This is a genomic window from Deltaproteobacteria bacterium (assembly GCA_026388415.1).
In the GTDB taxonomy this organism is placed as follows: domain Bacteria; phylum Desulfobacterota; class Syntrophia; order Syntrophales; family JACQWR01; genus JAPLJV01.
Map to the genome: position 1 here is coordinate 1 of JAPLJV010000039.1, position 49,009 is coordinate 49,009.

40 protein-coding genes are annotated in these 49,009 nt (G+C 53.3%); 18 read left to right on the forward strand and 22 right to left on the reverse strand.

All coding sequences use genetic code 11. The features are described 5' to 3' along the window. The 9 genes from NT140_07850 to NT140_07890 form a co-directional block, all read right to left on the reverse strand. Window positions 1-245, reverse strand: a 245-nt coding sequence (locus tag NT140_07850) for a CHASE2 domain-containing protein (GenBank protein ID MCX5831782.1), incomplete at its 3' end; no start/stop codon positions are given. 296 nt (window positions 246-541) lie between these two features. Then, window positions 542-1,849, reverse strand: a complete 1,308-nt coding sequence (locus NT140_07855) for a DUF401 family protein (GenBank protein MCX5831783.1) — start codon at window positions 1,847-1,849, stop codon at window positions 542-544. 17 nt (window positions 1,850-1,866) lie between these two features. Then, window positions 1,867-3,168: a phenylacetate--CoA ligase family protein gene (locus NT140_07860; protein ID MCX5831784.1), complete on the reverse strand. Its 1,302-nt coding sequence runs from the start codon at window positions 3,166-3,168 to the stop codon at window positions 1,867-1,869. A 23-nt stretch (window positions 3,169-3,191) separates the two neighbouring features. Then, a complete protein-coding gene (locus NT140_07865) occupies window positions 3,192-3,986 on the reverse strand; it encodes an ABC transporter ATP-binding protein (protein ID MCX5831785.1) in 795 nt (264 codons plus the stop codon). An 82-nt stretch (window positions 3,987-4,068) separates the two neighbouring features. Beyond that, the gene (locus tag NT140_07870; protein ID MCX5831786.1) at window positions 4,069-5,214 is read right to left on the reverse strand and encodes an ABC transporter substrate-binding protein; all 1,146 of its coding nucleotides are present in this window, start codon (window positions 5,212-5,214) and stop codon (window positions 4,069-4,071) included. 27 nt (window positions 5,215-5,241) lie between these two features. After that, window positions 5,242-6,297: a branched-chain amino acid ABC transporter permease gene (locus NT140_07875; GenBank protein MCX5831787.1), complete on the reverse strand. Its 1,056-nt coding sequence runs from the start codon at window positions 6,295-6,297 to the stop codon at window positions 5,242-5,244. A gap of 12 nt (window positions 6,298-6,309) precedes the next feature. Further along, window positions 6,310-7,194: a branched-chain amino acid ABC transporter permease gene (locus NT140_07880; protein ID MCX5831788.1), complete on the reverse strand. Its 885-nt coding sequence runs from the start codon at window positions 7,192-7,194 to the stop codon at window positions 6,310-6,312. Between the two features lie 12 nt (window positions 7,195-7,206). After that, window positions 7,207-9,132 carry an AMP-binding protein gene (locus tag NT140_07885; protein MCX5831789.1) on the reverse strand — a complete coding sequence of 642 codons (1,926 nt, stop codon included), beginning with the start codon at window positions 9,130-9,132 and terminating at the stop codon, window positions 7,207-7,209. Beyond that, window positions 9,110-9,901 (reverse strand): ABC transporter ATP-binding protein, encoded by a 792-nt coding sequence (locus NT140_07890; GenBank protein ID MCX5831790.1) that lies wholly within the window; start codon window positions 9,899-9,901, stop codon window positions 9,110-9,112. The genes NT140_07885 and NT140_07890 overlap by 23 nt, the downstream gene beginning before the upstream one ends. 317 nt (window positions 9,902-10,218) lie before the next feature. On the opposite strand from NT140_07890, the gene NT140_07895 reads away from it, so the two are divergent. From NT140_07895 to NT140_07915, 5 genes are all read left to right on the forward strand, one after another. Then, window positions 10,219-11,046 carry a CBS domain-containing protein gene (locus NT140_07895; protein MCX5831791.1) on the forward strand — a complete coding sequence of 276 codons (828 nt, stop codon included), beginning with the start codon at window positions 10,219-10,221 and terminating at the stop codon, window positions 11,044-11,046. Between the two features lie 388 nt (window positions 11,047-11,434). Then, on the forward strand, window positions 11,435-11,854 hold the full coding sequence (locus tag NT140_07900) for a septal ring lytic transglycosylase RlpA family protein (GenBank protein MCX5831792.1): 420 nt from the start codon (window positions 11,435-11,437) through the stop codon (window positions 11,852-11,854). A gap of 569 nt (window positions 11,855-12,423) precedes the next feature. Beyond that, window positions 12,424-12,567, forward strand: coding sequence for a hypothetical protein (locus NT140_07905; protein MCX5831793.1), 144 nt, complete (start codon window positions 12,424-12,426; stop codon window positions 12,565-12,567). Between the two features lie 254 nt (window positions 12,568-12,821). Next, window positions 12,822-13,271 (forward strand): hypothetical protein, encoded by a 450-nt coding sequence (locus tag NT140_07910; protein MCX5831794.1) that lies wholly within the window; start codon window positions 12,822-12,824, stop codon window positions 13,269-13,271. 201 nt (window positions 13,272-13,472) lie between these two features. Next, window positions 13,473-13,721, forward strand: coding sequence for a LapA family protein (locus tag NT140_07915; GenBank protein ID MCX5831795.1), 249 nt, complete (start codon window positions 13,473-13,475; stop codon window positions 13,719-13,721). A 496-nt stretch (window positions 13,722-14,217) separates the two neighbouring features. Here NT140_07915 and NT140_07920 read toward each other — a convergent pair whose 3' ends face one another. From NT140_07920 to NT140_07945, 6 genes are read right to left on the reverse strand one after another with little or no spacing between them, the layout of a single operon-like run. Further along, window positions 14,218-15,009, reverse strand: coding sequence for an NlpC/P60 family protein (locus NT140_07920; protein MCX5831796.1), 792 nt, complete (start codon window positions 15,007-15,009; stop codon window positions 14,218-14,220). A gap of 24 nt (window positions 15,010-15,033) precedes the next feature. After that, window positions 15,034-16,389 (reverse strand): CCA tRNA nucleotidyltransferase, encoded by a 1,356-nt coding sequence (locus tag NT140_07925; protein MCX5831797.1) that lies wholly within the window; start codon window positions 16,387-16,389, stop codon window positions 15,034-15,036. A gap of 13 nt (window positions 16,390-16,402) precedes the next feature. Further along, window positions 16,403-17,674, reverse strand: coding sequence for a phosphomethylpyrimidine synthase ThiC (gene thiC / locus NT140_07930; protein ID MCX5831798.1), 1,272 nt, complete (start codon window positions 17,672-17,674; stop codon window positions 16,403-16,405). Window positions 17,675-17,723: 49 nt separating this feature from the next. After that, on the reverse strand, window positions 17,724-18,575 hold the full coding sequence (thiD, locus tag NT140_07935) for a bifunctional hydroxymethylpyrimidine kinase/phosphomethylpyrimidine kinase (GenBank protein ID MCX5831799.1): 852 nt from the start codon (window positions 18,573-18,575) through the stop codon (window positions 17,724-17,726). Further along, the gene (locus NT140_07940) at window positions 18,576-19,244 is read right to left on the reverse strand and encodes a thiamine diphosphokinase (protein MCX5831800.1); all 669 of its coding nucleotides are present in this window, start codon (window positions 19,242-19,244) and stop codon (window positions 18,576-18,578) included. Between the two features lie 12 nt (window positions 19,245-19,256). Beyond that, on the reverse strand, window positions 19,257-20,027 hold the full coding sequence (locus NT140_07945; GenBank protein MCX5831801.1) for a TatD family hydrolase: 771 nt from the start codon (window positions 20,025-20,027) through the stop codon (window positions 19,257-19,259). Between the two features lie 87 nt (window positions 20,028-20,114). On the opposite strand from NT140_07945, the gene NT140_07950 reads away from it, so the two are divergent. Further along, window positions 20,115-20,624: a universal stress protein gene (locus NT140_07950; GenBank protein ID MCX5831802.1), complete on the forward strand. Its 510-nt coding sequence runs from the start codon at window positions 20,115-20,117 to the stop codon at window positions 20,622-20,624. A 12-nt stretch (window positions 20,625-20,636) separates the two neighbouring features. Here NT140_07950 and mce read toward each other — a convergent pair whose 3' ends face one another. From mce to meaB, 5 genes are read right to left on the reverse strand one after another with little or no spacing between them, the layout of a single operon-like run. Further along, window positions 20,637-21,044: a methylmalonyl-CoA epimerase gene (gene mce / locus NT140_07955; protein MCX5831803.1), complete on the reverse strand. Its 408-nt coding sequence runs from the start codon at window positions 21,042-21,044 to the stop codon at window positions 20,637-20,639. 33 nt (window positions 21,045-21,077) lie between these two features. Then, window positions 21,078-21,473 (reverse strand): cobalamin B12-binding domain-containing protein, encoded by a 396-nt coding sequence (locus NT140_07960; GenBank protein MCX5831804.1) that lies wholly within the window; start codon window positions 21,471-21,473, stop codon window positions 21,078-21,080. A gap of 6 nt (window positions 21,474-21,479) precedes the next feature. Then, the gene (locus tag NT140_07965; protein MCX5831805.1) at window positions 21,480-23,135 is read right to left on the reverse strand and encodes a methylmalonyl-CoA mutase family protein; all 1,656 of its coding nucleotides are present in this window, start codon (window positions 23,133-23,135) and stop codon (window positions 21,480-21,482) included. 25 nt (window positions 23,136-23,160) lie between these two features. Further along, window positions 23,161-24,735: an acyl-CoA carboxylase subunit beta gene (locus NT140_07970; protein ID MCX5831806.1), complete on the reverse strand. Its 1,575-nt coding sequence runs from the start codon at window positions 24,733-24,735 to the stop codon at window positions 23,161-23,163. Continuing rightward, on the reverse strand, window positions 24,732-25,703 hold the full coding sequence (gene meaB, locus NT140_07975) for a methylmalonyl Co-A mutase-associated GTPase MeaB (protein ID MCX5831807.1): 972 nt from the start codon (window positions 25,701-25,703) through the stop codon (window positions 24,732-24,734). Before meaB ends, NT140_07970 begins: the two co-directional genes overlap by 4 nt. Before the next feature lie 255 nt (window positions 25,704-25,958). Here meaB and NT140_07980 point away from each other — a divergent pair, with 255 nt between their 5' ends. From NT140_07980 to NT140_07990, 3 genes are read left to right on the forward strand one after another with little or no spacing between them, the layout of a single operon-like run. Further along, window positions 25,959-27,608 carry an ATP-binding protein gene (locus tag NT140_07980; protein ID MCX5831808.1) on the forward strand — a complete coding sequence of 550 codons (1,650 nt, stop codon included), beginning with the start codon at window positions 25,959-25,961 and terminating at the stop codon, window positions 27,606-27,608. Further along, window positions 27,605-27,967 (forward strand): STAS domain-containing protein, encoded by a 363-nt coding sequence (locus tag NT140_07985; GenBank protein MCX5831809.1) that lies wholly within the window; start codon window positions 27,605-27,607, stop codon window positions 27,965-27,967. Before NT140_07980 ends, NT140_07985 begins: the two co-directional genes overlap by 4 nt. After that, a complete protein-coding gene (locus tag NT140_07990) occupies window positions 27,964-29,175 on the forward strand; it encodes an HD domain-containing protein (GenBank protein MCX5831810.1) in 1,212 nt (403 codons plus the stop codon). Before NT140_07985 ends, NT140_07990 begins: the two co-directional genes overlap by 4 nt. 123 nt (window positions 29,176-29,298) lie before the next feature. Here NT140_07990 and NT140_07995 read toward each other — a convergent pair whose 3' ends face one another. Together NT140_07995 and NT140_08000 are read right to left on the reverse strand one after the other, a co-directional pair. After that, window positions 29,299-29,451: a hypothetical protein gene (locus tag NT140_07995; protein ID MCX5831811.1), complete on the reverse strand. Its 153-nt coding sequence runs from the start codon at window positions 29,449-29,451 to the stop codon at window positions 29,299-29,301. Next, the gene (locus NT140_08000) at window positions 29,448-30,758 is read right to left on the reverse strand and encodes an AMP-binding protein (GenBank protein MCX5831812.1); all 1,311 of its coding nucleotides are present in this window, start codon (window positions 30,756-30,758) and stop codon (window positions 29,448-29,450) included. Before NT140_08000 ends, NT140_07995 begins: the two co-directional genes overlap by 4 nt. Window positions 30,759-30,949: 191 nt before the next feature. Here NT140_08000 and NT140_08005 point away from each other — a divergent pair, with 191 nt between their 5' ends. The 9 genes from NT140_08005 (at window position 30,950) to NT140_08045 (ending at window position 48,935) form a co-directional block, all read left to right on the forward strand. Beyond that, window positions 30,950-31,408 (forward strand): redoxin domain-containing protein, encoded by a 459-nt coding sequence (locus tag NT140_08005; GenBank protein MCX5831813.1) that lies wholly within the window; start codon window positions 30,950-30,952, stop codon window positions 31,406-31,408. Window positions 31,409-31,455: 47 nt separating this feature from the next. Then, window positions 31,456-32,256, forward strand: a complete 801-nt coding sequence (gene murI / locus NT140_08010; GenBank protein MCX5831814.1) for a glutamate racemase — start codon at window positions 31,456-31,458, stop codon at window positions 32,254-32,256. A gap of 481 nt (window positions 32,257-32,737) precedes the next feature. Then, window positions 32,738-34,060, forward strand: a complete 1,323-nt coding sequence (gene purD, locus NT140_08015; GenBank protein MCX5831815.1) for a phosphoribosylamine--glycine ligase — start codon at window positions 32,738-32,740, stop codon at window positions 34,058-34,060. A gap of 247 nt (window positions 34,061-34,307) precedes the next feature. Further along, window positions 34,308-35,873, forward strand: a complete 1,566-nt coding sequence (purH, locus tag NT140_08020) for a bifunctional phosphoribosylaminoimidazolecarboxamide formyltransferase/IMP cyclohydrolase (GenBank protein MCX5831816.1) — start codon at window positions 34,308-34,310, stop codon at window positions 35,871-35,873. A 149-nt stretch (window positions 35,874-36,022) separates the two neighbouring features. Beyond that, window positions 36,023-36,553, forward strand: a complete 531-nt coding sequence (purE, locus tag NT140_08025; GenBank protein ID MCX5831817.1) for a 5-(carboxyamino)imidazole ribonucleotide mutase — start codon at window positions 36,023-36,025, stop codon at window positions 36,551-36,553. A gap of 103 nt (window positions 36,554-36,656) precedes the next feature. Next, window positions 36,657-37,304 carry an L-threonylcarbamoyladenylate synthase gene (locus tag NT140_08030; GenBank protein ID MCX5831818.1) on the forward strand — a complete coding sequence of 216 codons (648 nt, stop codon included), beginning with the start codon at window positions 36,657-36,659 and terminating at the stop codon, window positions 37,302-37,304. Window positions 37,305-37,643: 339 nt separating this feature from the next. Continuing rightward, the gene (locus tag NT140_08035) at window positions 37,644-38,186 is read left to right on the forward strand and encodes an OmpH family outer membrane protein (GenBank protein ID MCX5831819.1); all 543 of its coding nucleotides are present in this window, start codon (window positions 37,644-37,646) and stop codon (window positions 38,184-38,186) included. 336 nt (window positions 38,187-38,522) lie between these two features. Beyond that, a complete protein-coding gene (locus NT140_08040; protein MCX5831820.1) occupies window positions 38,523-40,109 on the forward strand; it encodes a ShlB/FhaC/HecB family hemolysin secretion/activation protein in 1,587 nt (528 codons plus the stop codon). A gap of 222 nt (window positions 40,110-40,331) precedes the next feature. Beyond that, window positions 40,332-48,935 carry a filamentous hemagglutinin N-terminal domain-containing protein gene (locus tag NT140_08045; protein MCX5831821.1) on the forward strand — a complete coding sequence of 2,868 codons (8,604 nt, stop codon included), beginning with the start codon at window positions 40,332-40,334 and terminating at the stop codon, window positions 48,933-48,935. Window positions 48,936-49,009: the final 74 nt, after the last annotated feature.

Here is a 49,009-nt window from a genome sequence, read left to right on the forward strand (position 1 = left end):
GCGAACACCACGTCAAAGACAACGGCCGCAGCGTCCATATTAGTGAGCCGCGTCACCAGGTCAGCAACCAAAATACGGGGCCAGGGCCATTGACCGTGCCTCCTCAGGCTTTCTTCGTCAATATCCACAATGGCGACCGGGGCGTCTTCGTAGGCGCGCGGATGCAGGCGCTGGAAGGTGTCGTACGATATGTTCTGCAAAATGGATTTCAAGGGCGCATTCAGTACGATAACGACGATGGCCATAAGCAGGATCGCCAAGGAAAACAGGAGCGGTAGTTTCTTTATGGTTCGCATAGTACCAACTTTACAGTGAATTTTCCCTCAAAACATCCCCTTTGAACAACACGGTCAAGCGAGTCTCTGAACAACATCGGCCGGCCCTCCTCCCACGACTGCTACGCGGGATCCATTTTCTAAAGACAGGCCGGAATTATCGTCCGTGTGGAACTGAAATTTTTTTGACTGATTTTTCTCTAGCATTTCCCTTCCCAGAGGCTGTTCATCCTTTGATTTGGCATGCCAATATTCTCAGCATGCATTCAGATCAGCAGATAGTATAAGCCGGACAGGATCACTGACGTCATCAGGATAAACAGACAGGGGCCGGCGATATAACGGTATGTGCCCAGAACGGGCGTCTCAAAATATTCACAGGTAACAACAAAGCAAACATGGATGGGTGAAACCATCATGCCCATATAACCGAAGCCGTAGGCGCAAGCCGTGGTCGCCGCTGAGATTCCCAGGGTTGGATTTTGCCCGACAAGGGCAAACACAATGGGAAAACTTGCTCCGACAAAACCAAAGGCGGTCCCTGTAACCATGCCGGAGATGAAAGGAAGCAGCACGATGACGGCCAAAATGGGAATGCCGGCACTGATAAACTCGTCGCGCATGAGCGTTACCAGGGTTATTCCCGAGGCGTTAAGCGGGCTTTTCAATACGGCGGAAAATATCTGAATGCCAATGACCAGGATAAGCATCACCCAGGTATTTCTTCTTCTGAAAAAACCCAACGAGGTTATCCATGACGAGCCGTTTCCCAAAAAGGCGGCCACAATTGCGAGAATCAGGCCGATAAGCATGGCAATCAGGCTCGACAGTGAACCGGATACTCCCTTAGATATCAGCACGATAGATCCGATAACCGACAGGATTACCAGAAGCCCGATAGGACCGAGGGCAGAAAAAACAGCGCCATAATCCAGGATGCCGCCCGGGGAATGACCCGCGTTATTTGTTTTAATCTTTCTGAGAATAAAAAAATATCCCGCGGCAGCCGCGACAAGGGTGAAGGGGATCTGAATGAGATAGAAAAGGGCCGCCGGCAGCCCGGAATACGTTATGGCGAGGAGCACACCGGGATACAGAGGCCACCAGTATTCCCATATGTGCCGAAACCAGTAGTTGATGGCCGCCTTCTGCGCGGCACCCAGTTCGTTTTCTGTATCCACCGAGGCAACCAGAGGCGCTGAAAAGAGGGCGCCGCCAGGCATGGGAAGCAGCCCGACGAGAACCGGCAATCCCGCCAGCAGCATCTTTTTATTTTGCAGCCAGGTCTTCAGGGCCGCCACGGTCCGTTCCATCCGACCGGTGCAATCAAGTGCTTCAGTAAAAAATAAGAGTAATAGAACAACAACGGGCAGCAGGTAGTTATCCGGATTATCAAAACTGGTGACCTGGCGCCAAAGGCCCTGGATTCCTGTGCCTGACCAGAGGGAAAGGATGACGGAAAATAGCAAAATGGCCACCCCCAGCGCAAAGCCGAACCGGTTGGCCAGAAGAATTCCCGCCAGTGAGCCGCCAACCTTTACATACGCGGGGAGATTTAATAAAGATTCCATCATGATGGAGTTGTTACCGCCTATTGCCAATTTCTTTTGTCTTCAATTTTTTTGCCGCCTGCCGGGATTGCGGGGACAATAACGGCGCTGCCCCGTAGCTTGGTTGATTCCCGGATCTTCTCCTCAATGGCCGCCTTGAGGATTTCTGTTCCCGAAACTCCCGCTTTGAGCTGGACTTCCACGGTCATCATGTCGGTCACCCCTTCCCGTGTGACCACAACCCTGATCTTTTCGACCTCGTTGGGGAACCTGGCCGCAGCCTCATCAATCTGGCGCGGATGGACAAACATGCCTTTAATCTTCGTCACCTCATCCGCCCGGCCCAGGATACCCTTCAGCCGGCAAGAGGTTCGGCCGCAGGGACATTCGTCTGTAACCACTACGGAAAGGTCTCCCGTACCATATCGGACCAGCGGATAGCATTCCTTGCCGAGGTCGGTCACCACCACTTCGCCGATACTGCCGGCCGGTAGCGGTTCCCCCGTCAGGGGATCGCAAATCTCGATGTAAAGGTCATCGGAAATATGCATGCCATCTTCCTGCGGGCATTCATAGGCCACGCCGCCGAGATCGGCAGTTATTAACGCCTGCCGGACGATGATGCCGTAGTCGTTCAGCCCCTGACGGAGCGATGGCGACAGAATCTCGCCCGCCACCAAGGCAATCTCCATAGCAAGGTCCCGGGCGGTGTCATACCCGAGTTCTTCCATTTTCTTGATCAGCGCCATGAGAAAGGACGGAACGCCGATGTAACCCGTTATTTTCAGTCCCGCGATGGTCTTCACCTGGATCTCCGTATTGCCGACCCCTGTGGGCACTGTGACGCAGCCGATGCCGTTGCAGGCCTCATCAAGGAAAATGCCCGCCGGTGTCAGGTGGTAGGAAAAGGTGTTCATGACGATGTCGCCCGGCCGGAAACCAACGTTGTACAGACATTTCCGCAGTCCCCAGTAATCCTCTTGCCTGCCTTCAGGATCATAGATGGGACCAGGAGACACATATATTCTCTTCAATGTTTCCACCGGCACGGCGAGAAATCCCCCGAACGGCGGGTTATTCTGGTGAAATTCCGGCATTCTGTTTTTTTTCAGAACGGGAATTTTGGAAAAATCGTTTATATTTTTAATATCTTGCGGATTGATGCCTCTTTCATCGAGGAAACTTTTATATCCGGGCGCATTTTGATATGCGTATTTGAGAATCCGGATCGCCTCTTTCTCTTTGCCGACGGTGCGTTCGGAGATGGCCATACATTCGGCCTTTTCGTTATAATAACCTTTATTTCTCTCTTCTTTTGTTTTCTTAGGCGCCCTAGTAGGCATGCTGCCGCTCCTTGCTGTTTAGACTATGAAAGCCATCTCTTTCTGCGCTTGTAATGCTTCGCGTCTTTGAAGCTCTTCTTCTTGCCCACGTCGGAAAGTCCGAGGTAGAACTCCTTGACATCCTCGTTTTCCCGTAATTTGGAACACTCGCCGTCCAGCACCACCTTACCCATCTCCATAACATATCCGTAATGGCCGATGGAAAGAGCCAGATTGGCGTTCTGTTCCACGAGCAGGATTGTGGTTTTCTCTTCGCTGCATATCTTTCTGATTATTTCAAAAATTTCCTTCACCAAAAGCGGGGCCAGGCCCAGGGATGGTTCATCGAGCAGCATCAGCCGCGGGCGCGCCATCAGGGCCCTGCCGATTGCGAGCATCTGCTGCTCACCGCCGCTCATGTACCCGGCCACCTGAGTGCGCCGGCTCTGCAGCTTCGGGAAATAATCAAAAACGGTTTCTATGTCTCGCTTGATATTCTGTTTGTCCTTGCGGGTATAGGCGCCGGCTATCAGATTTTCCGTCACCGTCAAGTCTTTAAATATCCGGCGTCCTTCCATGACCTGGAAAATGCCCATTCTGACAATATCTTCGGCATCCTTATTGTTGATCTTTTCTCCCATGAATTCTATTGAGCCGTCTGTCACCTCACCCTCTTCAGACTTCAATAATCCCGAAATCGCCTTTAGGGTCGTGGTCTTGCCGGCGCCGTTAGCGCCCAGAAGAACTGTGATTTCGCCTTCCTTAGCTTCCATGGACATCCCCTTGAGTACCAGGATCACGTCATCGTAAATCACTTCCACGTTGTTGATCTTTAACATTAGAACTCTCACCAATATAGCCAAATAAGGACTGAGTGCTGAGTGCTGAGTGCTCAGTCCTCAGCACTCAGCACTGTTTTTTCTAATACTTCAAGAAAGCCGTCAGAGGTTCGATCTTGCCCTTCTTTATTACATACATCTTTGCCGATAGATTCGGCTTTCTGAGTTCCGGTTTGTAGGCGATGTCCGCGCACAATCCCATCATGACGAATTTATTTGATTCCAGCACCTTCTTGATGTTTTCGCCGGTCAGGTTGTTGCCTGCTTTCTTGAGCGCTTCCACGAGCAGATAGGCGCCGATGAAACCCTGGGTGTAATTGACGGGTTGCACGTCTAACTTACCGTTCATCTCTTTGCGCACCTTATGCATTAAGGCTACGCCTGGAATCTTGGCCTCCGTCCAGAAAGCAAAGGGCATGGGCGCCATGAAACCTTCCGACGCATCACCGGCCATCTGGATCAGCTTCTCGGAGAATGTCCAGTTGAGGCCGATAAACTTGTTCTTCAGGCCGAGTTTTTTGGCATCCTTCAGGATCGTACTCGTCGCCATGAGGGTATGCTGATTGATCGCAAAGTCGGGTTTCGTCTTCTGCATGTTGAGCAGTTGCGTCGTCGCGTCAAGGGCTTGCAGCGGCACGATTTCTTTATCCACGATCTCTACGCCGATTTTCTTGGCAAAATCCTCGGCATCCTGGATGGGCGACAGGCCGAATCCCGAGTCATTATAAATCAAGGCCACGCGCGGCGCTCGACTCTTGTCTTTCCAATTGTCCTTGATCCACTTCAAGGCCAGTCGGGCCTGATCGGAATAGGTGGTGGCACCGATGAAGTTATAGGGCGTCTTGTCGAAGACGAGGTGTTCGGAATAGGAGGCGGATATATAGGGTATCTTATCGTTGGTGATCATGGTCGCCATGGCCTCTGTATCGCCCGTTCCCCAGCCCAGAATGGCAATAACGCCTTTGGACTGCATTTCTTTGTAAGCAGCAACTGCCTGGGGAATTTTATAGGCATAGTCCGTATCAATCAGTTCTATCTTCCTGCCGTTAACCCCGCCTTGTTTGTTGACATAGTTGATGTAGTCCTTCGCAGCCACCGCATAGGGTGATCCCACATCACCAGTGGCGCCCGTAAGGTCAAAGATACCACCGATCTTGATGGTTGGCTCCGCAAAACCGACACCGCTTAGTAAAAACACTGCTAAAACAGCCAACAAAAATCTTTTCATGATCCCTCCTTAATTTTGTTCATCTTACTAATATGAAAATGGCCACAGTTTCCAGTAGTTCTGGATGGTTTTCCATCTGGCAGCCAGACCGTCCGGCTCAAAGATCAGGAAGAGAATGATGACGAGCCCGAAAATGCCCTCCCTGATCGCGCCGAAAATATTGACTAAAACGGGATATTGGTTGGAAAAAAGACCGCTGATCAGCCTTAGCACCTCGGGTAAGAGTGTCATGAAGATCGCACCCAGGATGCTGCCATAAATGCTGCCGAGACCGCCGATAATGATCATCGAAAGATACTGAATGGAAATCACGACATTAAAGTGTTCCGGCGTTATGATGCCTAAGTAATGCGCCCACAAGCTTCCCGCCACGCCCGCGTAAAAAGAACTGATGCCGAACGATATAAGTTTGTACTGGAAAAGGGGGACACCGATAATCTCCGCCGAGATATATCTGTCCCGGATCGCCATGAAAGCCCGGCCGGGTTTCGTGCGGACAATGTTTTTGGCAATCATGATGGCGATGATGGTAAAACCCAGGGCCAGGAAATAAAATTTGAAATCACTGTTGAAGACAATGCCGCCGATTTTGGCAGGCGGTACCATCATGCCCTGACTGCCGCCCGTGACAGCCCGCCAGCGCACAAAGACAAACTCCAGGATCACCTGTGCCGCCAGGGTGGCGATGGCCAGATATAATCCTTTCAGCCGCAAGGACGGGATGCCGAAGATCATGCCGACGATGGCCGTTACACACCCCGCGGCCAGAACACATACCCAAAACGGCATCCCCAGAATTGTCATGAAATATCCCGAGGCATACGCCCCGACGCCCATGAAGGCGCCGTGCCCCAGAGAGATCTGACCCGTAAAGCCAGTCAGGATGTTTAGCCCGATGGCGGCGATGACGGCAATGAGGACGCTGTTCACGACGTATAGCAAATATCGGGATCCCTGAAATATAAACGGGAACGCGATCAAAACAATCAGCAGCAAGGCTATCCAGAACTTGGACACTTTGGTCTGCCAGATGGCCTCGTCGTCCTCGTAGGTTGTCTTGAATACGCCGCACTTGATTGCCATTGAATTTCTCCGTTAAATCTTTTCTATCTCTTCGGTGCCGAACAGCCCATAAGGCTTGATCATTAAAACAACGACGAGTACTATGAAAGGCACGACTTCCTTGGAGCCCCCTTCGAAAATGGGGTCCAGATACATGCCGCTGAGCGCTTCGAGCAGCCCGATGATGAAGCCGCCCAGGATGGCGCCGGGGATGCTGTCCAGACCGCCCAGGATGACCGCGGGAAAAACCTTGAGTCCAAACGAGCTGAGGCTCGAGTTGACGCCGTTGATATTGCCGATCAGAATGCCTCCGACGCTGGCTACCACGGCGGCAATCGCCCAGGCGATGGCAAAGATCTTCTTGATGCTGATGCCCATGGACTGCGCGGCCTGCTGATCATTGGCCACCGCTCGCATCGCGATGCCGGAACTGGAATAGCGGAAAAAAAGGTTGAATAAAACAAGGCAAAGCACGGCAAAGAAGACACTGTACAGATAGACCTGGGAGACGACAATGGCGCCGAAGTGCAAAGGTTCCGCAGGAAAAATGGCGGGATAGACCAGGGTTTCCGAACCCCAGATGACATGGATGATGCCTTTGAGCAGGCTTGCCAGCCCGATCGTGAGCATGATGATGGAAATGGCCGGTTCGCCGATCATCGGTCGCAAAAAAAGCCTTTCCAGGAGAAATCCAAAGAGCGCCGCGGCAATGAGGGTCGCCACAAAAGCCAGCCAAAAGGGAATCTTCAATACCACAACCAAGGCCAGGCACAGATAAGCCCCGAACATCAGCAGCTCTCCCTGGGCAAAATTGATCACGGCCGTTGATTTATAGATCAGCACAAATCCCAGGGCGATCAGGGCATAAATGCTGCCCACCACAATGCCGCTGATCAACGACTGTAAAACTGATTCCATCGCCTGTTCTCCTTAGACGTTTCTCACTGCCATGACGGTTCTGATCGTGGCGGTCTTCCCATCCTGAAATTTAATGATCGCTTCTATTTTTATCGAATCCTGGCCGGCGTACATGCCGGCGATGATTTCCTGATACTTTTCCTCTACAAAATGCCGGCGGACCTTTCTGGTGCGCGTCAATTCATCGTCATCGGGATCAAGTTCCTTATACAAAAGGACAAAACGTTTCACCTTGGCGTTCTCGGGCAGCCCCTTATTCACCTTCTCGACATCTTTCTGAATGAAATCCACAATCTCCTGCTTGGAAGAAAGGTCCGTGTAGGTGGTGTAATTGATCCTGTTTCTTTCCGCCCAGTTGCCCACCGAGGCGAAATCAATGCAGATCATCGCGACGATGAAATCCCTGTCATGCCCTACGGTGACCGCTTCTTTAATATAGGGGCTGAATTTCAGATTGTTCTCGATGAACTGGGGCGAAAACTTTACCCCGTCAATCAAACTCATGACATCCTTGATCCGGTCAATTACCACAATATGCCCATCGGGAGTGAGGTAGCCCGCATCGCCGGAGTGCAGCCAGCCGTCAATCAACGTTTGGGCCGTCTCCTCGGGTTGCTTATAGTACCCCAGAAACACAGCGGGGCTTTTAGAAAGGATCTCGCCCGTGGCGGATATCTTCACTTCGGTCTCCGGAATGGGTTCCCCCATGGTGTCCGGATTAATGTCATTGTCTCTGTGGATGCAGGAAATACCGCATATTTCGGTCTGTCCGTAAATCTGTTTCAGCGATATGCCGAGGGCGTGGAAAAACTTGAACGTGTCCGGACCCAGGGCCGCTCCTCCCGTGGTGGCGGAACGTATATTGCTGAATCCGAGCCGGTCTTTCAAGGCCTTGAATACCGCCAGATAGGCCAGGTGGTACAGAATTTTGAAGTAGAAGGGCGGGGCCTTCTTTTCAAACTTGTATTCCGACCATTTCCGGCCGATGGGAACACAGGTGTTAAACACCAGTCGTTTGAGAAACGAGGCATCCAGCACCTTAACCTGCACGGTGGAACACAAATTCTCCCAGACCCGGGGCGGAGAAAACATGATGTGCGGCCCGATCTCCCGCAAATCCGCCTGGGCCGACTCAACACTCTCGGGAAAGTTGATGGTCAATCCGTTCAACAGCCCGCAGGCCAGGGCCATCATCTGCTCGCCAACCCAGGGCAGGGGCAGGAAAGAAACGAATTCATCAGTATCGTACTTGGGATCAAATTTGTCCAGGTTATTGGCCATGGCAATGAGGTTTCTGTGGGTCAGCATCACGAGCTTCGGGAACCCCGTGGTTCCTGAAGTAGGGCATATCCACGCTACGTCATCGGGGCTGGTGTTTTCCACGTTCTTTTCAAACAGCCCGGGATGGGATTTTTCGTATTCCCTGCCCAGCGCGATGACATCGGGGAAATAGGCCAGCAAGTCGGAATCATATTTGCTCATCCCCTTCGGATCGTAGTAGATAATCTTCTTGACGCCCGGCAGCTCCTCCTGCATATCAAGAATTTTGTCAACCTGTTCCTGGTCTTCGGCGATAACAAATTTGGTCTCGGAATGGTTGATGATGTAGGCAACTTCTTTCAGAATCGAATCCTGATATATGCCGCTGCCAAATCCGCCGGCCGACTGGGCGGCGAGTTCGGCAATAATCCATTCGGGTTTGTTGTCGCCGATGACGGCAATCTTGTCCCCCCGTTCAAAACCGAGGCTGATCATGCCGAGGGAAAAATACTTTACTTTTTCCAGGTAATCCTGCCAAGTGAACGACTGCCAGATGCCGAGATCTTTTTCCCGGAGCGCAATCTTCTTTGATCCGTATTGGTTCGCCTTGGCAACCAACAGTTTGGGAAATGTATCTGACGACATGCTTACACCGTTATCTTCCCATAAATGCGCCATCCGCCTCGCCCAGATAGGCCTTGGCGACAATAGCATTTTGCTGAACCTCAGCAGGCGTGCCTTCGGCGATCTTCTCGCCGAAATCCAGGACCATGATTCTGTCGGAGAGATCCATGACGACGCCCATGTCATGTTCGATGAGCAGGACGGTCACGCCCCGCTCAATATTGACATCAATGATAAACCGGGCCATATCCTCGGTTTCTTCGAGGTTCATGCCCGCCATGGGTTCATCCAGCAGCAGCACCTCCGGTTCGAGGCACAGCGCCCGCGCCATTTCGACCCGTTTCTGGAGTCCGTAGGGCAACGTTCCGACATGCTTTTTCCGGATATGCTCAATCTCGAGGAAATCAATGATATCCTCCACCCGCTTCCGATGCTGCACCTCTTCCCGCACACAGGGGCCGAAATAAAACATTGATTTTAAAAGACCGTATTTAATATGGATATGGCGTCCCAACATTAGATTTTCCAGGACGGTCATGTGTTTGAAAAGTTCAATATTCTGAAAACTGCGGGCGATGCCCAGGCGGGCGATCTGATAAGGCCGGAGGTGTGTTATTTCCTTGTCCTTAAGAATCACTTTCCCCTTTTGGGGGCGGTAAAAACCGTTGATGACGTTGTACAGGCTGCTTTTACCCGCGCCGTTGGGGCCGATAATGGAAAAAATTTCGCCCCTTTTTACCTCGAAACTCACATACAAAAGGGCCGTTATCCCACCAAAGCTCAAGGTGATCTCATCGCCCTTCAGGACAATTTCCTCCGTAATGCGACCTGCTCCCACCCCTGCCTCCCGAATCACACGTAAGAAATAGATAAAGAAAAAACCGGTAAACCGATAATCATCCGGTTTTACATCGGTTTTCCCTACTCTGCCTGAAAAGGCACGCGAAGAGACAGTTTTTTCTTTGGCGCGACTATATTCAGAAGGCGCCTGTCTGTCAAGATTTTTATGAGGTTGACAAGCAGGGACGTTAATGTTATGCGGACGCAGGTATTTGAAATTGTTCCCCTTGAGATACCAGGTATGTGTCGGCTGCTTCATTTAACACTAACACCTTACTTTCTTGTCAGGAGGGAAGCCCCATGCAAGTCAAAGATCGTATGACCCCCAACCCCGTTACTGCTACCGAGGATTCCTCTTTCCAGGACGCATTGCACATGATGAAGGAGAAGAAAATCTGCCGTTTGCCTGTTGTTGACAAGCATGGACGCCTGGTCGGCCTTATTACCAATAAGGATTTGTTCGCCGCCTCGCCTTCGTCGGCCACGAGCCTCAGCGTCTTTGAAGTGCATTATCTGCTCTCCAAGATGCAAATAAAGAGCCTGATGAAGAAGCGGCTGATTACCGTCGGTGACGACTGTCCCTTGGAAGAGGCGGCCCGCATCATGATTGATAACGATATCGGCAGTTTGCCTGTCCTGAAAGATAACCGGATGGTCGGCATCATCACCGATGCGGATATCTTCAAAAGCTTCGTGGAGATTTTGGGAGGGCGTGAGCCGGGTCTCCGCCTGACCTTGGATGTGACAGAGGGTAAGGGGGCTCTGGCTGCCATCGCCAACGAGATCGCCCGGGAAGACGGCTTTATTATCAGCCTGGCCACCTTCAGCGGCAAGGATGCCAGCGATCGCATCATCACGGTAAAGGTAAGCGGCGCCCCGAAAGAGGGTTTGCTCAAAGGCCTGGAGTCTAACAGCGTCAAGGTGTTGAACGCCATAGAATTCACTTCAAGAATCAGACCAGTCATCAGAACGAACGGTAGCTGCAGGCTAATCCGATACCGACACCCCGGCGAAGGCCGGAGAACAGACATCGTCCCGGCGAAGGCCGATATCCATAACAACAAAATGGCTTCCGCAATCGGTTTTCACCGGGGTGACGCACCGAGTGAAAATAACTATAGAACCTGAGTAGGCAAAATTGATAATTCCTTCCTGTTATCCACGAAATGCCAACCCCATTGAAGGTGCAGGATTCAAATCGTAATCATTGCCCGGAGACATTATTTGACAAGCGAGCGAATAGGTTCTATTGCGGCCGCGAATCCAAATCATCCTGCACGTTAATTCCCCCATGGTCTTATATCTGTCAACACACCATCACCCCGAAAAGGTGGTATATGGTTAAAATGCCGTGGCACTACCGTGATACCAGGCGGCAAAAAAAGAAAACAAACCTAACCTGGCAAGCTGAAATTTTACATTTGTGAAATAATGTAATGTTCATAAATGCCTAACTCAACACTTCATGGGATAGCGGCTTACCAGCTGCCTCCCCATAGGTCCGGAGAGGTGCACCATGGCAGCAAGGATTTTTCTGAGAAAAGCAATGTGTTGGCTGGTAGTTTTTCTGTGTATCATCTCCATATCCCGGCCAGAAAAAGGCGGATGTCTAACACCCGCCCAGGTCCCCCAACATACCCCTCCAAACGTGAGCGGGGAAGTGATCGCCGGCTGGTATGGACGGGAACATCATAATAAGTTGACAGCCAGCGGGCAGAGGTTCGACATGCACAAAAACACCCCTGCACACAGGACATTGCCCCTAGGGACCAAGGTCCGGCTTGTCAACCCCGATAACGGCAAGTCCGCCGAAGGGATTGTCAATGACCGAGGACCCTATATCAAAGGCCGGGATGTGGATGTCTCCTATGCGATGGCCAGGCAACTCGGCTTCGTCAAAATGGGGGTCATGAAGCTCTACATAGAAAAAATATAGTTGGTTGGGCCTTGGGTGCTACTTACGGGATGAAATGCGGAAATACTGGTCGGTCTTTTTACATGCGTGTATGATGCACCTGTACTTCCTTGTTTATGAATTTCCCAAAGCATACTTTATTTCAATCAGTATTCAATAAGCTCTGAATAGTCCAGCCGGAGACGAAAGAACCGGATTAGACTATCACACCTCCTTCAACGTATCCCTCAACATGCTGAGGTTCCACCAAATGCTGAGGCAAAACGTGTTATTTTATGCTTCTCCACCATTTGTTCCTATTACTCTAACTACATGTTGTTATATAGTTAATTAAAAATTCTGATGCTCATTCAGTTATTGGCGGACTATTTGCTATTATTATGATCATGTAACAACACAATGTTATTTTTCAGACAATAAATTGAGGGCATAAAAATGAACAGGCAAGAGATTCTAAAGGAAAAGGAAATTATATCATACATGATATTGGGAAACATTCAAAAAAAGCATAAACCTAACCAACTTTATGACTTATTGGTACGACAAGCATGGTTAAGTTCAGGAATCAAAGAAGAAAGTGATAACATAAAATGGCAAGAATTAAAGTCGGAGAGACATTTGGAAATTTTTCATTAAAAAGCCACACGGAAGCATTGATTGATACAGCTGCACTTGCGGGCAAGAAATTGCAGTTGTCTTACAGCATATCTAATTTGGATGAAGGAAGCTTATGAGGGTATATAAACTGATAGGTGTCATATGTGTAGCCATGGTCATGTGGATCTTTACGCTGACTTTAACTAAAATTATAGAAAATTCATCTAAAACTGATTCTTATAGCCTCGTTGATGCGAAACAATCTTTTCTCTTTCGCAACCGCTGATTTTTTATGAAATAAGCTTCTTTGTATCACTGTAAAAGAAGCGTTATAATAGATGTAAAGGCATATTGAGAAAGGATTGTTAACAAAAAAGAGAGGAGTACGAACATGAAAAGATTTCTATTAGCAGTAGCACTAATGATGACAATAGGCAACATCCCAGCATTTGCAGCCGATGTTGGCGTATCCGTTAGCATAGGGCAACCGGGCTTCTATGGTCGCATTGACATAGGGAACGCACCACACCCGGAATATGTTAACCCACAACCGATAATCGTACAGCCTGTGCCGAGAGGTAGGACTGTCGAGCCAATATATTTGCGGGTACCTCCCGGTCATCAGAAGAATTGGAAGAAATACTGCGGCAAATATAATGCCTGTGGTCAGCCGGTATATTTTGTTAAAGACAACTGGTACAATGAGGTCTATACTCCCCATTACAAGAAACAACATGGCGACAGTCGTGACGATAACCGCGGCAGAAGAGACGATAACCGTGGAAAAGGCCAAGATAGAGGAAACGACAGAGGCCATAACAAGGGGCGCGATAGGAACTGATTTGTTTATCCATCGAAAGTTTCCCAAAAGCAATAATTGCCATGATTATATTTGGTATTGTTGATAATGATTTTATTGGCACAAAATATCGTTCTTCATATACTCCGACCGTAACGAAGTAATGCCCTGTCAACCAATATTTTTACTCGTTATTGTTTGCCAGTTTATTTGACATCGCCATATCTGAAAGGAGGTCAAGAGATGAATTTTAAGATTATCCTGATAGTAATTGTTGCCTGCCTTGCCCTCGTTTTCACTACTCAAAATATGGCCGCCGTTACGGTAAGTATTTTCTTCTGGGAAATTTCATTATCACTTGCACTCTTGATTTTCTTTACTCTGGCTGTTGGTTTTATCGTCGGATGGTTTCTGCACAGCTTTCTGGCGTATCGTAAAGACAAGAAGGAAATGGCCGAGATTCAAGCCGATTTGCGAACCAGCAAGCAATAGCCTCTGCGGCCTCTCGGTTTGAGCCATGTTACTTTTTTCCCTTATTAATCATGAATTATTACAACTAACAACCACTTAGCAGGGTATGCCGTGTAAAACGTATGACTTGTCGGTTAAATTCTGACCGAGGGAGATCGGTAGTCTCGCCTACGTAGCTTGAGGAGGGTTCAAAGGGTAACCTGCAGCATTAAACTTCCTGACAACGACTCTTTAGGGAGTCGGCAAGGCTGCGGGTTGTAGCGTGAGCGAATCCAGTGTATTGGTTGGCAAGAAAATAGATGACGGCATATTCCACAGTACAAACGGGATTCATTAGTTATCAATAATATTCCACGGTGTGACTTTGTGTTATACGTACCAGACACATTTCATTATTTACTCGATCACCCCTGTGCAGTACGGGTTTCTGAACTACACAAACACTTTCCCCAAAAAACACGGCTTCGGTAAAATAATCAATAACCTATCAACAATGATACCGCCCATGACGGAACGGTTAGAAGTTCTGAATATAAGATCGCGCGCCCGCAAAACGTTCCCGATAATACCGCCCGGACAGGGAATCCTGGCGGATTTTTTTACCCCTTCCGGGGGCATGGATGAATAGGTCATCGCCGGCGTAGATGCCCACGTGCGAGACCTTTTCGCCATCTCGGGTGTGGAAAAATACCAGATCGCCCTTCGCTAAATGGTCCCGTGTCACGGGGCGGCCCATCTCGATTTGCGAAAGCGAGGTACGGGGCAGATCGAGACCATTCAACTGATATACGGTCATCGTTAAACCGCTGCAATCAAAACCTTCCTCAGCGCTTGTTCCACCCCAGAGGTACGGCACATCAATAAAGTTCCGCGCCGTTTTGACGAGTTCTTCCCCGAGCTCAGCGCGGCTGGAACCTTTTCTGGACACCGCATATTCGCCGGGGCTGACGATATAATATTCCTGGATTATACCCGCTTGCTTGAGTGATTCGGCCTTGTTTTGGGCTACGGTGCGGGTGGGAAAATTGCCGATACGCACCTTATAGAGGCCCTTCTCGGCGGCAAAATAGGTGGCGTCCACACCCTGACCACGCAGGACTTCCGTCAGGCGGGCGGCATTTTCCACCTTCGCAAAGGCGCCGGCCTGAATGGTATAGGCCATCCGGGCCAGTTCCTTACCCTTGACTTCGGAGGGCTGACTGTAGGAGGTACTCCTTGTGGCGCATCCGGCCATCAGCAAAAGCAGGCACACCGGCAAAACACTGTAAATAATTGAGGACTTACCGGGCCAGGACCGCCATAGAATCATTTCCGTCCCCTTCAGATTATTCGTTTACCCCTTTGCCAGCTCTGCCCCAAAGCGCTCCTGAACCAGCCGACGGGCATCGTCTGCGGAAAAAATCAGGCCGTTTAACTGGGCATCCTCCACGTCCTGCAGGATACCGGCAAAGAGCGGACCCGGCTTATAGCCCATGTCAATCAGGTCATGGCCCGTGATGAGGCGCGGCGGGCGCAGTTCCCCTGCAGGTATTTCTATCAGTTTTGTCCGGCAAAACTCATAGTTGTCGAGCAGGCCGTGGCTGCCAAGGCAATCGAGGCGGTGCAGTTCCAGGTGGAGCGGGAAATCTGGCAGACGGAGAAACCGTTTCAACCGGCTGGGACGCATCTCCCGGACATTCATGAACAACATGTGGCAGTGGATCAGTGCCAGCACCGTTTCCAGATCCTCATTGGAAAACCGGAGGCGCTCCATGACCTGCCGGGCGATCTCTTCGCCGCGCTGGACATGGCCGTAAAAATGCACTCCTTTGTCGTCAACGGTACGGGTAACGGCCTTCCCCAAATCATGCAGGATGACTCCCCAGGCCAGACACGGATCAGCCGCTGCTTCCGTCGGCAGCAAGGAAAGCATAAGCAGCGCGTGCTCCCATACATCGCCTTCGGGGTGAAACTGTGGCGGCTGCTCCACTCCGACGAGCGCCTCGACTTCGGGCAGGATTTCCCTCAAAAGGCCCGTCTCGGCCAAAAGCTCCATGCCGCGTCGCGCCCCGGGGCGCGTGATTATTTTAGTCAGTTCCTCCCGGATGCGCTCGGCGCTGATCCGGCGGATCGTACCGGCCTGGACCTTGATGGCCGTAAGCGTTTCGGGCTCGATTTGATAGCCGAGAGAAGCGGCAAAACGCACCGCCCGGAGCAACCGCAGATGATCCTCGGCAAAACGCTGCCGGGGACCGCCGATCGTACGCACGAGGCGTCGCTCAATATCCGCCATGCCGCCCACATAATCAAGCAGACGTCCTGTCTCATGGTCTAGTAAAAGTCCGTTGATCGTAAAATCACGTCGCCGGACGTCTTCCTCGGCGCTGGCCGGGCTTACGCTGGTAGGTCGGCGGCCATCCACGTAGCCGTCTTCCCTGCGGAAGGCGGCCACTTCATATTTCTTCCCTTGCTCGATGACCAGCACGACGCCGAAACTCATCCCCACGGGAATAGTGTGGGGAAAAATCGCCATTACGGCATCTGGTACAGCGGAGGTAACGATATCATAATCCCCGGGCGGAACACCGCGAATCAGGTCGCGGACACAGCCGCCCACGAGGTAGGCCTCATGACCGGCCGACTTCAATCTGTCCAGAACAAGACGGGCGGATTCGGGCAGGGAAGACACATCCACCGACAGATCTCCCATAACATTACCTGGCTCAATCTTTCCCCAGCCTGATGGCGCACAATTCGCCGCACATCGTACAGCCCTCTTCCCCGGCCTTGGCGCTGACCTGGAGCAACCTCTCCGCTTTTTCCGGATCAATAGCGCTTTTTATCTGCCCCTGCCAATTGAGTTCTTTTCTGCACCTGGCCATCGCCAGATCTTTTGCCCTGGCCTCCGGCAGCCCTTTGGCAATGTCGGCGATATGGGCGGCAATGCGCGACGCCATGATTCCCTCCCGCACGTCCTCCAGGGTGGGCAACCGCAGGTGCTCGGAAGGCGTGACATAACATAGGAAATCTGCCCCGGCAGCGCCGGCAATGGCCCCGCCGATGGCTGCAGTAATATGGTCGTAGCCTGGGGCAATGTCGGTGGGCAGCGGCCCCAGGACATAAAAAGGCGCTCCCTCGCACAGGCTCTTTTCCAACTGGATATTTGCCTGAATATCGGCAATCGGCACATGACCGGGTCCCTCGATCATCACCTGCACCCCTTTTTTCCTGGCCCGCTTGGCCAATTCGCCCAGCAGGATAAGTTCCTGCACCTGCCCCCGGTCGGTGGCATCGGCTATGCACCCCGGCCGCAGGCCATCGCCCAGGCTCAAGACCATGTCGTAACGGCGGGCTATTTCCACCAGGCGATCATATTGCTCGTAGAGCGGATTTTCCTTCTCATTGCACTTCATCCAGTTGGCCGTGATGGAACCGCCCCGGCTGACTATGCCGAGCAGCCTTCCCTGGGCGGCGATACAGGCCACGCTTCTTTGCGTCACGCCGCAGTGAACGGTAATGAAATCAACACCATCCTCACCATTCTCCTCGATAACGGCAAAGATGTCGTCGGCCGTCATGGCCACAATGGCTTTCCCCCGGGCAATCGTGGCGGCGGCCGCCTGATAGATCGGAACTGTGCCGACCGCCAGAGGCGAAGCCTGCATGATCGCCTTCCGGATGGCGGAAAGATCGCCGCCCGTGGATAGATCCATCAGCGTATCGGCGCCCGCGGCTGCGGAAATCTTCACCTTTTCCAGCTCCAGCTCCAGGTCGGCGCAATCACCTGAAGTCCCAATATTGGCATTGACCTTGGTCCGCAATCCCTTGCCCACGGCCAGCGGCTTAATGGCCAGGTGCTTGTTGTTGCGGACCACTACGATATTGCCGGTGGCTACACCCGCCCTGATGAATTCCGGGGATACCCCTTCCTGGGCGGCGCATATTGCCATTTCTTCCGAGATGCGTCCGTTGATAGCTGTTTCCAATTGTGTCATTTTACCCTCCCGACAGGTCTGTGCCTGCGATTATTATTATTTTATTAATTTAGCAAATCTCCCTCAATCCCCCTTTCCCACAGGGGGAGGACATTAAGAGAGGAGCCAGATGATTGACCGGCCCCTGCCCTCCCCCCAGACGCCAGGCATAACGGATGGCCGCCGTAACGTAGTCCTTGGCGCCCGTTACCGCCTCCCGGATGTTGCTGCCGCCGGCCAGCAGGGTGGCCATAGCGGAGGCAAAGGTGCAGCCTGTGCCGTGGGTGTCTTTAGTGTCAATCCGGGGCGACGAGAACTCATGAAAACTATCTCCGTCATAGAGGATATCCAGGGAATCATCCTTCATGCCCGGCAGGTGCCCTCCCTTGATAACAACATTGCCCACGCCGGTCCGGTAAATGATCAGGGCCGCCTTCCGCACGTCTTCCCGGCTGGTAATGATCAACCCGGACAAGACCTCCGCTTCGGGGATGTTCGGTGTCACGACCAGGGCCTGCGGCAGCAATTCCTCCCTCAGCATGGTGATCGTATCGCTGCTCATAAGGATCTCCCCGCGCTTGGCAGCCAAAACGGGATCAACCACGACCTTGGTCAGACCATATTCCCTGATTTTGCGGACTATCACCGCCATAATCTCACGGTTCGGCAGCATCCCCGTTTTTACCGCATCAATGCCGATATCCGTGGCCAAGGCGTCAAACTGGCGGGCGACCAGATCGGGCGGCAGGGGATAAATATCCTGCACGCCCAGCGTATTCTGCACGGTAATCGCGGTGACGACAGACATCCCGAAGCCGCCGAGAACGGTCACGGTCTTCAAATCGGCCTGTATCCCCGCCCCGCCGCCGGGGTCGGAACCGGCCACGGACAATACCCGCGCCGGCGTCATGTTAATCTCCATCTAATCTCCAGGAGGAAAAATTCCGGGCTGAGTATACTTGACGACGAGCAAGCAGCCTGACCCGATCGCAATGACGCCCCGGTCCGCCTGCAAACGATTGCTGATCCCGTAAGGGGCGCCGATTTCCATCGTCCCTCCGGAGAGCGGATATTCAAAACCCGTCAGTTCAATCCCTTGAACCTGATCAGAAAGAGGAAACAGGGAGACGGTCTGGCCGGCAATTCCCTCCATGGTCGTCGTCTGCGTAATTGCAAAAAACTCGCACCACTCGTCCACCAGTTTTGCGGTCAAGCCCCTCCGGGCAGCCGGCAGTAGCAGGGAGATATTGGCCAGGGCATGATCAATCCGTCCTCCCAGTCCGCCATAAATTCTGATCTCGTCGGGGTGAAACCGGCACGCGTATTCTAAAGCCAACTGGGTGTCCGTTTCCTTCTTCTCCCGCGGGTGGCGGATGATCTGGCTGCCCATTCCCTTACAGCGCTGCAGGATTTCCGGCGGCAGGGAATCCATATCGCCGATGATCACCTGCGGCGTCAGATCCAGGGCCACAACATGGCGGGCGCCGCCATCGGCGCAGACCAGTTCGTCAGGACCAAATTTGACGATCTGCGACCGTAGAAAATCCTTATTCCCTATAGAGCCGCCGGCAATAACGAAAATACAACCCATCTTCCCATTTCCCTAAATCATGTTCAAACCGAACAATTTCCTGGCATTTGCTGTCGTGCGACTGGCAACTTCCTCGTAAGAGAGACCTTTCAACTCCGCTATTCTGGCTGCCGTTTCAGCCACATAGGCCGGTTCGTTACGTTTCCCCCGGTGGGGCTGCGGCGCCAGGTAGGGGGCATCCGTTTCTACGAGCAAACATCCCAGAGGAACATACTGCACCACTTGCCGCAGTTCTTCGGCCTTCTCAAAAGTGACCGTCCCCGGTATGGAGATGGCAAAACCCATATCCAGGCATTTCCCGGCCATGGTGCGGTCACCCGAAAAACAGTGGATGACCCCGCTCAGTTTTCCTTGCCGGGCGCCAAGCATGGCCAGGGTTTCTTTATGGGCATCGCGATCGTGGATAATCACGGGCAAGCCGATCTCCACCGCCAGCTCCAACTGCTCGCCAAACCGTTCGATCTGCACCTGTCGGGGCGACAAGTTACGGAAAAAATCCAGCCCTATCTCGCCATAGGCCACCACCTTTTCCCGTGCGGCCAGTTCCCGGAGCTCGTCATAAGTCCCGGCATCAATGTCCTTCGCGTCATGGGGATGGATACCCACCGCCACATAGACCTCCTGGTAGCGACCGGCCAGATCCAGCGCCTTTTTACAATAAGTGATAGATGTGCCAACGGTGATCATGAACCCGACCCCGGCCTGCCTGGCCCGCTCGATAACGGCATCCCGGTCCACGTCAAAATCCTCCATCTCCAGATGGGTGTGCGAATCAATCAGCATGGCCGAACCTAATTCATTATTATTGCATATGTCAATCCCTTTATGATAATTACATGGCCGTATCTTGGTTGGGGAAAGGAGGAGGACATGTATCAGAAAATCATGATCCCGTTGGACGGTTCGGAATTGGCGGAGTGTGTGCTCCCGCACGCGGAGGCCTTTATTAGGGGAGGCATGGCGAAAACAGCGGTATTTTTATGGGTCTTGGAGCCGCTGCCGACGGCCATGTACGGTGCTTCTGTGGAAACTTTTGCGTCTTCCGCGCAGGAGGACATCTTTGCGTCCAATGCCGAATACTGGGAAAAAATGGGGACAGAAAGAAAATCTACCGCAGAAGAGTACTTGAACCGGATCGCCGGACCATTCAAGCAGTATGGGACTGAGATAAAATGTGAAATCCTGGAAGGACGGATTGCGGAAACCCTGGCCAACTATGCTGAAAAAAATAATGTTGATCTGCTCCTCATTGCCACGCATGGACGCTCCGGGGTAAGCCGTTGGCTGATAGGCAGCGTGGCCGATCGGGTACTCCATTATTCCCATGTGCCGGTCTTGATGATCAGGGCGCCCGGCAGCAAGCCCACCAGCAACGATTGAAGTGATGATTGATTACCCCTGGGCAAGTTCGACAAGCTCGATAAGAACTCCGGCGGCGGATTTGGGATGGATGAAAGCGACTCGGGCATTATGAGCGCCCGGCCTGGGTTCACGATCTATCATGGTGGCTCCTCTTTCTAGGAGGTTCTTGATCTCGGCCTCAATATCATCCACTTCGAAACAGATATGGTGAATCCCCTGCCCTTTCGCTGCCAGGAACTTCTGGAGGGGGGAATCTGGTTCCGCCGGTTGGACGAGTTCGATACTTGACGCCCCGATCCGGAAAAATCCCACTTTTGTCTTCTGGGCGCTGATGGTCTCGATGCCGGAAAGTTCCAGACCTAAGCAATTTTGATAAAATTTCGCCGCTTCATCAATGTTCTCCACCGCCAGGGCGATATGGTTAATCTTCTTGAGCATAGCTTCCTCCCTATTTCCATGATGATTCTTGGGTCACTTGGCGTTAGCCTCTATATACCTGATAATCTCCTGCGTGGAGGTGCCGGGTGGAAATATCTCGTGAACGCCAGCCTCTTTTAAGGCAGGGATGTCAGCAACAGGAATGATGCCGCCACCGAAAATATGGATGTCGCCGGCGCCTTTCTGTTTTAAAATCTCGACTACTTTGGGAAAGAGGGTGCTGTGCGCTCCCGAAAGGCAGGAAAGACCGACCATATCCACTCCCTCTTGAATCGCCGTATTGGCTATTTGTTCCGGGGTCTGTCTTATTCCCGTATAAATCACTTCCATCCCGGCATCCCGCAGGGCCCGCGCAATGATTTTAGCGCCCCGGTCATGGCCATCCAATCCCGGTTTGGCGATCAATATCCTTATCTTTTTTGCCATAATCCACCTCTACAGTTCTCGATATTCTCCAAATACTGCTCTCAATGTATCCGATATTTCACCGACCGTCGCGTAAAGCCTCACTGCGGCAAGGATAGGCGGCACCAGATTGCCAGTTCCCTCCGCCGTCTTCCGGAGAACAGTCAAGGCCTGCTGCACTTGGCGATCATCCCTTTCCTGCTTGACGCGGGATAGTTGTTCTTTCTGGTTGGCCTCCGACCCGGCCTGGATGCGGAAGATATCCTGGAGCGGCGCCTCTTCTACCTGAAATTGATTGACGCCGACAATAATCCTCTCCTTCGCTTCTATATCCTTCTGGTATTGATACGCGCTCTCGGCAATCTCCCGTTGCATGAAACCGGCTCCGATGGCCTTGACCGCGCCTCCCATCTCATCAATTTTGGCGATATACTCGCTGGCCCTATTCTCAATGTCATTCGTCATGGCTTCAATGGCATACGATCCAGCCAGCGGATCAATGGTATCGGCCACGCCGCTTTCATAAGCAATGACCTGCTGGGTTCTCAGCGCGATGCGCACGGAATCCTCGGAAGGCAGGGAGAACGCCTCATCTCGGGAATTGGTGTGCAGCGATTGCGTTCCGCCCAGAACCGCTGCCAGCGCCTGAAAGGCCACCCGGATGACATTGTTGTCCGGTTGCTGATAGGTCAGGGTGCAGCCCGCCGTCTGGGTATGGAAGCGCAGGATGCATGATTCATCCTTTTTGGCGTGAAAGCGTTCCCGCATGATCTTGGCCCAGAGTCTCCGCGCGGCCCGGAATTTGGCAATCTCCTCGAGGAAGTCGTTGTGGGCATTGAAAAAAAAGGACAGCCGGGACGCGAAGGAATCAATATTCAGACCCGCACGAATGGCTGCTTCCACGTAGGCAATACCGTTGGCCAATGTAAAAGCGACTTCCTGCACGGCGGAGCAGCCGGCTTCCCGCATGTGATAGCCACTGATGCTGATGCTGTTCCAGCGGGGCAGATGCTCATTACAGAAGGCGAAGATGTCCGTGGTAATCCGCATGGACGGCAGCGGTGGGAAAATATATGTCCCGCGCGCCGCATATTCCTTCAAGATATCATTTTGGATGGTCCCCTGCAGGACTGCTGACTTGACCCCCTGCTTTTCCGCCACGACTACATACATGGCCAGCAGGATGGCGGCCGGGGAGGTGATGGTCATGGAGGTCGAAACCTTATCGAGCGGGATGCCGTCAAAAAGAATCTCCATATCCCGCAGAGAGTCAATGGCAACGCCTGCCTTGCCTACCTCGCCCTCGGCCAGGGGATGATCGGAATCGTAGCCGACCTGGGTAGGAAGGTCAAAAGCAACGCTTAACCCCGTCTGTCCGTGGTCAAGAAGATACCGGTAGCGTTGGTTGGTCTCTTGAGCCGTGCCAAATCCCGCGTACTGGCGCATGGTCCAGAATCGCCCCCGGTACATGGTCGGCTGGACACCGCGTGTGAAAGGATAATCGCCCGGGAATCCCAAATCCCGGCCATAGTCCATACCCTCCGTATCGGCAGGAGTATAAAGGCGTTTTGTTTCGGTCTGAGAGGTGGTTTTAAAGACCGGCTTACGCTCCCGTCCTTTGGCCAGAGATTTATTCAGGGTGGTTTCTTCCCAATATTCCTGTGTTTCGCGAATGCTTCCTGTCATTGTGCGCTCCCTTGTTATAACCAATCTATAGCGGTATATTGCCGTGTTTGCGCCAGGGGTTGGTGTCAATTTTGTTCCGCAAGGACTCCAGGGCCTGGATTATCCTGGGCCGTGTCTCTTCCGGAAAAATGATTTCATCAACATATCCCAGGGCGGCCGCCTTATAGGGGCTGGCAAATTTTTCCTCATATTCGGCAACCAACTGCCGGTGGGTCTCCTTGTTGTCCGTGGCGTTCTTGATCTCGTTTCTGAAGACGATATTCACGGCGCCTTGAGCCCCCATCACGGCAATTTCGGCGGTAGGGTAACAGTAGTTGATGTCGCCGCGGATGTGCTTGCTCGACATGACATCATAAGCGCCGCCATACCCCTTGCGCGTGATGATCGTTATCTTGGGGACGGTGGCTTCACAGAAGGCATAGAGGAGCTTCGCCCCATGGCGGATAATGCCTCTTGTTTCCATGTCAATGCCGGGCAGAAAGCCGGGGACGTCAACAAAGGTGACGAGCGGGATATTGAAGGAGTCGCAGAAACGGACGAAGCGGGCCGCCTTCACCGAGGAATCAGAGTCTAAAGAGCCGGCCAGCCGGTTAGGCTGGTTCGCGACTATTCCCACCGGCATCCCGCCAAAGCGGGCAAACCCGACGACGATGTTTTTTGCGTATTCCTTCTGCACTTCGAGGAAGTAACCATGGTCAACGACCGCCAGAATGACCTTCTTCATGTCGTAGATCTTCTTGGCGCTGGCCGGGATGATAGTTTTCAACGAATCTTCGCGGCGGTTGGGATCATCGGTACACGCAATGACCGGAGGTTTTTCACGATTATTTTGCGGGAAAAACGTAAGCAATTCCCTGATCTGCTGAAGCGTTGCGGCATCATTCTCACCGGCGAAATGGGCCACCCCGCTCTTCGTCATGTGCACCTCCGATCCCCCCAGCACTTCGGAGGTGATGGGCTGGCCGTCGGGGGTTACTGTGTTGTTCAGGGCCGCTTTGATTACATCGGGGCCCGTGATGTGCAAGTAGCTGGTCTTCTTCGTCATCATGATGAAGTCGGTCAAGGCGGGGGAGTAAACGGCGCCTCCGGCGCAGGGGCCCATGATGGCCGAGATTTGCGGAATCACGCCCGAGGCAAGGGCATTTTTAAGAAAGATGTAGGCATAGCCGGCCAGGCTTTCGACGCCTTCCTGGATTCGCGCGCCGCCGGAATCATTCAGGCCGATTATTGGGGCGCCGACTTTCATCGCTAAATCCATAACTTTGCATATCTTTTGCGCAAAGGCCATGCCGAGGGCGCCGCCAAAAATGGTGAAGTCCTGAGAAAAAACATAGACCAGACGACCGTAGATTTTACCGTATCCCGTGATGACGCCATCGCCGTAAAATTTCTTCGCCGCCATCCCGAAATCGGTGCAATTGTGAGTGACAAAGCGGTCCACTTCCACAAATGAACCCTCGTCGAGGAGAAGATTAATTCTTTCGCGCGCCGTCAGTTTCCCGTCTTTATGCTGTTTCTCGACCCTGGCCTTTTCGCCCCCCCGCAGGGCTTCTTCATTCCTCTTTTGCAACTCGTTTCTGAGCTCTTCTACTGATTTCACAAGATATCCTTCCACCTTTCTTTATTATCAAACTCTTCCATCATCAGGCGCTTGACTAAAGAGTAGGGATCTATCCGCTTCTCGATCAGATCGTCAATGATCTGATCCCACCTACCCTTTTCCTCTATGGCGGCCACGAAATGGTTCATGAGCTCGTTTTGCAGAATCTCCAAAAAGATTGCCTTCTTTCTCGCTCTGAGTTTTCTGTCTAATCCCCCGCTTTGCTCCAGGGCCTGCTTATGCCGGGAAATTCCCGCCAGGAGCTCCACAATTCCCTTGCCCAGAATGGCCTCTGTCTGGAAAATGTCCGGCTCCCATTCCTTGTCTCTCCTACTGCTCATTGACAGAACCATGCGGAGTTCTCGTTCTGTTTTATCAGCCCCCTCTCTTTCACACTTATTGATGACGAAAATATCAGCGATTTCAATAATCCCGGCCTTCATGGCCTGAATATCATCGCCCATCCCGGGCGCCAGGACGACAATCGCCGTATGGGCCAGGTTGGCAATCTCGACTTCATCCTGCCCGACCCCTACTGTCTCGACGAGGATGATGTCCTTGCCCATGGCGTCCATCACATTGACAATATCATGGGTGGAACGGGTCAATCCGCCCAGGCAGCCCCGCGTCGCCAGCGAACGGATGAAGACCCCGGCGTCGTTGGTGTGGCGCTGCATGCGAAAGCGGTCCCCCAGGAGCGCACCGCCGCTGAAGGGACTGCTGGGGTCAATGGCTACCACCCCGACGCTTTTGCCGTCTTTACGAAAAACCTCCACCATCCGGTCCACCAGCGTGGATTTACCCGAACCGGGAGCGCCCGTTATCCCGATAATGTCGGCTCTGCCCGTATAGGGAAACAGTTCCTTCAGTATTTTGATGGCTTCCGGCAGGCGATCATCTACGTCCCGCATCAGTCTGGAGGCGGCCAGCACATCTCCCGCCAATATCTGGGTGGCCAAGCTTGTCATGTACCTGCTATATCCCGTTTATGTGAAAATTGATCGTCTGAATTCACTCCTGCAAATTCGCCAGAACGTTTGTCATTTAACCGAAAAAAAACGCTGAAGCAAGGAGTAATATTTCTTGCCCTTATGTAACTGGCGACGCATGCGTCGCCCCTACCCTAATTCTTCTCTAATTCTTCTTGACTCATAACACCCTTTCCATTAAAGTCCGGGGCCAAGAGGCGTCAACATTTTTTTAATTAGGAGTGTGAGCTACCGGTGCCGTTTAACGCCATTCCCGCAGCAGACTTTCTGAACAGGGAAAATGAGCTTGATTATCTGCAAGGCCTGTCCGCATTAAAGGAAAAAGCCCTGGGCGGCGACGTGTTCCTGTCAGGCGCCAGGGGGATGGGGAAGACTGAGCTTCTAAAACAGCTTTACCGCCCGCTCTTTTGGGAAGACCAGGTGACGCCATTTTACTATTCCTTCAAGACAGCGAACCTGAAGGGTACCTATTTTGCCAGGGACTATTTCACCAGATTTGTCAGACAATACATCTCCTGTGTAAAAAAGGACCCTTCCCTCGCCGACAATGCGGCTGAGCCGCTTGAGCGCCTTATGCCGGCGATATCTTCGCTCGGCTTATACTGGCTGAGCGATTGCATCGAAGATTTTCAGAAATATGTTCACAATAATGATTTTTACTGGCAGATGGTCGCTGCCATATCAGCCCCGGTTGTCGCCGCTCAAAAAAGCGGCAAGCCGGTTATCGTGATGCTGGACGACTTTGACGCGGCTTTACACCTCTATGAAACCAGCCTCGACGATGCGCACAATCTGATCAGCCTCTTCGCGGAATCAATGCGCAACAACCGCTGCCCGCACGTTATCACCGGCTCGGCGGAAGCGCTGGAGACTATTTTCAGCGACCATTCCCTCCTCGGGAAGACGGAAAAAATGCGCCTCGGTCCGCTTCCGGAAGACCTGGCCAAAAGGCTTTTCAGATCTCATCTTGCCAACCTGAAGATAACCTGCGCGCCGGGCGTGCAACTCCAGTTTTTGGATATATTGAAGGGAAACCCGCTTTATATCAGGAATATCGCCAAAGCTGCCGCAAAAATGCAGAAACAGGAGCTAACTGAAAAGGACCTGATCGAGTGTTACAGTTTTGAAGTTTCCGCCGGTGAAACCGCATTTTACTGGTCTTCCGTATTCAGCCGTTATGTCGGGAATGCGGCCGGAAGAAAGGCGATGCTTAAACTCCTCATGCACGCTGTTGAAAACGGGGGTATCGCCGACGGTGAAAGGCTCGCGATCGTATCCGGATTGGGCCGGACCGAAGCGGAAGCGATTATCGCCGTAATGGAGGCGGCAGGTATCATCCATAATCAGGAGGCGGTGCTCCAGGATCTCATCCGCTGTCTTTACGGGCAGGAAATAGAGGGCAGAGATGCCAACTATACCCGGGAAAAGATAGCAGAGAAATACATTGCGGCCCGGGAAGAATCATGCTTTGAGCTGGTGATTCCGATGAGTTCGAACGCAGAGCTCGTGGTTGCCAAGGCGGTGGAACAGATCGGCGTCAACATTAATCTCGATTCCGAGTTCCTGAATTATTTACAACTGGCGCTGATTGAGGTCTGCATCAATGCCATGGAACACAGCGGGAGTTACGAAAAAAAGGTCTTTCTTAAATTCATCACGAGATCAGACAAACTTGAGATAATAATAGAGAGCTCCGGCAGGCAGTTCTCTGCCGATTCGCTCCCGGAAGTTCCCGTGGCAGAGAAGCTGCGGCTGGGCGTGAAGAGGGGCTGGGGATTAAAACTTGTTTACTCGATTATGGACAGCGTAAAGATCGAGAGGGTAAACGATAGGACCAGAGTGATACTGACCAAAGAAATTAAAGACAAAGAGGTGCTTAAATGAAAACGATGCAGTTCAGCGTTACGTCGAGACTCGAAGGAGACACTGCGGTCATTTACCCCAAGGGATACTTAAACAATCTCTCGGGCGAAAGTATGGTCATCGAATGCGGCGCTTACATTGACAAGGGAATAACGAAGATCGTGGTTAATTTCAGCGAAACAGATCTGATCAATTCCATCGGCATATCGCTCCTGCTGCAGATCATTGAAGATCTAAGGAATATCAAAGGCACGATTTGCTGTACGAACATGTCCAAGTTCCTCCAGGACACCTTCGAGATGCTCGGTCTTATCCAATATATGCGGGTTTTCCCGGTCGAGAGCGATGCCTTAAAATACCTGAACACTGGAAAAGTATGAGCACAGAACTAAAAAAAGCGCTGTATAACATATCCGCCCTGGTAGATCTTGGGGAGGCCATAACGTCTGTAAATGATTTTCAGGAAAAGATACAGTCAACGCTTTATGTAATAACCGGCACATTTCTGGCGAACAAGGGCGCGATACTTTCTTATGACAAAGCGACAAACAGGCTAACTACTTTGATACAAAAGGGTTTCGCGCCGGCTGACCTGGCCCGCGTCAATCCCGAAGAGCTGATATCGCTCGGTAAAAACGAACCCTGCGTCATCGGCTATGACCCCGTCCCCACCGTTGCCGGGGCAGAGATACTGACTCCCCTTTGGGTAAGAGATGACTTTATCGGCGTTCTGCTGCTTTCGGGCAAGTTAACAGCCGGCCCTTATACCCTGGAAGAACTGGAACTGATCAATGTTATCGCCAACCAGATCGCGATCGTTATCAACAACCACGCCCTTTTCATGGATCTTTCGGACAAACTCGCTGAAAATCGCCGCCTCTACGAAGAGATGCGGCACATCTACCACGGCACGCTCCAGGCCTTTGCCGCAGCGATTGACGCCAAAGACGTTTATACGCAAAACCACTCCCACCGGGTCGCGAAATATTCAGCCGCCATTGCGCGGGAACTCGGCTGGAACGAGCACGATATAGAAGGCATCTACGTTGCCGGGTATCTCCACGACGTCGGCAAGTTGGCTATCAGTAACGAACTGTTGAACAAGGTAACACCCTTTACGCCGGAGGAATTTGCAGAAATAAGAAAACACTCAACCCTGTCCCACAACATCACGTCAAAGATAAAATTCCCCTGGAAGAACGTCCAGGATATAGTCTGGCACCACCACGAACGTCTCGACGGACACGGCTATCCAGAGGAGCTGGCGGAGGGTTCCCTGAGCGACGGAGTCAGAATTCTCACGCTTGCCGATTCGTTCGACGCGATGACTTCCCAGCGCCCCTACCGGAAAAGGATGTCTGTACAATCTGCCCTTGGTGAATTAAAAAGATGTCTGTTAAGTCAGTTTGACAACAAAATCATGCTCGTATTCTGCAAAGTTCTGGAGAAGGAAATAAAGGGCGAGCAGCCGGAGCCGGATATTCTGCCCCACCTTGACAGTGACTCGGACCTCTCGGTCATTTCCTCCATGCTGGAAGCGATCATACAGGAACTCTCGACGCAGCGAGACCTTTGCACAACCACATAAAACCAGCAATTATGTCATACCGGCGCAGGCCGGTATCCAGTATTATCAACCACTTTCTGGATTCCGGTTTTCACCGGAATGACGAACAAGGGAGTTACGCAAAGGTCTCGCAGCAACAAAGCACTAAACCCGGGGCGTGATGAATTTCAGCAGGTACAGTTGGGTCAGGATGATTTCGGCATTCTTCCTGATGGCGTTATTGTCCTTGCCGAGCGCCTTCAGTCGCTCGGCGCCCTCTTCCAGGCTCTTTATCTCCTTCCTGATTTCATCCATCATTTTATAACCTCTCTCTTATCATGGAAGCGTTTGGCCTTCAGGGCAAAACGCGGCAGGATCCCCGGAGCTTCGATCTTTACTTTACAGGTAAGATTCGTCTTGATTTTGTGTCTTTCCGTCAGACGCCGGGCCGACTCTTCGGCCGCCGCCGCACTCAGTTCCGGAGTAAATTCGATTCTCAAGGCAATCTCATCCATGATGTCTTCCCGCGTAACCACAATCTCATATTCGACAATTTCCGGGAATTCCGCCCGCACTAATTGCTCCACGGTCTTCGGAGAGAACAGCACGCCGCGGATCTTCCGGATATCATCCACCCGGCCGACAATCTCCATGAGCTTTCGCGACGTCCGGCCGCAACTGCAACTGTCCGGTCCCTTGATCGCCACATCCATGGTGTTGAAGCGCAGGACGGGGAAAGATCTCCGGCCGAGAGGCGTGATCACGATTACGCCCTGCTCACCCTCCGCCACCTCTTTGGAGAGTGTCTCGCGGTCGAGCAGCTCCACGAGGAAAAAGGGCTCGATAATATGCAGGCCGTCCTTGGCCTCGCACATGCCCGCAAAGCCGCAGGTCTCCGTGCTGCCGATATGATCAAAACAATGGCAGCCGTAGGTTTCCTCTATCCGCCGCCGCGTCGCCTCGGGCAGCGGTTCGCCGGCGCCCAGGATCCGTTCGATCCCCAGGGATTTCGGGTCAATGCCCATCTCCTTGGCTTCCTGGGCAATGTTGAGACAGTAGGTAGGCGTACCGGCCATGGCATTGGCCTTCAGTTCAATGATCTTGTTGATCCGGCCTTTGGTATCGAGGGCGCCGCCCGGGATTACTTCGCACCCCAATTTTTCGGCGGCATAGTGGGCCTCCCAGAAGGCGACGTAAATGTTATAGCCAAAGGGCAGGAAAAGCCTGTGCCGGGGCCGGAAACCGGCCATATAGAGGATATGACACCAGGATTCAACTCGCCACTGCCAGCTTTCATACGTTTCCGGGACATAAACGGGTTTCCCCGTGGTGCCGCTGGTCTGCCGGAAGGTGCAGACCTCCTCAATCGGCACGCCGAGGAGGCCGCCGTAGGGGAAGGGCTCGACGTTCTCCTGCCACTTCCTCAGCTCTTCCTTGTAGGTGAAGGGAACCTTCTTGATATCCTCCCTTGTTTTCAGATCGCCAACGTCAATCCCCTGCAATTTGTCCCGGTAGAGATTGGAATTGTTCTTGGCATAGGAGAAAATATTCTGGAAATAGGAAAACTCGATTTCATCCAGTTTTTCTCTCGGTAATGTTTCCGTGTAAGGATTCCAGTAGTTCATTGCTCATCACCTCCCTGGGGTTACAATAATACAATTCAGCAAAAAATAACACATTTTTTTTGACATTATCCGCCCTATTCTACCGTCAAATTATCTTGACATACCGGAATGCCGTCACCTATACTCCGCACAGTCGGCAGCAGGTTATCAAAGAAAGGGGCACATCCTACACAAAATTGAGGAGGTTAGTCATGGCTGAAACGGTGAAAAAAGGCAGGAAGGTGAAGGATTTCAATCTTAAGGACCAGAACGGGGCGGATTTTAATCTGGCCGGTTGCCAGGGGAAACGGGTGCTGCTCTCCTTTCATCCGCTGGCCTGGACGCCCATCTGCGCACAGCAGATGCAGTCCCTGGAGAAAAGCAAAAAGGCCCTGGACAAGCTCAACACCGTGGCCGTAGGCATCAGCATTGACAGCATTCCCTGCAAGGCAGCCTGGGCCAAAAGCCTGAAAATCAAAAGCACACGGCTCCTCGCCGATTTCTGGCCCCACGGGGCGCTGGCCAAATCCCTCGGAATTCTGCGGGTCGAAGGGTTTTCGGAAAGGGCCAACATCATCCTTGATGAAACGGGCAAGGTCAAGTTTGTTAAAGTATATCCGATCCGCGAGCTTCCCGATATGGAAGAAATCCTGACGGCCCTGAAGGGCTGACAAGATTTATTGACAAAGAACGTCCATATATTATAAACGCCATGGCCATGATCAATCATCGTCCTATTGGCGTATTCGATTCCGGCATCGGCGGTCTCACGGTCGTCCGGGCCCTGATGGAACGGGCGCCTTTTGAAAATATCGTTTATTTCGGCGATACTGCCCGCGTTCCCTACGGGATAAAGTCGGTGTCAACAATTACCAGTTACGCCCTGCAGATCACCGAGTTCCTGCTGCGGCAGGAGGTGAAACTGCTGGTTATTGCGTGCAATACGATGGCCGCCGTTGCCCGCGAGGCCGTGGCTGCCCTGTCGCCGGTGCCCGTGCTCGATGTGATTGATGCCGGCGCCCGGAGCGCCGTGGCAGATCCCAGCGCCCGGTCCCTGGGTGTCATCGGCACGCCGGCTACCATCAACAGCAACGCCTACGCCCGGGCCATTTACCGTTACGCGCCGGATGTCAGGATTTTTTCCCAGGCCTGCCCCCTGTTCGTGCCGCTGGTCGAAGAAGGCTGGCTGGATCATCCCGTGACGAGGCTGACGGCCCAGGAATACCTCGCCCCGGTGCTGGCGGAGCATATTGACACCCTGGTGCTGGGGTGCACGCATTATCCCCTGCTGAAGGCCACGCTCCGGGATGTTGTCGGACCGGATATCCGGCTCGTGGATTCCGCCGAGGCGATGGCCGCTGCCACCGCTTCCCTGCTCCTGGAAACAGGCCTGAGCAACCCTGACATCTTGCCGCCCGACTATCGGTTTTACGTGACCGATGTCCCGCTGCGCTTTCAGGCTATCGGGGAACGCTTCCTCGGGCGCGCCCTGCCGAACGTGGAACTGATCAAGTGGTGAAACCCTCGTGATGGAGCGCCATCACAAAGGACAACAGAAAATCTCCCCTGACCCCTCTTTGCCAAAGAGGGGGAATGGTAAGATCCCCCTTTCGTAAAGGGGGAAAAATAGTAAAGTCCCCCTTTAGCAAAGGGGGATTGAGGGGGATTTGAGGTTAATTTTCAGGTAAAGGGAGGAATTTATGAAGCAGTTTTTACGGCAGTTATGTTTATGCAGAAGAAGATAAGGAAGTTACGGAATTTAAAGCAGTTAAAGAAGTTAAGGATATCGGCGATCTATCCCGTGAAAAGAAGGCGTTCCGCAATTATTCCGGCCCAGCTTCGACTTCCGTAAGCTCTTTCTGCATGGAAGGGCAGGTATTTGTGATGGTGTCCGGGGATATTTCCAACTCCCAATCTATCATCCAGGTTCTCGAAGAGAAGAATGGTAAAGTGGCGCCCAAGAGATGCAAGTAAATTAAACTTACTAAGGAATTTCGCCTATGAAGGTACTCTTGATCGGAAACGGCGCGCGGGAGCATGCCATCGCTGAGGCAATCCTGCGTTCCTCTCATTCTCCCGCACTTTTCGCCTACATGAAGAGCAATAACCCCGGCATTGCCGCCCTGGCGGAAAGGGTAAAGATCGGCAGCTACAGTGACCTTCAGGCCATCCGGGACTGGGCAAAGGCCAGCGGCGCGGCTTTCGCGGTCATCGGCCCCGAAGATCCGCTGCAAAACGGCGTGGTTGACGTCCTTGCGGAAGTCGGCATCCCCTCCGTCGGTCCCACGAAAGACCTGGCGCGCCTCGAGACCTCCAAATCCTTCACGAGAAATCTGCTGGCCAAATATGGCATCCCGGGCAATCCCCGCTTCGGCAATTTTTCTTCCGCAGCCGGCATCGAGGCCTTTCTCGATCAAATGGAAGACGTCGTCATCAAGCCGGACGGCCTGACGGGCGGCAAGGGCGTGATGGTCCAGGGCGATCATTTCTCGTCCCGTCAGGAAGCCTTGGCCATCTGCCGCGCCATCCTGACCGAACACCCCTGGGTCACCATTGAAGAAAAAATGGAGGGCGAGGAATACTCCCTGCAATGTCTGACGGACGGAAAAACCGTAGTTGCCACGCCCCCGGTCCAGGATCACAAGCGGCGCTTCAACGACGACAAAGGCCCCAATACGGGCGGCATGGGCTCCTACTCCTGCGCCGATCACAGCCTGCCGTTTCTGAAATCGAAGGACATCGCGGCCGGGCTTGCCATCACGCAGCAGGTGGCAGACGCCGTTTACCGGGAAACCGGCCAGCGCTACCGGGGGGTTATGTACGGCGGCTTCATGATCACGAAGCAGGGCGTCCAACTCCTGGAATACAACGCCCGCTTCGGCGATCCCGAGGCCATGAATATCCTGCCGCTGTTGAAAACGGATTTTGGCGATGTTTGCCAAGCCATCATTGAGGGAACGCTGGACAAGATCAAAATTGAATTCGCCGCCCAGGCCACGGTCTGCAAATACATAGTTCCGCAAGAATACGGCCTGCCGCAGGGTGAGCAAGGCATCCCGGCGCGGGAGGAAAAAATTGAGATCGGCCCCCTGTCCGGCGCCCGACTGTATTATTCCTCCGTGGACAGCAGGGCCGATGGTTTGTATATGACCGCGTCGCGGGCCATCGGCGTCGTCGGCATCGCCAATGAACTTGCAGAAGCAGAAAAAATCGCAGAAACAGCAGCCAACGCTATCAAAGGGGCCGTCAGTCACCGTTCCGACATCGGCACCGAGGCGCTGATCGAAAAAAGGGTGAGGCATATCAAGGAAATACGGGGATGAACTCGTAAAAGATCGTCATACCGGCGGAGGCCGGTATCCAGTATTTTCGTAACGCATTGAAATTTCTGGATTCCGGTGTTTCCCCGTCAAGCAAGGACCAAACAGAGCACCGGAATGACGATTTTTGGGGCTCGTTTTTAGTCCCCCTTTGTAAAAGGGGGATTTAGGGGGATTTCCAATATTCGGTAAAATCTCCCCCGCCCCCTCTTTGATAAAGAGGGGAGAATTTTCCGAAGAAAGGCTGAGTATGAAACTAAATGAGATCAAAAGGGCGCTCGTCAGCGTCACCGACAAAACAGGCCTCCTGGAATTTGCCCGGGGATTGAGCGGATTCGGGGTGGAAATCCTGTCCACGGGAGGGACGGCGGCCCTGCTCCGAAAAAACGGCGTGTCCGTGACGGAGGTATCCGACTATACGGGATTTCCGGAGATGATGGACGGCCGCCTGAAGACGCTGCACCCGAAGATTCACGGCGGACTGCTGGCGATCCGGACCCAGGAAGCTCACATGGCGTCCGCTGAAAAAGAGCAGATCAAGATGATAGACATGGTGGTCGTCAACCTCTACCGCTTCGAGGACACGGTGGCGCGGGAAAACTGTTCCCTGGAGGAGGCCGTGGAGAATATTGATATCGGCGGCCCGACGATGCTGCGGGCAGGGGCCAAAAATCATCACTTCGTCACCGTCGTCACCGATCCCGCCGACTATCCGCGCATCCTGGCGGAGATGCAGGAGCGGGGCGGCAAAGTATCGGCCGCGACCAACTTCGCGCTCGCCGTCAAGACCTTCCAGCTCACGGCCAGGTATGACGGCGCCATCTCCAATTATCTGGGCACGATCAGCCCCGACGCCCCTGCCAGGACTTTTCCGGACACCTTCACCGTGCAGTTCGCCAAGGCCCAGGACCTGCGCTATGGCGAAAATCCGCACCAGCGGGCCGCCTTCTACAAAGAGACCGACCCTGACCTCTCCTCCCTGGCGAACGCCCGGCAGCTCCAGGGGAAGGAACTTTCCTACAACAATATCATGGACGGCGATGCGGCCTGGCAGATGGTTCTGGATTTCACGCTGCCCACCGCCGTGATCATCAAACATGCCAACCCCTGCGGCGCCGCGACGGCCGACGATATTACCGCCGCCTACCTCAAGGCGCTGCAAACCGACCCGGTCTCGGCCTTTGGCGGCATTGTGGCCCTGAATCGGACGGTGGATGGAAAGACGGCGGCCGAAGTCAGCAAACTCTTCCTGGAAATCCTCATCGCCCCGGCCTTCGACGCCGAGGCTATCAAAATACTGAGCGAGAAGAAGAACCTGCGCGTCCTTTCGATTCCTTCCACATGCACCAAAAGGGCAGCCGGGTTCGACTTCCGGCGCGTCGCGGGCGGGCTACTCATTCAGGATTGGAACCGGGAGGATTTTTTGATTACTCAGACGCATGTGGTCACCAAAAGGACTCCCACCGAAGCCGAATATCAGGGGCTGGATTTTGCCTGGCGCCTGGTGAAACACGTAAAGTCCAATGCCATCATCTATACGACGAAAGACCAGTTAGTGGGCGTCGGCGCCGGCCAGATGAGCCGCGTGGATTCGGTAAAGATCGCCCGCATGAAGGCGAACCTGCCTACGCAGGGATGCGTGCTGGCCTCCGACGCCTTTTTCCCGTTTCGCGACGGTCTGGACATGGCCGCCGAGGCCGGCATCACGGCCGTAGTCCAGCCCGGTGAATCGCTCCGGGACGCCGAAGTAATCAAGGCGGCCGACGAACACGGCATGGCCATGATCTTTACGGGAAAGCGACATTTTAAACATTAAGAACGCTTTTTAGTCCCCCTTTAGAAAAGGGGGACTTGCTGAAGAGGGGAGAAGTTGTGCTTAAGGCAATGACAAAGCAGGATGAGCGGAATTATAGATACCGCTCACGGTGAGCTTGTCGAACCATGATGAAATAACCGGAGAGGAATATGAAACCAAAAGTTACACCCGTAGTCAGCGTCGTTATGGGCAGTGATTCCGACCTGCACATCATGCAGGAAGCCATTAATATCCTTGACGCTTTCGGCATACCCAACGAATTATACCTTACCTCCGCCCACCGGGCGCCAGAGCGGACTACGGCCTATGCGGGCGGCGCGGCGGCACGGGGCGTCAGGATCATCATTGCCGGGGCCGGGGCGGCTGCTCACCTGGCCGGCGTTATCGCCTCGCAGACCACCCTGCCCGTGATCGGCGTGCCCATTGACGCAACCTCTCTCCGAGGCCTCGACGCCCTGCTTTCCACCCTGCAGATGCCGGGCGGGATACCGGTCGCGACCATGGCCATCGGCAAGCCGGGAGCAATGAATGCCGCCCTGATGGCGGTGCGCATCCTGGCGCTGACGGACAAAACCTTGGGCAAAAAACTGGACGCCTACGTGGAAAACATGGCTGGCGAGGTCGAAAAAAAGGGGAAAGCGATTAGCCCCCATGCCCGAGGCGGGCACGACGAAGGGTGAAAATACCATCTGTCATTCCGGACCAGATCCGGAATCCAGGTGTAAAGGACTGGATACCGGCCTACGCCGGTATGACGATCTATTTTCGTATAAACGGGAGGCCATGAAGCCGGAAATTTTCAAAATAGACGCCGATAATCCTGATCCGGCGCTCATCGCCAAGGCGGTAACCATCCTGAAAAATGGCGGAGTCATCGCCTTTCCCACGGAGACGTTCTACGGGTTGGGGGCGCACGCCGGCAATGCCGCGGCAGTGGAAAGGATATTCGCCATCAAGGGCAGGTCTTTCAGCAATCCCGTCTCTCTCATTATCGGTAATGACGAAAACCTGGCGGAACTCGTCCAGGAGGTGCCCCCGACAGCGAAAATATTAATGCAAGCCTTCTGGCCCGGCGCGCTAACCTTGGTCTTTCACGCCTCTGCCCGCATCAACCCCCGTCTTACGGCGGGTACGGGCAAGATCGGCATCCGTGTTTCCAGCCACCCGATAGCCGCCGCCCTCGCCAAAACCCTGGTATTTCCGATTACGGCAACGAGCGCCAACCTGTCCGGCGCCGCGGAATGTTCCACCGCCGCAGAAGTGATGGATCGCCTCGGAGAAAAAATCGCCGCCCTGATTGACGGAGGTCGCAACCAGGGAGGCGCCGGTTCCACGGTCCTGGATATGACCACGGACCCACCGGCGATACTACGGGAAGGCATCATTCCGGCCTCTATGATCTATGCCGTGATCGGAAAACAGAGTTATTGAATACTTCGCACTTTGGCGACCTCTTCAAAAGTCGTCATACCGGAGAAAGCCGGTATCCAGTTCTTTTGTAACGTGTTGAAATTTCTGGATTCCGATTTTCATCGGAATGACGATTCTCTTTGCCGGTTCAGGCTTGCAGCCTGAACCTTTTGTTAATGTTTTGGTTCAATCTGCAAGATTGAACCAGCCCAGGTGCCAAAAAATCCCCTCCCCCCCGGCGGGGGAGGGTTAGGGGGGGGGAGGTTATCATGAAATCAGCACATTGCAGCTTCACCCGCCCCCTAACCCCCGCCCGTCAAGGGTGGGGAAAATGATTTTTCATATTAAACAGGAGGTTACATGAAAAAAATATCAGTATGGACAATCGCACTAATGGGGTTCGTCATCGCTTTGCCTGCTTTGGCAGCGCCCAAGGAGACAGCGACCAAAAAAGACATGACCATCAAGCTGGGTATCATTGATACGGCGAGGATCATGAGGGAATCGAAAGCCGCGAAGAACGCGCAGGCAATTTTTCTTAAAGACCTGGAGGCCAAGCGCGGCACACTCGCGGCCAAGGATAAAGAAGTCCGGCTGCTGGAAGAGGAGTTGAAAAACCCGGACACGAAACTGTCGGCCGAAGAAAGAAACAGCAAAAACGATCAACTGGTGAAAGAAGCTCGCGAATTAAGCCGGTTGAAAAGCGATCTGGAAGAGGAATTAAAGAAAAAGGACGTGGCGCTGACGCAAAAACTGATTGGAGAACTCCGCGGGATAGTGAACGCCTTTTCCAGGAATGAAAACTATACCCTGATCCTGGAGAAGAGCGGTGTCGTAGCGTCCGATAATGCCATAGATATAACGGACAAAATCATTCAACTCTATGACGGACAGAAAAGATAAAGTTGATCGTCATACCGGCGTAGGCCGGTATCCAGTACCTTACTGCCTGGATTCCGGATCGGGTCCGGAATGACAGATGGGATTTTTATGTTTCGTTATTCGGAAAATTTCCGCTTGACTTGCAGGGGGGACTTTAGATAGGATGCAACCCTGCTGAACAATATCGGCAGTCTGTAGTCTGTAGGGTGCGTTAGCAAAGCGTAACGCACCGAAAATGCGGTTATCAAGGCGGGTTACGCTGCACTGATCTGCCCCACATTATTGAACCAGAGCCTCTTACTAAAGTGAGCCCCTATGAGAAAACGATCCCTGCCATCAATTTTATGTTTATGCGCTTTGTTAATATTTACAGCTTTCACCGCTTTTGCCGCCCCGGAGACGCCGCCCGGAGAGAAGCCCGACGGCATCCCCCGTTTTGATATCAAGAGTTACCAGGTGGATGGCAATACGCTTCTGGCCGCTGAAAACCTTGATTTGATCCTGGCGCCCTTTACCGGAACGGGCAGAGATTTCGGCACTGTGCAGGAAGCCTTGGATGCGCTGGAAAAGGCCTACCGCGACGAAGGCTTTTCCATGGTCTCGGTGGCGCTGCCGGAACAGGGATTAGCCGGCGGTGTCGTGCGACTGAAGGTCAACGAAAACCGCCTGGGGAAAATCGCCATAGAGGGAAACCGCTATTTTGATCAGGTCAACATTCGCCGGAGCCTGCCGGGGCTGAACCAGGGGCAGACCCCCAATCTCGATGCCGTCTCCCGCAGTCTCAGGATTGCCAATGAAAACCCTGCCAAAAAGGTCAATCTGCAATTACAAAACAGCGACAAGGCAAATGAAATTGACGCCAATATCGCCGTTAAAGACGATTCACCCTGGAAAATAGGCTTCACGGCCGATAACACAGGCGACAGGCAGACAGGCAATTCCCGCCTGGGTGTCCTCCTGCAGCACGCCAACCTATTCAACCGGGATCATCTCCTGACGTTACAAAATATCTGGTCTCCCGAGAAGGCGGACCAGGTCAGCATTTTCAGCCTTGGCTATCGGATCCCTTTATATTCGCCGGGGGCATCCATAGACGTGATCGGCGCTTATTCCAATGTGAATTCCGGCGCCATCACCGCCGCCACCTCGACCATGAACGTCAGCGGTAAAGGTACAATCCTGGGGCTACGTTACAACCAGAATCTCACGCGGATCGGAAGCTACGAGCATAAGCTGACTCTGGCCCTGGATTATCGCGCTTATGAAAACAATGTGGATTTATCGGGGATACCGTGGGGCTATAATGTCACGGTCCATCCCGTCAGCCTGACCTACGCCGGGACGTTTACTACGGATAAAATCAATGCCGGCTTTTATCTGACGGATTCGCAGAATCTGCAGGGCAATTGGGATAACCGGGACACCAACGCGGATATTGAAAATGCTCGTAAAAGCGTCGGCGCTCCGCGGGCTTATAATATTTTCCGTTACGGGGCGAATCTGTCCTTAGCCTTGGGTGCGGACTGGCAGGCGCGGGCGCTCGTTAACGGGCAATATACCGAAGACCCACTGGTGCCGGGTGAATGGTATGGGATCGGCGGCGCCAACACTGTCCGGGGTTTTTCGGAGCGGGCGTTTTCCAAAGATCGGGGATATTCAGGGAGTTTTGAGATATATACCCCCGACCTTAGCAAACCGTTGGGCGTGAAGGCCTTTCAATCCCGTTTACTGATGTTTTACGACCGGGGTTATGTTTCCCAAATAGACCCTTTGCCTGGCGATATTGTCAGTTATGAAATTGCCAGCTTTGGTCCCGGCCTGCGCATCACCGATGGCAAAAACTTATCCATCTCGGCCGATTGCGGCTTCGTGCTCGATCCGCCGGATGAAAGCACCACCCGCTGGAGCAGTGCCTGGCATTTGACGGCCAGTGTAATGTTTTAAGGATTAATGAAAATCTCCCCTAACCCCTCTTTGCCAAAGAGGGGAATAATATAGTCCCCCTTCAGAAAAGGGGAGAGGCTACATAATTTCCCCCTTTAGAAAAGGGGGAGTAAGGGGGATTTGATGCATTTTCAAGTGCAACCATGGATGCCCGACTTAAGCATCCGGGCATGACAAAGGTTTTGCAATGAGCATAATTGAGTAATACCGAAGGAGCTGGATATGAACACAAATCCGTGCAGAAAAAAGAGGCTTTTCATGATCGCCCACAAAATCGTTTCTATCATCACCCTGATTTTCTTCAGCGCGGGCACTGTCTTCGCCTTACCGACCGGGCAGCAGGTGGTAAACGGCCAGGCCAGCTTCATCACCCAGAGCAACAACCTCACGGTCACCAACAGCCCCAATGCAATCATCAACTGGCAGGGCTTTTCGATCAATAACAATGAAGCCGTCCGCTTTATGCAACAATCCAGCGCCAGCTCCGTCCTGAATCGCGTCACCGGCCAGGACCCCTCCCGGATTCTCGGCCTGCTGCAATCCAACGGCAAGGTTTTTCTCATCAACCCCAACGGCATCCTCTTCGGTCAAGGCGCCCGGATTGACGTAAACGGCCTCTTCGCCTCAACGCTTGCCATCAGCAATCAGGATTTCTTAGCGGGTAAGTTCAACTTTTCCGCTGGAGCTATCGCCGGATCAATCCAGAACCAGGGTACCATCACGACACCCGCAGGCGGCAAGGTGTACCTGATCGCCCCGGATATCGAAAACAGCGGGATTATCAATACCCCGCAGGGCGAAGTGCTCCTCGCAGCAGGCCATAGCGTCCAGTTGATAGATTCCCTCAACCCCGACATCGCAGTCGTCGTGAGCGCGCCTACGAACAAGGCAGTAAACCTCGGCCAGATCGTCGCCCAAAGCGGCAAGGTGGGGATTTACGGTGGGCTCATATTGCAGAAGGGTATTGTCAATGCCGACAGCGCGGTAGTCGGAGAGGACGGAAAGATATTCTTAAAGGCGACGAAAGACGTAACACTTGATGCCGGCGGCACAACCAGCGCCAACGGCCCTCAGGGCGGGCAGATAAAAATTCAGAGCCAATCGGGAACGACGCTGGTATCCGGCACAGTCACCGCCACCGCCAATGACGGCAAAGGCGGGAATATCCAGATCCTCGGCTACCATGTCGGATTGATTGATAGCGCCCGGGTAGATTCCTCCGGCAGAACCGGCGGTGGAACCGTGCTCATCGGCGGCGATTATCAGGGTAAAAACCCTGCCGTCCAGAACGCCGCGGCGACCTATCTCGGCATGGATGCCGTAATCAAGGCCGATGCGACGGAGACCGGCGACGGCGGCAAGGTCATCGTCTGGGCAGATAATACCGCCCGGGCCTATGGAAACATCAGTGCCAGGGGAGGTTTGCTGTCAGGGGACGGCGGTTTTATCGAGGTATCGGGGAAGCAATACCTTGATTATCAGGGGGTGGCCGATCTTCGGGCGCCAAGGGGGAAAGCAGGCACGCTGCTGCTTGACCCGACGGACATCTATATTGACGAAACACAGCCGGAAAGCGGCCTATCTCATAACGGCGCTACCCCTCCTCCATATTTTTATGACTCTACCGTTAGCGGGGCCAGTACCTCGTATATTAAACCCTCCACGATCGTTGGCAACTTGGGCATCGGCAATGTAACGATTACGACGGCAGGTGGAACAGTGACGCCGCCAAATGGTGGTGACATTACCGTATCAAGTCCGATAACTTGGAACGCCAACAAGCTGACCCTCACCGCGGTCAATGACATCAATATCAACGCTGTGATGACCGCCAAAGACACGGCCAGCCTCGATCTTCAACCAGGCAGCAGCAAGGTCAATATCGGCTTCAACCCTGACGGCTCTTTCAAGGGACGGGTTGATTTCTTCCAAGCTGATGGCATTACGCCACATTCTGGCATCGGTTTTCTCACCATCAACGGTACTGGCTACACCGTCATCAACAGCTTGGGCGCGGCGGCGGATGCGACGACAGCACCGGGCACGGCCACTTTGCAAGGTATGGCGGCGGCGGCTAATCCATCCGGCCACTATGCCCTCGGCAGCAACATTGACGCCATAGCGACATCAACCTGGAATTCCAACGGCAGCGGATATTACGGCTTCATGCCTGTCGGCGACAGTGGTTATCCCTTCGACGGCACTTTTGACGGGCTTGGCCACACGATCACCGGCCTCTATATCAATCGCCCCTTAACTGACAATGTGGGTCTTTTCGGATACCACAGAGCTGCCGTGACTATTCGGAATGTCGGGCTGGTAAACGTGAATATTACCGGCCAAGACAACATCGGCGGCTTGGTGGGTTATAATGATAATGGAAGCATCGCCAATTCCTACAGCACGGGTACGGTGAGCGGCGCCTACTATGTCGGCGGCTTGGTGGGTTATAATGATAATGGAAGCATCAATAATTCCTACAGCACTGGCAATATAACCGGCAGCTTTGCCGTTGCCGGCGGGTTGGTAGGCTACAATGACTATGGCACCATTACCAATTCCCACAGTGCTGGTGAAGTAACTGGCAGTTATGATGTCGGTGGACTGGTGGGGTACAACGCTGGTTCCATTAGCAATTCTTACAGCACTGTGAATGTAAGTGGTATGGGTACAGGCGAAGATTATGTCGGCGGCCTCGCAGGCGCAAGCGAGGGCAGTATCAGTAATTCCAACAGCGGCGGCAACGTAAGCAGCACGGGTTATTATGTCGGCGGCCTTGTGGGAAAGATTTATTCAGGAAGCAGCATCAGCAATTCTTACAGCACGGGGGCGGTAACAAGCACCGGCAGTTCCTACACCTACAGCACGGAAGGGGGGGGGCTGGTTACCGTAATCGGCAGTTATGGCGGTGGCCTAGTGGGATCTAATGATTATGGCACCATCAGCAATTCTTACAGCACAGGTGCGGTAACCGGGGTCTCCTATGTCGGCGGTCTGGTAGGGTATAATGCTTCCGGCTCCTCCATCAGCGATTCTTACAACGAGGGGACAGTAACGGGAACCGGCGATTATGCCGGCGGCCTAGTGGGGTATAGTTATGGCAACATCAGCAATTCCTATAACACGGGAGCGGTAAATGGCAGCACTAATGTCGGCGGCCTGGTGGGGTATAATGATGGCACCATCAGCAATTCTCATTACGACATCGACAACGTCTTGATCAACGATGGCCATTATGTAACTGAAGGCGGACTCTATGCGTCGCAATACCTGAACTGGAAAAACAGCACCTACGCAACGCTTGAAATCACCAGCTACAGCGCCAGCCTTCCATTGGTCAGCGGCTACTACACCATCTCCGGCACCCCGGGACTGCAAGACATGCTGGGTTTCGTGGACAACCCGAGCTACAAGTTCCGACTGACGACCAGCATTGATCTGGCCACCTTGCCCGGCTGGTACATTCCGGTTTTTGCGGCCGGAGCGGAGTTTGACGGCGCCGGGTCCACCTTGTACAATCTGTCGGTAAACCAGCCTTTCAATGACAACATCGGATTCATCGGGAGGTCGCAATTTGGCAGCTTATTGACCGGCGTGGAGCTGACCAACGTCAGCGTGACGGGACGGAACAACGTCGGCGGCTTGGTGGGGAAAAATTTGAGCATCATCACCAGTTCCTATAGCACAGGCACGGTAAGCGGCACCAACTACGTGGGCGGGCTGGCGGGGTATAATAGCGTTTATGGCAGCATCAGCACTTCCTACAGTGAGGGTGCGGTAAGCGGCAGTACTAATGTTGGCGGGCTGGTGGGGTATAATGCTTCCGGCGGCGAAATCAGCTATTCTTACAACGGGGGAGCAGTAACGGGAACGGGCGGTTATGTCGGCGGCCTGGTGGGGTATAGTTATGGCAACATCAGCAATTCCCACAACACGGGTGCGGTAAGCGGCAGTACTAATGTTGGCGGGCTGGTGGGGTATAATTATGGTGGTTATGGTGGTTATGGTGGTTATGGCGGCATCAGCAATTCCTACAGCACGGGGGCGGTGATCGGCAGTACTAATGTCGGCGGCCTAGTGGGGTGGAATGATGGCAGAATCAGCAACTCTCACTACGACATCGACAACGTCTCTATCAACGATGGCCATTATGTAACCGAAGGCGGGCTCTATGCGTCGCAATACCAGAAATGGGTTGACAGCAGCTACGCATCACTGGACATCAACAACTACCCTTCACTGTCTGCCGCTGGTTATGGCGGCTACACCATCAGCGGCACCGATGGACTCAAGGACATGCTGGGTTTCTTGGACAACCCGAGCTACACGTTCCAACTGACGGATAACATTGATCTGACCGGCTTGCCAGACTGGCACCTACCGGTTTTTAACGGCGCCTTTGTCGGCACCGGGGTCACCTTGTCCAATCTGTCGGTGAACCAGCCTTTCAATGACAACATCGGATTCATCGGGCGGTTGAATTCCGGCAGCACCTTGACCGGCGTGGGACTGACCAATGTCAGCGTGACGGGACGAAACAACGTCGGCGGTCTGGTGGGGTATAATTATGGCAACATCAGCAATTCCCACAACACGGGTGCGGTAAGCGGCAGTTCTAATGTTGGCGGGCTGGTGGGGTATAATTATGGCAGCATCAGCGATTCTTACAACACAGGGGCAGTAACGGGAACCGGCGATTATGCCGGCGGCCTGGTGGGTAATAATTTCGGCACCATCGGCAATTCCTACAACACTGGGGCGGTAAGCGGCAGTACTAATGTCGGCGGCCTGGCGGGATGGAATAATGGCACCATTATCAACTCTCACTACGACATCGACAACGTCACTATCAACGATGGCCATCATGTAACCGAAGGCGGGCTCTATAGTTCGCAATACGCGGCCTGGTTCCCATCAAAGACGCTGCCCTCCATCGACTACTACTTCGCGCTAGACGCGCTAGCCGGTGATGGCTACTACACCATCGTCAACCCCCAGGGACTCAAGGACATGCTGGGTTTCGTGGACGCTGGCTACAGCTTCCGACTGACGGGAAACGTTGATCTGACCAGCTTGCCCGGCTGGCACCTACCGGTTTTTAACGGCGCCTTTGACGGCTCCGGGTTCACCTTGGCTAATCTGTCGGTAAACCAGCCTTTCAATAACAACATCGGATTCGTCGGGCGGTTGGATTCCGGCAGCACCTTAACCGGCGTAGGGCTGACCAATGTCAGCGTGACGGGACTTAACAACGTCGGCGGTCTGGTAGGGTATAATGCAGGCGCCATCACCAGTTCCTACAGCATGGGTGCAGTAACCGGGATATCCTCTGTCGGCGGTCTGGCAGGGTCTAATGACGGCACTATAAGTAACTCCTACAGCGCAGTCACGGTTACCGGAGACTACTCCGTCGGCGGTTTGGTGGGGGTTAATGATGGCAGCATCAGCGGCAATTCCTACAGCACGGGCACGGTAAGCGGCATCGAATACGTGGGTGGGTTGGTGGGGGAGAATTATAGCAACATCGCCAATTCCTACAGCACCGGGGCGGTAACCGTAGCCGGCAGTTATGGCGGCGGCCTGGTGGGATCTAATGATTATGGCACCATCAGCAATTCTTACAGCACCGGGGCGGTAACCGTGGCCGGCAGTTATGGCGGCGGTCTGGTGGGGTATAATTATGGTTATGGTGAATATTACAGCATAGAAAATTCCTACAGCACGGGGGCGGTAACCGTAACCGGCAGTTATGGCGGCGGACTGGTGGGGTGGAATGAGAGCTATGGCATCAGCAACTCCTTCTGGGATAAGACAACAGCAGTTGATGTGGTGAATGGCATCGGATATGATGCTGATGTTTCAGGGCCCAGCAACTCCAACGCCACAGGTCTGACGACCGCCCAAATGATGCAACCGTCAAACTTCGAGGGGTTTGACTTCACCCCCAGTACAGGTGTCTGGTGGATGTCCAGCGGTAACACGCGCCCCTTCCTGCGCTCGGAGTGGAGCGCGAATATTACCAATGCGCACCAGTTGCAGTTGATGGCGATGGACCTCAGCGCGAGCTACACCCTGGCTGGCAACATTGATATGAGTGAACTTAAGAAGGCGCCCGGAATGTGGAATACCTCAACCGGCTTCGTGCCTGTCGGGAACAACGTTGACCCCTTTACCGGCACCTTCGACGGCCTTGGCCACACCATCACCGGCTTGTACATCAACCGCCCGGCTGAGTACTATGTCGGACTATTCGGATACCACGCCCCTATTCTTACTACCATTAAGAATGTTGGGTTGGTCGATGTAGATATCACAGGCGACACCAATGTCGGCGGACTAGTCGGTTATAATTATGGTTATTATGGTTCTGCTAACGTCAGCAATTCTTACAGCACGGGGGCCGTTATCGGCAAAACGAACGTCGGCGGGCTGGTCGGATATAATTATGGTTACGCTGATATGTATGATGGTTCTGCTAACATCAGCAATTCTTACAGTACGGGGGCCGTTACCGGCATCACGAACGTCGGCGGGTTGGTCGGATATAATTATGGTTATGGTTATGGTGGTTACGGTGGTTACGGAATTGCTGACATCAGCAATTCCTACAGCACGGGTGCGGTAACCTTAACCGGCAGTTATGGCGGCGGCCTGGTGGGGTCTAACAATGGCGGCGCCATCACCAGCAGCTATTGGGACACAGAAACCTCCGGATGGTCAACCAGCGCAGGCGGTACAGGCCTGACGACGGCCCAGATGATGCAGCCTTCAAATCTCGGCGGTTCGAATCCCGAGTCTCCCTGGGGTATCGTGGAGGGCATATCCTATCCCTACCTCACATGGCAGTTCAGCGGCACGCCACAGATTATCTCCGGCAAGGTTGATGTGACCACCGGAGCGGGAAAGACAATTCAGACAGCGGTCAATGGGTCGCCTTTTGCGGCGGTTTCAACAGGAGCGAACGGCTTTTATTACTTTGCCCTTCCCGGCAATTCTGTTGCCAGCGGTAGCGCGCTTCTGGCATATATTTCCGGAGATACCGTGAAGAGCGCTTCAGTCTATCTCTCCAGCGGGACACATATCACCGATCTCTCCCTTGCCTCCAACACCGTAACCGCCAGCGGCGGGGCAATCTCCAACACCACGTTCGGGACCGCCAAGGGAGCTCTTGATTCCACCGATATCCCTTACACTTTTTCCGGCAGCAACCTGACGCTGAATAGCGGCTTTAGTTTCCTGACTCCGGCGGGGTTGAGCTATTCCCTTGACGGCAATATAACAACGACGAATGGATCGCAGACTTACAACGGCCCGGTAACGCTTGCGTCGAACGCGGTGCTGACAAACGCCGGCACAGGCGGCAATATCAGCTTCGGCGGTGCAGTGACGGGAACAGGCAGCAACCTTACCCTGAACACCACCGGCACGGTCAGCCAGACGGCGCCGATTACGGTGGCAGGGCTGGAACTGCTGGGAGCAGGCGGGACATACAATCTGACTAATGCGGGTAACGCCGTAACGACGTTGGCAGGAAATACGGGCACGGTTGATTTCACAAACAGCGCCGGAATTGATATTGGAACGGTAAATACAGCCGGCCTTGCGACCAGTGGAGATCTTACGCTGAACAGCGGCGGGGCGATCACTCAATCTGCGCTTCTTCAGGTATCAGGCGCCGCGACGTTTAATGCCGGTTCAGGAAATGACATCACATTAACGAATGCAGCCAACAACTTCAGCAGCGTCGGGATTACGAGCGGAAATAACGTCTCCCTGACAGACACCGACGCCCTTGCCCTGAACACCTCCAACGTGAGCGGGGCGCTGGGCGTGACTACAGGCGGCAATATCACCCAGAACGGCGCCCTTGCAGTTACCGGCGCAGCCACCTTTGACGCCGGTTCAGGCAATGACATCACCCTGACGAATGCCGGCAACAACTTCACCAGCGTTGGAATCACGAGCGGAAGGAACGTATCCCTGACAGACACGGGCGCCCTTGCCCTGAACACCTCGACCGTGAGCAACAGCCTGAGCGCGACGGCGGAAGGCGATATAACGTTGAACGGGCTTGTCACTGCCGGTACGGGCGAAGGTACGGGGGATGTAACCCTAAACTCCTCCGGCGGCGCGATTATCAACGGCAGGGGCAGTTTGACAAGTATCTCTGCAGAATCTCTCTTCGCCTATGCAGCCAACGGCATCGGCAGCAGCGATCCGCGTGATCCTCTCATGACCGAAGTGCACAATATCACTGCCGTTAATACCACCTCCAACAACATCGACATTGATAACACCGGCGTCCTCAACGTAAGCGTTCTCAGCAACGTCGGAACAGGAAACGTCCTTCTCCAAAATATCGGTGGCATCACCACCTATACAGACACCATTACCTCATCATGGGGCACTGTTTCCATGACCGCTCACAGCCCCCTTACGATCGGCTCCGGCGGCGTTTCAGCTTACGGCAGCATATCATTGGCGGCCTCAGGTTCTAGTAACCTTACAATCGCTGGAAACATAGCGTCATCAAATGGGAATATCAGCCTGATGGCGCCCGGTGGCAGTATTGCCGTCAGCCCCGGTATCAGCTTGAGTGCCCCGAATGGCACGGTTACGCTGAATACCAGTACCAACGATTTGTCGGTTGTCGGCAATAACACGGCTACCGACAATACGGTATCTTCACTGATAACGGCGATGGGAACCATAAAGTCGGATGAAAGTGGCGATGATGAAGATGCACGCAAGAAGAAAAATAAGGAAGGCGGAGAGCAAAAGACCGATGAAAAGAAAATGGACGACGACAAGAAGTATTGTAATTAGAGGCAACTGCTCTTCTTTAATGTTAGGGTTCAATCTGCAAGATTGAACCAGCGACAAATCTCCCCTAGCCCCTC

Coding starts and splice junctions, on each gene's coding strand:
- NT140_07855 (MCX5831783.1), bottom strand. CDS start 1,849: ATGATGGAATCTTTATTAAATCTCCCCGCGTATGTAAAGGTTGGCGGC.
- thiD (MCX5831799.1), bottom strand. CDS start 18,575: ATGGAGATTAACATGACGCCGGCGCGGGTATTGTCCGTGGCCGGTTCC.
- mce (MCX5831803.1), bottom strand. CDS start 21,044: ATGCTCAAGAAGATTAACCATATCGCCCTGGCGGTGGAGAACATTGAT.
- NT140_07925 (MCX5831797.1), bottom strand. CDS start 16,389: ATGGGAGATCTGTCGGTGGATGTGTCTTCCCTGCCCGAATCCGCCCGT.
- NT140_08035 (MCX5831819.1), top strand. CDS start 37,644: ATGAAAAAAATATCAGTATGGACAATCGCACTAATGGGGTTCGTCATC.
- NT140_07895 (MCX5831791.1), top strand. CDS start 10,219: ATGCAAGTCAAAGATCGTATGACCCCCAACCCCGTTACTGCTACCGAG.
- NT140_07985 (MCX5831809.1), top strand. CDS start 27,605: ATGAAAACGATGCAGTTCAGCGTTACGTCGAGACTCGAAGGAGACACT.
- NT140_07880 (MCX5831788.1), bottom strand. CDS start 7,194: ATGGAATCAGTTTTACAGTCGTTGATCAGCGGCATTGTGGTGGGCAGC.
- NT140_07915 (MCX5831795.1), top strand. CDS start 13,473: ATGAATTTTAAGATTATCCTGATAGTAATTGTTGCCTGCCTTGCCCTC.
- NT140_08000 (MCX5831812.1), bottom strand. CDS start 30,758: ATGAACTACTGGAATCCTTACACGGAAACATTACCGAGAGAAAAACTG.
- NT140_07900 (MCX5831792.1), top strand. CDS start 11,435: ATGGCAGCAAGGATTTTTCTGAGAAAAGCAATGTGTTGGCTGGTAGTT.
- NT140_07865 (MCX5831785.1), bottom strand. CDS start 3,986: ATGTTAAAGATCAACAACGTGGAAGTGATTTACGATGACGTGATCCTG.
- NT140_08030 (MCX5831818.1), top strand. CDS start 36,657: ATGAAGCCGGAAATTTTCAAAATAGACGCCGATAATCCTGATCCGGCG.
- NT140_07860 (MCX5831784.1), bottom strand. CDS start 3,168: ATGCCTACTAGGGCGCCTAAGAAAACAAAAGAAGAGAGAAATAAAGGT.
- NT140_07910 (MCX5831794.1), top strand. CDS start 12,822: ATGAAAAGATTTCTATTAGCAGTAGCACTAATGATGACAATAGGCAAC.
- purD (MCX5831815.1), top strand. CDS start 32,738: ATGAAGGTACTCTTGATCGGAAACGGCGCGCGGGAGCATGCCATCGCT.
- purE (MCX5831817.1), top strand. CDS start 36,023: ATGAAACCAAAAGTTACACCCGTAGTCAGCGTCGTTATGGGCAGTGAT.
- NT140_07965 (MCX5831805.1), bottom strand. CDS start 23,135: ATGACAGGAAGCATTCGCGAAACACAGGAATATTGGGAAGAAACCACC.
- NT140_08005 (MCX5831813.1), top strand. CDS start 30,950: ATGGCTGAAACGGTGAAAAAAGGCAGGAAGGTGAAGGATTTCAATCTT.
- NT140_07995 (MCX5831811.1), bottom strand. CDS start 29,451: ATGATGGATGAAATCAGGAAGGAGATAAAGAGCCTGGAAGAGGGCGCC.
- NT140_07870 (MCX5831786.1), bottom strand. CDS start 5,214: ATGAAAAGATTTTTGTTGGCTGTTTTAGCAGTGTTTTTACTAAGCGGT.
- NT140_07940 (MCX5831800.1), bottom strand. CDS start 19,244: ATGGGTTGTATTTTCGTTATTGCCGGCGGCTCTATAGGGAATAAGGAT.
- NT140_07945 (MCX5831801.1), bottom strand. CDS start 20,027: ATGCTGATTGATTCGCACACCCATCTGGAGATGGAGGATTTTGACGTG.
- NT140_07990 (MCX5831810.1), top strand. CDS start 27,964: ATGAGCACAGAACTAAAAAAAGCGCTGTATAACATATCCGCCCTGGTA.
- NT140_07875 (MCX5831787.1), bottom strand. CDS start 6,297: ATGGCAATCAAGTGCGGCGTATTCAAGACAACCTACGAGGACGACGAG.
- NT140_07920 (MCX5831796.1), bottom strand. CDS start 15,009: ATGATTCTATGGCGGTCCTGGCCCGGTAAGTCCTCAATTATTTACAGT.
- murI (MCX5831814.1), top strand. CDS start 31,456: ATGATCAATCATCGTCCTATTGGCGTATTCGATTCCGGCATCGGCGGT.
- meaB (MCX5831807.1), bottom strand. CDS start 25,703: ATGACAAGCTTGGCCACCCAGATATTGGCGGGAGATGTGCTGGCCGCC.
- NT140_07905 (MCX5831793.1), top strand. CDS start 12,424: ATGGCAAGAATTAAAGTCGGAGAGACATTTGGAAATTTTTCATTAAAA.
- thiC (MCX5831798.1), bottom strand. CDS start 17,674: ATGACACAATTGGAAACAGCTATCAACGGACGCATCTCGGAAGAAATG.
- NT140_07885 (MCX5831789.1), bottom strand. CDS start 9,132: ATGGCGCATTTATGGGAAGATAACGGTGTAAGCATGTCGTCAGATACA.
- NT140_07950 (MCX5831802.1), top strand. CDS start 20,115: ATGTATCAGAAAATCATGATCCCGTTGGACGGTTCGGAATTGGCGGAG.
- purH (MCX5831816.1), top strand. CDS start 34,308: ATGAAACTAAATGAGATCAAAAGGGCGCTCGTCAGCGTCACCGACAAA.
- NT140_08045 (MCX5831821.1), top strand. CDS start 40,332: ATGAACACAAATCCGTGCAGAAAAAAGAGGCTTTTCATGATCGCCCAC.